Consider the following 57,671-nt stretch of genomic DNA (forward strand, 5'->3'; position numbering starts at 1 on the left):
CAAGTACCAGCTTACCTTGGCTCCTCGTTTGCGTTCATTACACCGATTATTGCTGCAAAAACGGCAGGCGGACCTGGTGCAGCAATGATTGGTAGTTTCTTGGCGGGGCTTGTATACGGAGTAGTTGCTCTTGTTATTAAAAGGGCAGGTTATCGCTGGATTATGAGATTGCTGCCGCCGATTGTCGTTGGTCCGGTGATCGTTGTCATTGGATTAGGATTAGCGAGTACAGCGGTCAATATGGCGATGAACAATCCAGACGGAAAATATAGCTTAACACATTTCTCTGTGGCATTAGTTACGTTGGCTGCAACGATTGTTTGCTCGATTTACTTAAGAGGAATGCTTAGTCTAATTCCTGTATTAGTGGGAATTGTAGTTGGTTATGTATACGCATTAGCGGTTGGTATCGTTGATTTTTCACAAGTAGCGAAAGCAAAATGGTTTGAAATGCCTGACTTCCTAATTCCATTCGTTGATTACAAAGTAAGTGTGACATGGGAGATCGCTCTATTAATGGTACCTGTAGCGATTGTTACGCTTTCTGAGCATATCGGTCATCAGCTCGTGTTAAGTAAAGTGGTTGGTCGTGATTATATTAAAGAACCTGGCCTGCACCGTTCAATTTTAGGGGATGGGACAGCGACGATGATTTCTGCCCTCATCGGCGGACCGCCAAAAACAACGTACGGTGAAAACATCGGAGTTCTTGCGATTACAAGAGTATATAGCGTGTACGTACTTTTAGGTGCAGCCATTATTGCAACTATCTTCGGCTTCGTTGGTAAAGTCACAGCGTTAATCAGTTCCATTCCAACACCGGTAATGGGCGGTGTCTCTATCTTGTTATTCGGAATTATCGCTTCATCAGGATTGCGTATGCTTGTTGATAGCCAAATAGATTTTGGTGACAAACGCAATTTAGTTATCTCATCTGTCATTCTTGTCATCGGAATTGGCGGCGCCGCTCTTAAAGTATCTGAACAGTTCGAAATTCACGGAATGGCACTTGCGGCCATTTGTGGAGTGTTGTTAAATCTCATTTTACCAGGGCGCCCGGAAGTAAATGAAAATATGTTTGAAACAGAAAATGAACATAACAATCATGTGGCGTAAATCACCTTTTAACTAAGTCCAGAGAGGCTTAAAAGGGTGTTACAGTTAGGGGAGAAATGTGCACAGCTAGGGGCTTTTTCTAGCTTGCTCATTTACGCCTTTGCACGTAAAACTGTTTAACACCCTGCTTAAGCGGCAGGGTGTTTTTTATTACATCTTTAGGAGTGGATAAAGAATGAAACATTTGTTGACATTGAGCGAACTATCGCTAGAAGAAATAACTTTTTTACTTGACGAAGCGGAAGCATTTGCAAAGGGGAAGCAATGGCAGCCTGATAAACAAGTGTTTGTCGCCAATCTGTTTTTTGAACCAAGTACACGGACGAAATGCAGTTTTGAAGTTGCTGAACGAAGATTAGGCCTTGAAGTTATTCCGTTTGATGTAGAAATGTCGAGTGTTCAAAAAGGGGAAACACTCTATGATACGATTCGAACACTTGAAGCAATCGGCGTAAGAACAGTTGTAATCCGTCACTCGATTGATCAGTATTTTGAATCATTGCGCGATTGTATCAAAATTCCAATCATTAATGCAGGAGATGGGTGCGGTCATCATCCGACCCAATCGCTTTTAGATTTAATGACAATCCGCCAGGAATTTACGGCATTTAAAGGATTAACGGTTGCTATTGTCGGCGACATTCGTCATAGCCGCGTGGCCCGCTCTAATGCAGAAGTATTAACGAGATTAGGGGCGAATGTATTGTTTTCAAGTCCTGATGAATGGAAAGATGATACAAACCAATTTGGTACATATGTAGATTTAGATACTGCAGTGAAAGAAGCGGATGTTGTGATGCTCTTGCGCATTCAACATGAACGACACGGAGAAAAAATGGGGCTAACGAAGGAACAATATCATGAAAAGTATGGCTTGACCGTAGAGCGTGAGAAACGGATGAAGAGGCATAGTATTATTTTACATCCGGCACCAGTCAATCGCGATGTGGAGATTGCCGGCAGTCTTGTTGAATGTGAACGATCCAGAATCTTTAAACAAATGGAAAATGGGGTGTATGTAAGAATGGCTGTTTTAAAACGGGCGATTGAATCAGTCGAGGGAGGGATGATAAATGGCTATTATTTTAAAAAATGGCAAATGGCTTAATGAGAACGGTGAAATGGAAGAGGTAGAAGTAAAAATTGAACATGATAAAATCTCTGAGATTGCTCAAAGCATTATCGGGGATGAGTCTGACGAAATCATCGATGTTGAAGGAAATCTTATTGCTCCCGGTTTTATCGACTTGCATGTTCATTTGCGTGAACCTGGCGGTGAACATAAAGAAACGATTGCAACCGGAACTTTTGCGGCAGCCAAAGGAGGATTTACAACCGTTGCTGCGATGCCAAATACGCGTCCTGTACCAGATACGAAAGAGCAAATGGAATGGTTACAAGGACGCATTCGAGAGACAGCGCATGTCAATGTGTTAGCATATGGAGCAATTACCATTCGTCAGCTTGGAAAGGAACTAACGGATTTTGCCGCTCTAAAAGAAGCAGGTGCATTCGCGTTTACGGATGATGGTGTCGGCGTGCAGTCAGCGGGGATGATGTACGAAGCAATGAAGCGGGCAGCAAAATTAAATATGTCGATTGTTGCTCATTGTGAAGATAACACACTGATCAATAAAGGTTCCGTTCACGATGGAATTTTTGCAAAAAAATATGGAATAAATGGAATCCCTTCTGTTTGTGAATCGGTTCATATTGCCCGTGATGTGCTGTTAGCGGAAGCAACAGGGTGTCATTACCATGTATGTCACATAAGCACAAAGGAGTCCGTTCGCATTGTGCGTGATGCAAAACGCGCTGGAATCCGCGTTACTGCGGAGGTGACACCACATCACTTACTACTTTGTGATGAAGATATTCCAGGACTAGATGCCAACTATAAAATGAACCCACCGCTAAGGGGAAGAGAAGACCGCGACGCATTAATCGAAGGGTTGTTGGATGGAACAATTGACTTTATTGCTACGGACCATGCGCCGCATACGGAAGAGGAAAAGGCAGAAGGGATGCAGCTTGCACCATTTGGAATCGTTGGTTTGGAAACGGCGTTTCCGCTTTTATATACATACTTTGTTGAAACGAAAAAATTTTCTTTAAAGCAATTAATCGATTTTCTAACGATAAAGCCGGCAGAAACTTTTGGTTTACGGGCTGGTAGATTAGCGGTAGGAGAAAAGGCCGATTTAACCGTGATTAATTTACAGCAAGAACAAGCGATTGATCCTGCAACGTTTGTCTCAAAAGGAAAGAACACTCCATTTGCCGGGTGGAAATGCAAAGGATGGCCGGTCATGACGTTTGTTGGCGGTAAACTTGTTTGGAAGAAAGGGAGAGAAGCAGAATGAAACGACAACTCATTTTAGAAGACGGAACATTTTTTATCGGTGAAGCGTTTGGCAGTACGGAAAAAATGGTTGGCGAAGTTGTGTTTAACACAGGAATGACAGGGTATCAAGAAATACTGTCTGACCCTTCCTATTGCGGACAAATTGTCACAATGACATATCCGCTTATCGGCAACTACGGGATTAACCGCGATGACTTTGAATCGATTGAACCATATATTCATGGACTGATTGTGAAGGAAGTTTGTAAAATTCCGTCCAACTGGCGCAACGAAATGACGTTAGATGAATATTTAAAAACAAAAAATATTCCAGGTTTAGCAGGGATTGATACAAGAAAATTAACGAAAATCATTCGCCAGCATGGCACCTTAAAAGGAGCGATTTGCGATTTAGATGTGAGCATTCATGAAGTGGTTGAATCGTTAAGGTCTACGAACTTACTGAATGACCAAGTAAAGCGTGTGTCAACGAAAAGGGCGTATCCAAGTCCAGGCCGCGGACATCGCGTTGTATTAATTGACTTTGGTATGAAGCATGGTATTTTGCGTGAATTAAATAAACGAAATTGCGATGTGATGGTGTTGCCATATAACGCTACAGCTGAAGAGGTGTTGCGTTTAAAGCCGGATGGAATCATGCTCTCTAACGGACCTGGTGACCCAAAAGATGTACCGGAAGCGGTTGAAATGATTCGAGGAGTATTAGGGAAAGTTCCATTGTTTGGAATTTGTCTCGGGCATCAATTATTTGCTCTTGCTTGCGGGGCAGATACGGAAAAAATGAAATTCGGTCATCGCGGCTCCAATCACCCAGTTAAGCATTTAACGACAGGGAAAGTGGCGATTACATCGCAAAATCATGGTTATACCGTTAACGAACAATCGCTAAAACGGACAAGATTACAGGTTACACATGTCGCTCTAAACGATGGAACGGTTGAAGGGCTTCGCCATTTAGACTATCCGGCATTTACGGTGCAATATCATCCGGAAGCATCACCAGGGCCGGAAGATGCGAACCATTTGTTTGACGAGTTTATCGGTATGATTGAGCAGTTCAAAAAGGAAGGGGAAATGGTTTATGCCTAAACGTAAAGACATCGAAACCATTCTAGTAATTGGCTCAGGTCCGATCGTCATCGGTCAAGCTGCAGAATTTGACTATGCAGGAACACAAGCATGTCTTGCATTAAAAGAGGAAGGATATAAAGTTATTTTAGTCAACTCGAACCCAGCGACAATTATGACGGATACAGAGATTGCTGATAAAGTTTACATTGAGCCTTTGACGCTTGAATTTGTTGCACGCATTATCCGTAAAGAACGTCCTGATGCGATTTTACCAACACTTGGAGGACAAACGGGACTAAACTTAGCAGTAGAACTTGCAAATGCAGGTGTTCTTGAAGAATGTGGTGTTGAGATACTTGGGACAAAACTTGAAGCGATTAAAAAAGCAGAAGACCGTGAGTTGTTCCGCAGTTTAATGAAAGAGTTAGGTGAGCCTGTCCCAGAAAGCGAAATTATTCATAGTTTAGAAGAAGCATATGAGTTTGTTAAAACAGTTGGTTATCCAGTGATTGTCCGTCCAGCGTTTACACTTGGTGGAACCGGGGGAGGGATTTGTACAAATGAAGAAGAGCTGATTGAAATTGTTTCGAACGGTTTAAAAATGAGCCCTGTTCATCAATGTTTATTGGAAAAAAGCATCGCAGGCTATAAAGAAATCGAGTATGAAGTAATGCGGGATGCAAATGACAACGCAATTGTCGTGTGCAACATGGAAAATATTGACCCGGTTGGGATTCATACGGGAGATTCAATTGTTGTTGCCCCAAGCCAAACATTAAGCGACCGCGAATATCAATTGTTGCGCAATGCGTCATTACGAATTATCCGCGCGCTTGGTATTGAAGGTGGATGCAATGTGCAGCTTGCGCTTGACCCGCACAGCTTCCATTACTATGTCATTGAAGTAAATCCGCGCGTAAGCCGTTCTTCCGCATTAGCTTCGAAAGCAACGGGATATCCGATTGCAAAGCTTGCTGCGAAAATTGCTGTCGGTTTAACATTAGACGAAATTATTAATCCGGTAACGGGAAAAACATACGCCTGCTTTGAACCGGCGCTTGACTATGTTGTGACAAAAATTCCGCGCTTCCCGTTTGATAAGTTTGAATCAGCCAACCGCCGCCTCGGTACGCAAATGAAAGCAACAGGAGAAGTGATGGCTATTGGACGCACGTTTGAAGAGTCCATTTTAAAAGCAGTTCGTTCCTTAGAAGCCAATGTGTATCATTTAGAGTTAAAAGATGCAGACAAAATTTCGGATGAACGAATCGAAAAACGAATTCGTAAAGCAGGAGATGAACGGTTATTTTACATTGCTGAAGCGCTTCGCCGCGGGATTTCTATAGAACAAATTCATGAATGGAGTCAAATTGACCGCTTTTTCTTGACGAAGCTAGAAAACATTATCCGCTATGAATCTGTCATTAAAGAAAATATCGGGAACTTAGAAGTGCTACGAAAAGCGAAGATGCTCGGTTTTTCAGACAGTACGATTGCTAAACTTTGGAATAAGAACGAACGCGAAATTTATGAAATAAGAAAACAAGAGGGGATTACCCCGGTTTATAAAATGGTGGATACGTGCGCGGCTGAGTTTGAATCAGAGACACCATATTACTATGGCACATATGAAGACGAAAATGAATCGATTGTTACAAAGCGAAAAAGTGTTGTCGTTCTCGGCTCGGGCCCAATCAGAATCGGACAAGGGATTGAATTTGACTATGCGACTGTTCACTCCGTGTGGGCAATTAAAGAAGCAGGTTATGAGGCGATTATTATTAATAACAACCCAGAAACCGTATCTACAGACTTTAGTATCTCCGACAAATTATACTTTGAACCGTTGACGATTGAAGATGTGATGCATGTGATTGACTTAGAAAAACCTGTTGGTGTTATTGTTCAATTTGGCGGACAGACAGCGATTAACTTAGCGGCTGAATTAGAAGCCCGTGGTGTCCGCATTTTAGGAACCTCTCTTGAAAACTTGGATCGAGCTGAAAACCGTGACAAATTTGAGCAGACATTATCAGAGTTAGGCATTCCACAACCGAAAGGAAAAACAGCGTTCTCTGTGAATGAAGCGGTGCGAATTGCCCAGGAAATTGGTTATCCTGTCTTAGTTCGTCCATCATATGTATTGGGCGGCAGAGCGATGGAAATTGTGTATAAAGAAGAGGAACTGCTTTATTACATGGAAAATGCTGTAAAAGTAAATCCGCAGCACCCTGTGTTAATCGACCGTTATTTAATCGGTAAAGAAATTGAAGTAGATGCGATTTCTGATGGGGAAACCGTATTTATTCCAGGAATTATGGAACACATTGAGCGGGCGGGTGTCCATTCCGGTGACTCGATTGCTGTATATCCGCCGCAAACATTAACACCAAGCATTAAGCGAAAAATTGTTGATTATACGATTAAATTAGCCAAAGGTTTACACATTGTAGGTCTGTTGAACATCCAATTCGTTATGTATAAAGATGAGGTTTATGTATTAGAGGTAAACCCGCGTTCAAGTCGTACAGTACCATTCTTAAGTAAAATTACGGGTGTACCAATGGCGAATATTGCAACAAAAGTCATTTTAGGTACAAAGCTTGCTGAACTTGGGTTTAAAACAGGGCTTCATCATGAAAGCGAAGGAGTGTATGTGAAAGTCCCGGTGTTCTCATTTGCAAAACTGCGGAACGTCGACATTTCACTAGGACCGGAAATGAAATCAACTGGCGAAGTAATGGGCAAGGACGTGACATTTGAAAAAGCATTATATAAAGGTCTTGTCGCATCAGGCATTCATATTCGTTCTTACGGCTCTGTCCTATTAACGATTGCCGATAAGGATAAAGAAGAAGCGATTGATTTAGCAAGACGCTTCTACCATATCGGCTATCAGCTGTTGGCAACAAGCGGAACAGCAGAAGCATTAAAGGCGGAACATATTCCAGTAACCGTAGTCAACAAAATTAACGCTGACTCTCCAAACATTTTAGATGTGATTCGTCAAGGAAAAGCTCAGGTTGTCATTAACACATTAACGAAAGGAAAGCAGCCGGAAAGTGATGGTTTCCGCATCCGTCGCGAATCAGTTGAAAATGGCATTCCATGCTTGACATCGCTTGATACAGCAAAAGCAATGCTTCAAGTGATTGAATCAATGACATTCTCAACGACGGTTATGCCGAAATTTGCAAAATTTCAGGAAGTGATTCATTCATGATTCGAAAAGAACAAATGAGCATTGTCGCTCACGAACGTATCGCCAACAATATTTACCGCATCGTTTTAACAGGTGGCCTTGTTAGTGAAATGAACACTCCAGGTCAATTTGTTCATATAAAAATCGAGGCGCAAGCTGAACCTCTCTTGCGCCGCCCGATTAGCATTTGCGAGATTAATCAGGAAAGAAAACAATTTACGATGATTTATCGAAAAGAGGGGATTGGCACAAGCATTCTTGCAGAGAAAATGCCCGGTGAGATGTTAGATATTCTCGGACCGCTTGGAAACGGATTTCCGCTTGAAGCAGTAGAAAAAGGGCAAACGGCTTTACTTGTCGGCGGTGGTATTGGTGTTCCTCCTCTTTATGAGTTGTCCAAACAATTAGTGAAAAAAGGTGTCTATGTGGTTCATGTACTCGGTTTTCAACATAAAGATGTGGTGTTTTTAGAAAACGAGTTTGCTAAGTTAGGAGAAACATACGTAGCAACGGTTGATGGTTCGTATGGCATAAAAGGGTTTGTTACCGATGTTATTGCGGCGCACAGCCTTTCGTTTGATGTCCTCTATTCATGCGGTCCAAAACCAATGTTAAGGGCGCTCGAACAAGTTTTTCCTAATAAAAATGTCTATCTCTCTCTTGAAGAAAGAATGGGGTGCGGAATCGGTGCCTGTTTTGCCTGCGTTTGCCGCGTGCCAAACAGCGATACAGCCTATCGAAAAGTATGCAGTGACGGACCTGTGTTCAAAGCGGGGGAGGTTATTTTATGAATCGTCTAGCAGTGGAATTGCCAGGCCTGTCTTTAAAAAATCCGATTATGCCCGCTTCCGGATGTTTCGGATTTGGCAGAGAATATGCTCGTCTATATGATTTAAGTCAGTTGGGAGCCATTATGATTAAAGCGACAACGCTCGAACCCCGTTTTGGAAATCTAACGCCGAGAGTCGCAGAAACGCCAAGTGGTATGCTGAATGCGATTGGTTTGCAAAATCCGGGGGTGGAAAAAGTATTAAGCGAAGAACTGCCGTGGCTTGAGCAATTTGACGTTCCGATTATCGCCAACGTTGCCGGTACGACAATGGAAGACTATGTACAGGTCGCAAAAGAAATTTCGAAAGCGCCGAATGTTCATGCGCTTGAGTTAAATATTTCTTGCCCGAATGTCAAAAAGGGCGGAATCGCGTTTGGAACCATTCCAGAGGTCGCTGCTGAATTAACGAAACTTGTGAAAGAAGTATCGGAAGTTCCTGTCTATGTGAAGCTTTCGCCAAACATAACAAACATTGTGGAAATGGCAAAGGCGATTGAAGAGGCTGGCGCGGATGGTTTGACGATGATTAATACGCTTATAGGGATGCGCATTGATATAAAAAACGCTGCACCAATCCTTGCTAATCGCACCGGCGGATTATCCGGCCCGGCCATCAAACCAATTGCCATTCGCATGATTTATGAAGTAAGCCAAGCCGTTTCTATTCCGATTATCGGGATGGGCGGTATCCAGTCAGCCGAGGATGTGATTGAATTTTTCTATGCGGGAGCAAGCGCTGTAGCGGTTGGGACAGCCAACTTTGTCGACCCGTTTGTTTGCCCGAACATTATTGAGGAATTGCCAACACTGCTTGACAAGCTTGGAGTGAATCATATTTCCGAATGCACAGGAAGGAGCTGGAGAAAGGGTGAACCATCCGTTTATTGTGGCGCTTGATTTTTCATCAATGGAAGAGGTCAAAACGTTTTTACAGCCATTTCAGAATGAAACGCTGTTCGTAAAAGTCGGAATGGAATTATATTATCAGGAAGGACCGGCCATGATTGCTTATTTAAAAGAGCAGGGACATCAAATTTTTTTAGATTTAAAACTTCATGATATTCCGAATACGGTTAAGCAGGCGATGAAAGGACTTTCACGTTTAGGTGTTGATCTCGTCAATGTTCATGCAGCCGGCGGAACGAAGATGATGGAAGCGGCTCTTGAAGGGCTTGAGGCAGGGAGAGAAACAGGAAAAAAGCGCCCTCGATGTATTGCGGTAACGCAACTGACAAGCACAAGCGAACAAATGCTGCATGACCAACTTCTTATCGAACGCTCGATGGAAGAGACGGTGCTTCATTATGCGTCTTTAGCAAAAGAGAGTGGACTCGATGGAGTCGTCTGCTCAGCAAAAGAAGTACCGTTTATTCGTGAACATTTTGGTGAAGCATTTCTTACGGTGACGCCGGGAATTCGCTTTGCTACAGATGAGAAAAACGACCAAATTCGCGTTGTTACTCCGTTTCGGGCGAAACAGCTTGGCGCAAGCGCAATCGTTGTCGGCCGCAGCATCACAAAGGCAGCCAATCCGTATGAGGCTTACCAACAACTAAAACGAGAATGGAATGGGAGAGAAGAAAAATGAAAAAAGAAATCGCTACCTATTTACTACAAATCGGTGCAGTATCTTTACAGCTGAATGAACCGTTTACGTGGTCATCGGGAATCAAGTCACCGATTTATTGTGATAATCGATTAACGTTAGCTTATCCAAACGTGAGAAGTGCGATTGCTGATGGGCTAACGAATCTTGTTCGCACCCATTTTCCAGACGTTCAAGTGCTCGCTGGAACAGCAACAGCAGGCATTCCACATGCGGCATGGGTGAGCGAACTCTTAGCCTTACCGATGTGTTATGTGCGCAGCCAAGCAAAAGGACACGGAAAAGGGAAACAAATTGAAGGGAAAGTCGAAAAAGGACAAAAGGTCGTTGTCGTTGAAGATTTAATTTCTACAGGAGAAAGCTCCCTAACCGCCGTTCATGCATTGCAGGAAGAGGGCTGTCAAGTGCTTGGAGTCGTGGCGATTTTTACATATGGCTTGGAAAAAGGAAAACAGGCCTTTGCTGAAAACAATGTGACGGTCCATACGCTCACCGATTATGACACACTCATTGAAACAGCGGTGGAGATGGGTGTCATTACAGAGGAAGACATCGCTACATTACAACAATGGCGGGAACATCCGGAAGAGTGGAATAGAGAGGGGCACAACAACTAAGTTGAATGGACTTCAGAAAGTATGAACGGTCATTCTATCTTCTTAAGAGAGCGTTTGTATGGAGAAAAGCGCTCTCTTTCTTTTTTTCAAAAAATACAAGTATTCATGATTAGAGAAGTTCGAGTATAGGGGAAGAGAAATTTAAATTCCTTTCGAACAAAAAGCGAGAGACAAAACAAAATTTGCGGTGTGTAGATAAAAGAACAAGGTTGTTTTATTGAGAATCAACAGGAACAAAAGGGGGTTATTCAACATTAAAATCATTACATTTTTGACATATCCTCAATTCCCTTTAAATAGGTTTTATTGACGTGATTGAATTATGTATTTCAGATGAAGGAGGTTGCCTGATTGAAAAAGGTTTTTTCGTTATTGTTTGTGTGGTTTCTTGTGATGACGGCGGTAGCCACTCCTGCTGACGCTGGTAAGTTTACAAATCCTGGTTCTGGTGGGGCGCCAGGCACCTGGTACATTGGCTCAACGCCCGACAATTTAAATCCTAGTGCGCCCGTGATTTTGTTCGTTCAAGGGTTAAATAGTTCAGCAAGCACATGGTATGACAATAACGATATGTACGAGACCGCTTATAACAACGGATACCAAACAGCCTTTTTGGAGTTATACGACTCAAGCGGAACTTCGGAGGACATGTGGGACAATGGAAGTTTGTTAGCCGCGAAAATCCAGGAAATTTACAACTATTTCGGTAAGAAACTAGTGCTTGTTACTCATAGTAAAGGAGGCATTGATGCGCAAACGGCTTTGGTCCATTACAATGCGTATCCTTATGTCTCTAATGTAATTACGTTAGGAAGTCCACACTATGGTTCTCAATTAGCAGACCTGGCATACAGCAGCTGGGCGAGTTGGCTCACTGATATCCTTGGGTCGAAAAGCGATGGTACGTATTCTTTACAGACGTCTTATATGAACTATTTTCGCTCGATTACTGATCATCACGCAAATGTGAATAAAAATAACTACTATACGTTAGCGGGAACAAAATGGGGTTCGTTCGGTTCTTCGTTATATTGGGGCGGGCTTTATTTATCTCAGTACGGAACGAATGATGGTGCTGTCACGGTGGCGAATGCGTACTTGCCAAACGGGCAGATGTTACGGATAGGGGATTGGAATCACTCGACTATCAAATATGGATCATCTACATTCTCGATTTTTAAACCTTTTTTGACAACCAATGGGGCTGCAAGCTCTTCGATTCAAACGGCTTCCTTAGTTTCTGAAAAAGGATTTGAATCGGACGAAGCCGGATCTCACGTGATAAGAGGAGGAATTTTCCAACAGACGGCTGTTGAAAACCTTACTGTTGAAAGTAACGTGCGTACGTTAACAATTAACTGGATGAGCGATCAACCAGTTGACACGTTAACGATGATAAGCCCTGACCATCAAACGGTGAACGTACCCGTTGACGTGTATCAAGAGGAAGGCGTTTTTCAAGGGGCGTGGAATCACGTGGCAGTAATCAATCAACCAATGTCAGGGGAATGGAAGATTGAAGCGAAAAATGATGATACAAGTGCCTATCTATTCGTTGCTACGTTCGACTCAGAATTAACAAAAAACATAAAACTAAAACCAAAAAACAATAAAGACAAATGGGTCATAGAAATGGATGGCACCAAAATTAAAACGAAAAAAACGAAGGTGGAATACAGCCTTGATTTTGTAGCTAAGGAAAACAATCCAGGGAAAAAGAAAGGAAAGAAACTAAAAGAAAAAGTTTCATTGTCAGAACATGAAGAAATCATGATTCCAAAGCAAAACGAAGCAGGTGTCTATCATTTAACAATCGACATCAAGGGTGAAACATTGGATGGTAAGCCGTTTGAGCGAACTTTTGTTCAAACTATTTATAAGGACGAGAAAGGTAACATGTATTAAAGTATATACGTATGTTCCTCAGGGAGCTGACTCAAAAGCAAAGTGTCAGACCCCTCTACACCCCTCTACGCAATAATAAAGAAAGATGGAAATTGTTAGATAAGATGTACGATCGCGGCTGATATTAAAAGAAAAACGTGAAGACTTAGAAGAGGATGATGACGAAAAAAACCGTCTGCCTATTGTCAGACGGTTTTCTTCATTTGGATGACTAAATCTTCATTTGGTGTGACATAGACGGTTTGTTGATTTTCGTAGATCACATACCCAGGCTTTGCACCGCTCGGTTTTTTGACGTAGCGGATTTGCGTGTAATCGACGGGAACAGAGCTTGAGTGTTTCGCTTTACTAAAGTACGCCGCAAGATTAGCAGCTTCTAAAATCGTTTGTTTAGACGGATTTTTGCTGCGTATGACAACGTGCGAGCCAGGAATGTCTTTTGTATGTAGCCAAATCTCATCTTTATGTGCCAATTTATTCGTTAAATAGTCGTTTTGTTTATTGTTTTTACCGACAAGAATTTCTGTTCCGTCGCTTGAAACATAGCGTTCAAGTTCGATTTTCCCTTGCTTTTGTTTTTTCGCCTGTTTTGATTGTCGTGCGCGCAAATATCCTTCCTCAATTAACTCTTCACGAATTTCTTCCACATCTTTCGGGGACGCCGACTCCATTTGCTGGAGGAGACGTTCAAAATAGTCAACTTCTTGTCTTGTTCGCTCAATTTGTTCTTGAACGATATGCACGGAATTTTTTGCTTTTTGGTATTTTTGAAAATAGCTTTGCGCATTTTCTGATGGCGATTTTTGCGGATCAAGCGGGATGGTAACCGTACTGCCATTTTCATCATAATAGTTAATGACTTCAACTTGCTTATCCCCGCGTTTGACGGCATATAAATTTGCTGTTAATAATTCACCATAGAGTCGATATTGTTCGGCTTTTTCCGCGTCTTTTAATGTTTGCTCAAGCTTTTTCAGTTTTTTTTCATTTTTCGTTTTCTCATTGACGATAAACCGCTCTAAATCATTTGCCTGCTGCTTGACGCGGTCGCGTTCGGCCTTTCCAAAATAAAACCGATCCAGCATTTCGCTGAGAGTAGAAAATGTTTTCGTTTCCCCTTGAAGGTGCGTAAGCGGCAGGACATAAAATGTTTCTTTTGTATCATGATAGTAAATTTGCGGCATGATGCGCCCTTGTTTCACATCTTCTACCATAGCCATAAAGCTTTTAGATAATGTGGCTCGATTGGCAATTCCCGCGCGAAACACTGCTTCTTTGGCAAAGAGCGGTGAAATACCGGAAAAATGTTGTACTAACTGTTCTGCCAATTTACCGGAGTTAAAATCTAATTTTTTTAATATCGTCTCTTCATTCACTAGTAATGGATTTATTTTCCCGTGTGAAGGCGGAGCGATATATTCATAACCGGGCAAAACCGTACGATGACGGTTCACCGACGGCGGAAGATGTTTAATGCTGTCAATAATCGTATTTGTTTTTTTATCGACTAAAATAATGTTGCTATGGCGTCCCATAATCTCAATGATTAATTGTTTTACTGACAAATCACCGATTTCATTGCGCCCTTTTGCTTCAATAATAATGATGCGGTCTAAGTCAACCTGTCTTACCGTTTCAATAATACTGCCTTCTAAATGTTTTCTTAGAAGCATGCAAAACATTGGCGGTTCGACAGGATTGTCATACGCTTCGTTCGTTAAATGAACGCGGGCATAAGTTGGATGGGCCGATAGAAGCAATTTATAATTTTGGCCACGTGAGCGAATTTGTAAAACAAGTTCATGTTTAAACGGTTGATGAATTTTTGTAATGCGTCCGCTTTCAATGGTCTCCTTTAGTTCTTGTGTCATTATATATGTAAAAATTCCGTCAAATGACATAAATAATACACCTTTCTATAAGTTACTCTAATGAATTATATCATTTTTTTCGAAAGGCGTTAAATAATGTATAATAAGCGAAGGAAACAACAAACAATGATTTTGTTTTTGTTAAGAAAACAATTGTAAAATATGATATAATTTCGTGTGTAATAGGGATTGCTCTATTACTTTCTTTTTGTACTGTTAGATGATGGATGTGATTGAAATGGTTTATAGTATGACGGGTTTTGGTAGAGGGAAAAAAGCAAATGACCGTTTGACGATAACGGTTGAGATGAAATCAGTGAACCATCGTTTTTGCGAAGTGACTGTCCGCATGCCTAGACAGTTGTTAATGTTCGAAGATAAAGTGAAAAAAATTATTTTGCAATATGTCAAACGTGGAAGAGTAGAAGTTTTTGTAAATGTTGAAGGGGAAGGATTAACGAAGAAGAAATTGCAAGTCGATTGGCAGCTGTTAAGTGATTATTATCAAAGTTTGCAAGAGGCAAATGAGCGCTTTTCATTGCAAGATCGCGTCACATTATCCCAGCTGTTCAGCTTGGAAGGAGTGACCGAAATTGTCGAAGAAGAAGCAGGAAATGAGGAAATTGAGCAACTTCTTATTGATGCAACGCATGAAGCTGCATTACAATTAAAAGGTATGCGTGAGGCGGAAGGGCGCGCGCTCATTAACGATATAAGGGAGCAATTATCATTCATAACTGCATGTGCGTCCCAAATACAAATGTTTGCTCCAGAAGTTAGTGAACAATATCGTGAGCGGATGGTAAAGCGGGTTGGAGAATTTTTACAAGGGGCGATTGATGAAGTACGTATTTTAACAGAGGTTGCCATTTTTGCTGAAAAAGCAGATATTAATGAAGAATTGAAACGTATCCATAGTCACGTTGAGCAGTTTACGGCAGCGATATGTAGTGATGCGCCGATTGGCCGTAAACTGGACTTCCTTGTTCAAGAGCTGAATCGGGAAATCAACACGATTGGCTCGAAAGCAAATGATAGCCGAATTGCTTTGCAAGTAGTTGAAATGAAAAGCGCTCTTGAAAAAATTAAGGAGCAAGTGCAAAATATAGAGTAACTGTTTACAAATAAAATGTTATGGAAACAATGATTTTTATATGAGTAGGAGGAGCTTTCATGGGGATTAAATTGGTGAATATTGGCTATGGAAATATGGTATCTGCCGCCCGCATTATTTCGATTGTCAGTCCTGATTCGGCTCCCATTAAACGACTTATTCAAGAGGCAAGAGAAAATGGCAAACTTGTTGATGCAACCCATGGAAGAAGAACTCGTGCCGTTATTATAATGGATAGTGATCATATCGTTTTATCGTCTGTGCAACCGGAAACTGTTGCACATCGTTTCTTTGACCGAGATGATTTATCAGAGGAAGGGTAGGTTTACATATTTCTATGTGCGAAAGAGGATTATTAATCGTATTATCTGGTCCATCGGGAGTAGGGAAAGGTACTGTACGCAAAGCGCTGTTTTCACAGCCAGATATTAACCTTCACTATTCTATCTCCGTAACAACGAGAAAACCGCGTGAAGGTGAAGTAGACGGTGTCGACTATTTCTTTAAAACGAGAGAAGAATTTGAACAAATGATTCGTGAGAATAAACTGCTCGAGTGGGCAGAGTATGTGGGAAACTATTATGGTACGCCGATTGACTATGTAGAAAAGACGCTTCAAGAAGGAAAAGATGTTTTCCTTGAAATTGAAGTGCAGGGAGCATTGCAAGTACGCAAGGTGTTTCCGGAAGGCTTATTTATTTTCTTGGCTCCACCTAGTTTGAGCGAACTAAAAAATCGCATTATTACAAGAGGAACAGAGTCTGAGGAGTTAATTAATAATCGCATGAAAGCAGCGAGAGAAGAGCTAGAAATGATGGATGCATATGATTATGTTGTTGAAAATGATAAAGTAGAGCTTGCCTGCGAACGCATTAAAGCGATTGTCATGGCAGAACATTGCAAGCGTGAACGCGTCGCCAATCGCTATAAAAAAATGTTGGAGGTTGAGTAAGTATGTTATATCCTTCCATTGACTCATTAATGGAAAAGTTTAATTCAAAATACACGCTTGTGACGGTTGCGGCGAAACGAGCGCGTCAATTGCAAGTAAAAGATGATTGCACAGTCGAAAAGCCTGTATCCAAAAAATTTGTTGGCAAAGCTTTAGAGGAAATTGATGCCGGCTACATCGAAATAGTAAAAGAGGACTAAGGCAATCCAACGAAAATAACAACCTAATTTTTAGGTTGTTATTTTTTTACAATAGCTATACAGAGGGAGCGGTGTTGGTATGTTAAAAGACAAAAATATTTTGTTATGTGTAACAGGCGGAATTGCTGCTTATAAAGCGGCAATGTTAACGAGTAAGCTAACGCAGGCAGGGGCAAATGTTCGCGTCATCATGAGCGAATCAGCTTGTCAATTCATTACCCCACTAACATTTCAAGCGCTGTCACGTAATGAAGTATATATTGATACGTTTGATGAAAAAAATCCGGCTGTGATTGCACATATTGACTTAGCCGATTGGGCTGATTTAGTTCTCGTCGCTCCTGCCACGGCGAATACAATCGGCAAGCTGGCCAACGGAATTGCTGACAATATGATTACGACGACGCTACTCGCGACAAAAGCGCCTGTTTGGATTGCTCCAGCGATGAATGTCAATATGTATGACCATCCGGCTGTCAAAGCGAACATCGAAAGACTTGTTAGCTTTGGCTATCAATTTATTGAACCGTCAGAAGGGTATTTAGCGTGCGGCTATGTTGGAAAAGGAAGATTAGAAGAACCAGAAAAAATCGTTTCCCTTCTTGAAAATCATTTTTCGTTATTAGAGGTGAAGCCATTTTTAAAAGGAAAGAAAGTACTTGTAACCGCAGGACCAACGCGTGAGAAGCTAGATCCTGTTCGCTTCTTTACAAATCGTTCTACAGGAAAAATGGGATATGCCATTGCGGAAGCAGCAGTAAAATTTGGTGCCGATGTAACGCTAATTTCTGGACCGACGAATTTGCCTTCTCCTGAACATGTAAAAACGATTCGGGTTGAATCAGCACAAGAAATGTATGAACAAGTGATGGAATATTACCAAGACAGCGACATTGTGATTAAATCTGCTGCTGTTGCTGATTATCGCCCGAAATATGTATTTGCGGAAAAAATGAAAAAACAGCCGGGAGATTACGTCATTGAAATGGAGCGAACAATCGATATTTTAAAAACGCTTGGCGAGCAAAAAACGACGCAAATTTTAGTCGGCTTTGCCGCAGAAACAGAGCGGGTAGAAGAGTATGCAAAACGCAAATTAGAAAGCAAAAACTTGGATATGATTGTAGCAAATAATGTATCTGAAGAAGGTGCAGGTTTTGCAGGAGATACAAATATTGTAACGATTTTCAAACGCGACGGTTCCTCCATATCACTCCCGCTTTTATCAAAAAAGAAAGTCGCTGAAGAACTATTAAAAGAAATTCATCAGTATATCGAGGCGATTCGATGAAAGTTGCAGCGGTCATTGTCGATGTGCCGGCACGGCAAACCGATCGACCTTTTGACTACTTAATACCGAAAAAGTGGGAGAATGTTCTTCAAGTCGGTATGCGTGTAACTGTTCCGTTTGGCCCAAGACTGTTACAAGGATTTGTTATTGAGATAAAAACTCATTCAGAGTTCAAGACGCTGAAACCAATCCAAGAGATTGTCGATGTAACACCTGTTTTAAATGAAGAATTACTGCAGCTAGGGAAATGGCTAACAGAAACAACCTTATGTTTTATGATTTCCGCTTTTCAGGCGATGTTGCCGGCAGCGATGAAAGCGAAATACGAAAAAGAAATTCATCTTGTCAGCGAGGAGCATCGCGCTTATTTGCATGCAGATATTCAGCCGTTTTTTGCTCATCGCTCCGTTATTCAATGGAAAGAAATTGAAAATACGGATATGCTGTCGCTTTTGCAAAAAGAGATTCAAAAAGGTCATTTAGAAGTTGTCTATCGTGTGAAAGAAAAAGGAACAAAGAAAACAATGAGATATGTGGCTCTTGCTTTGTCCGCCGAAGAAGCAAAAGAAATGATGAATAAGCTCCCGACACAAGCGGCAAAGCAAAAAGAAATCATTGCGTGCCTACTTTCTTGCCCTGAAGGAATGTTGCTAAAAGATTTGCTGGAATTGACAGGGGCTTCTTCATCATCGGTAAAAGCGCTTCTGAACAAAGGGGTGATCATGGAGAAAGAGATAGAAATTTATCGTGATCCTTACGAACATCGTGAATTTGTCAAAACGAAGCCGCTTCCTTTGACAGAGGAACAGCAACGGGCGATCGAACCGATATTAGAAAGCGTGCACACCAACAAACATGAAGTATTTTTAATGTATGGTGTGACAGGCAGCGGTAAAACCGAAGTATATATGCAGGCGATTGACGAAGTATTGAAGCAAGGAAAAGAAGCCATTGTGCTAGTGCCTGAAATTTCACTCACTCCACAAATGGTTGAACGATTTAAAGGGCGATTTGGTTCACAAGTAGCCGTTCTTCATAGTGGTTTATCTATCGGTGAAAAGTATGATGAATGGCGAAAAATCCATCGGAAAGAAGTGAAACTCGTCGTTGGCGCGCGCTCAGCTATTTTTGCACCATTCGAAAATATCGGCATGATTATTATTGATGAAGAGCATGAAGCGAGTTATAAACAAGAAGAAAATCCGCGCTATCATGCCCGCGACGTGGCCATTTACCGCGCTCGTTTTCATCAATGTCCAGTCGTGCTTGGAAGCGCCACCCCATCGCTTGAATCATTTGCCCGGGCACAAAAAGGGGTTTATCGCTTGCTTACATTAAAAAAACGGATGAATGAAAAAGGATTGCCATCCGTCGAGGTTGTCGACATGCGCGAAGAACTGAGAAGCGGCAATCGTTCCATGTTTTCACGCACCTTGTTTGACAAATTGCAAGACCGCTTAGCGCGTGGCGAGCAATCCGTCTTATTTTTAAACCGCCGCGGCTATTCAACGTTTGTCATGTGCCGTGATTGCGGATATGTCATCAATTGTCCGCATTGTGATATTTCACTAACATATCATCGCGTACAGCAACGCTTGAAATGTCATTATTGCGGTTATGAAGAACCAATCGCTTATCGTTGTCCAACTTGTCAAAGCGAACATATTCGTTTTTTTGGAACGGGAACGCAAAAAGTCGAAGAAGAGTTGGCAAAATTGTTGCCACAAGCAAGAGTCATTCGCATGGATGTCGATACGACCAGCCGAAAAGGAGCACATGAACGGCTGTTACATGAGTTTGGCGCAGGAAATGCTGACATATTGTTAGGAACCCAAATGATTGCAAAAGGCTTAGATTTTCCAAAAGTGACGCTTGTTGGCGTTTTAGCGGCGGATACGATGCTTCGTCTTCCCGACTTTCGTGCTTCAGAAAAGACGTTTCAATTGCTGACGCAAGTAAGCGGACGAGCCGGGCGTCATGAGCTGCCTGGAGAAGTCGTTATTCAAACATATACTCCGGAGCATTATAGCGTAGAACTGGCAGCAAAGCATGATTATGAAATGTTTTATCAAAGGGAGATGCAGATTCGCAAGCTGCACGGTTATCCGCCATTTTACTATTTGACTCTTATTACAGTGTCCCATCCAGAATTAACAAAAGCGGTGGCGACAACCGAAAAAATCGCAGCACATTTACGAAACCACTTATCTTCTGAAACAATGATTCTCGGTCCTGTTGCTTCGCCAATTGCCAGATTGAACGATAGATATCGCTATCAATGCATGATAAAATACAAACGGGAACCAAAGTTTACCCAGACTTTAAAAGCAATTGTGGATCATTATCAGCAGGAAATGGCTCAAGGTCAGCTGCAAATTACCATTGATTTAAATCCATATATGATGATGTAAATTGGAGGAAATAACATTGGCGATATTAGAAATTGTAAAATACCCAGCAGAAGTATTAGAAACGGTTTGTGAAAAAGTAACACAATTCGATCGCAATCTTGTTAGATTGTTAAATGATATGTATGATACAATGCTTGCAGCAGACGGTGTTGGGCTGGCAGCTCCACAAGTCGGAATTGCCAAGCAAATTGCCGTTGTTGATATTGGTGACAAACACGGAAGGATTGAGTTGATAAATCCAGTCATTGTTGAATCGCGAGGAGAACAAGTCGGTCCTGAGGGGTGCCTAAGTTTTCCAGGCCTTTTCGGTGAAGTAAAGCGTGCAGATTATGTGAAAGTACGCGCGCAAAATCGTCGCGGGCATGTGTTCACATTGGAAGCAACAGGCTTTCTAGCGCGCGCCTTACAGCATGAAATCGATCATTTAAACGGGATTTTATTTACATCAAAAGTGATTCGCTATTATGAAAAAGGAGAGTTAGAAGGGTAGGTTGTTTTCAATATGGTAAGAGTTGTATTTATGGGAACTCCTGATTTTTCAGTTCCTGTGTTGCAGCAATTAATTAAAGATGGATATAACGTAGTGGGCGTTGTAACACAGCCGGACAAACCAAAAGGGCGCAAAAAAGAATTAACACCTCCGCCTGTGAAAGTGGAGGCACAAAAGCATGGAATTCCGGTATTGCAGCCGACAAAGATTCGCGAGAAGGAGCAATATGAGCAGGTAATAGCACTTCAGCCAGATTTAATCGTTACGGCAGCATTTGGACAAATTTTGCCAAAAGAGCTGCTCGAAGCACCAAAATATGGCTGTATTAACGTCCATGCTTCGCTGCTTCCTGAGCTTCGCGGCGGCGCGCCGATTCACTATGCGATCTTACAAGGAAAAGAAAAAACGGGAATTACCATCATGTATATGGTTGAAAAACTGGATGCAGGCGATATTTTAACGCAAGTAGAAGTACCGATTACAGAAACTGACACAGTCGGTACGCTCCATGATAAACTAAGCAAAGCTGGGGCAAAACTGTTATCAGAAACCATTCCGCTTTTGCTCGAAGGAAAAATTACGCCAGTGAAACAAAATGATGAAGAGGCAACATTTGCCTACAATATTAAACGAGAGCAAGAAAAGATTGACTGGACAAAATCAGGGGAGGAAATTTACAACCATATTCGTGGCTTGAATCCGTGGCCTGTTGCTTATACAACAATGGGCGGACAAGTATGGAAAATTTGGTGGGGTGAAAAAGTTGCTGCCTGTAAAACGGCGGAGCCAGGCACAATTATCGAGCTTGCTGAAGATGGAATTGTTGTAGCAACAGGAAACGAAACAGCCATCAAAATTACGGAACTTCAACCAGCTGGCAAAAAGCGAATGAGTGGAGCGGAATTTTTACGCGGCGCTGGCGCCAGCTTAACAACTGGTACAAAGTTAGGAGTCGACAATGAAGAATAAAAATGTAAGAGAAGTAGCACTGGAAACATTGTTAGCGATTGAAAAAAATCAAGCGTATAGCAATCTGCTTCTTAATAAAATGATTGAAAAGCATCAGCTATCGTCTAAAGATGTTGGATTGTTGACAGAAATCGTTTATGGGACCATCCAACGCCGTGACACGCTTGACTATTTCTTGAGTCCTTTTTTAAAGAAATCAAGCAAGCTTGAAGTTTGGGTGAAGGTATTGCTTCGTCTATCTTTATATCAAATGCTTTACCTTGACCGCGTTCCAGACCGCGCTGCTATATACGAAGCAGTTGAGATTGCGAAAAAGCGGGGACATAAAGGAATCGCTTCAATGGTAAACGGAGTGCTCCGCGCCGTTCAGCGCGAAGGGGTGCCTTCACTTGAAAAGATTGCTGACCCGGTTGAACGTTTAGCAGTCGAAACAAGTCATCCAATATGGCTTGTAAAGCGATGGGTCAAACAGTTTGGAATGGACGAAGCACGGAAAATGTGTGAAACGAATTTGTTACCGCCTGAACAGACCGCTCGCGTAAATATCGCGAGAATCACGGTTGAAGAAGCTATTGAGCGCTTACGTCAAGAAGAAGTCGAAGTTACAAATGGAGATGTAGCACCTGAAGCAATCAAAGCGGTAAAGGGTAACCTCGCTCATACGCTTGCCTACAAGGAAGGTTATTTGACGATTCAAGATGAAAGTTCTATGCTTGTAGCCAAAGCGCTTGGGGCCAAAGAAAATGAATATGTATTGGATAGTTGTGCTGCACCAGGCGGAAAGTCAACACATATTGCGGAATTAATGCATAATACAGGACAAGTTGTCTCATTAGATATTCATGACCACAAAGTAAAACTGATTCAAGAACAAGCAGAGCGGTTGCACTTAACGAACATTCAAACAAAAGTGTTGGACAGCCGGAAAGTCAGCGAATACTTCGAAAAAGAATCCTTTGATAAAATCTTAGTGGATGCTCCATGCACAGGTTTTGGTGTGCTACGTCGCAAACCGGATATCAAATATGCGAAAACAGAAAATGATATTCGCCAGTTAGCTAAGATTCAGCGTGAGATTTTAGCAGCGGTTGCTCCGCTCTTAAAAAAAGGCGGTATACTAGTCTATAGCACTTGTACAATCGATCAAGAGGAAAATAGTGATGTTATCGAAGACTTCTTAAGGCATCATCCACAGTTTAATTTAGATGAGACATTGAAAGAGAGACTGCCAGAAAAAGTGCGGCCATACGTAAGTGAAGGGAAATTACAAATATTACCTCATTATTTTGGTTCAGACGGATTTTTTATTGCATCATTACGAAAGAAGGTGTAAGTTCATTGGAAAAAACGGAAAGCACAATAAGAAAAGCAGCTGAAACAGCAGTTCGCAAACCATCTATTTATTCATTCAAATTAGAAGACTTGAAAGCATGGATAGAAGAACAAGGGGAAAAACCATTTCGCGCCACGCAAATTTTTGAGTGGCTTTATCAAAAACGAGTCACTACGTTTGACGAAATGACCAACCTTCCAAAAGATTTACGTGAGAAGTTAAAAGAAAATTTCGTCATTACTACGTTAAAGACACTTGTCCAACAAACATCAAAAGACGGTACAATGAAATTTTTATTTGAACTTCATGACGGATACTCCATCGAAACGGTATTAATGAGACATGATTACGGCAATTCGATTTGTGTTACGACACAAGTGGGCTGCCGAATTGGATGTACGTTTTGCGCTTCAACGCTCGGGGGATTAAAGCGAAATCTCGAAGCAGGAGAAATTGTTGCCCAAGTTGTGAAGGTGCAAAAAGCGCTTGATGAGCAAGGAGAGCGCGTCAGCAGCATCGTCGTGATGGGAATCGGTGAGCCATTTGACAACTATGATGAGTTGATAAAGTTTTTGAAAATTGTTAATCACAATAAAGGATTAAATATCGGTGCCCGCCATATTACTGTCTCGACAAGCGGAATTATTCCGAAAATTTACAAGTTTGCTGATGAAAATATGCAAATTAATTTTGCGATTTCTTTACATGCTCCAAATACGGAATTACGCACAAAGCTAATGCCGATTAATAAAGCGTATAAACTGCCTGATTTAATGGAGGCAATACGCTATTATATTGAGAAAACGGGACGTCGCGTTACGTTTGAATACGGTTTATTTGGCGGAGTAAATGATCAAATCGAACACGCGGAAGAGCTAGCTAAACTTATTAAAGGATTAAAGTGTCATGTCAATCTCATTCCTGTTAACTATGTACCGGAGCGAAATTATGTGCGAACACCGCGCGATCAAATTTTTGCATTTGAACGTACTTTAAAGAAACATGGCATTAATGTTACGATTCGCCGCGAGCAAGGACATGATATTGATGCAGCATGCGGGCAGCTTCGCGCGAAGGAGCGAAAAGAAGAGACGAGGTGAAACAATGAAAGTCGCTTTTCAAACCGACATTGGGAAAATAAGACCTCACAACGAAGATTGCGGCGGAATTTTTGTTAATAAAGACGGTGCCTATTTAGCGGTTGTTGCTGATGGAATGGGAGGGCATCGCGCCGGGGATGTAGCGAGCGAAATGGCGATTACGTATCTAAAAAAGATGTGGGAAGAGACAACAAACATCTCTTCCCCGCAAATCGCTGAACAATGGTTAAAGGAACATGTCGCGGAAATAAATGAAACACTATTTCAACATGCGCTCAATCATGATGAATGTCAAGGAATGGGTACAACAATCGTCAGTGCCATTTGTACAAAGAAATTTGTAACGGTTGGACATATTGGCGACAGCCGCTGTTATGTGCTCAATGCTTATGGATTTCAGCAAGTAACAGAAGATCATTCACTTGTCAATGAATTAGTAAAAACTGGACAAATTTCCAAAGAAGACGCTGAGTACCATCCGCGCAAAAATGTGTTATTGCGTGCACTCGGAACAGAAAGGCAAGTGAAAATGGATATTAAATCTCTTGTCTTAGAGGAAAACGATATCTTGCTTTTATGTTCCGATGGTTTATCGAATAAAGTGTCTGAGCAAGCGATGGTAGATATATTAACTTCTGAGCAATCTATTGAAAATAAAGCGCAGACGTTAATTGATTTAGCCAATGAACGCGGTGGAGAAGACAATATCACGCTGGCAATCATTGAATTTTCATCGGAACGTGAAAGTGGGTGATGGCGCGTGCTCATTGGTAAAAGATTGAACGGTCGCTATAAAATAATCGAAATGATTGGCGGCGGTGGAATGGCCAATGTGTATTTGGCTAGAGACATGATTTTAGATCGGGATGTAGCTATTAAAGTATTGCGTCTTGACTTTTCGGGAGATGAACAATTTATTAAACGCTTTCGACGGGAAGCACAGGCGGCAACGAGTTTAAACCATGAGAACATCGTCAGCATTTATGATGTCGGTGAAGATGAAGGTATTTATTATATTGTGATGGAATATGTGCGGGGGACTACATTAAAGCAATATATTCAGCAGCATGCACCACTTAGCGTTCCAAAGGCATTAAACATTATGGCGCAGTTAACTTCTGCGATCTCACACGCACATCAAAACCGAATTGTCCATCGCGATATTAAGCCGCAAAACATCCTCATTAACGAAAATGGAATTATAAAAGTTACAGATTTTGGTATCGCGATTGCGTTAAGTTCGACAACGATTACGCAAACGAATTCAGTATTAGGCTCTGTTCATTATTTATCGCCCGAGCAGGCACGTGGAGGAATTGCCACCGAAAAATCGGATATTTATTCATTAGGTATTGTCATGTTTGAACTTTTAACTGGTAGATTACCATTTTCTGGGGAATCGGCCGTTTCCATCGTGTTAAAGCATTTACAAACAGAGACCCCTTCACCAAAAGAGTGGAATCCTTCTATACCGCAAAGTGTTGAAAATATTATATTAAAAGCAACAGCGAAAGATCCTTTTCATCGTTATCAATCGGTCGAGGAAATGGCAGAAGATATTCGCACGGCGTTAAATCCGGAACGATTAAACGAGAAAAAATTTACGATTGCCGATGATGATGAAGCTACAAAAGCCGTACCAGTTATTAAAAATATGAATCATATTCGAGATAACCAACAGACGATTGTTCATGATTCTTTGAAAAAAGAAAATGAGACGGGGCAAACAACACAACCAAAAAAGAAAAAGAAATGGGTAGCATGGCTCGTTTCATTCTTTATTTTCTTCGTTGTCGCGGGTATTAGTGCAATTACTTGGATCTCTTCTATCGTACTTCCTGATGATGTGGTAGTTCCTGATGTAGCCAATAAAGACTATGACAAGGCAGTAACGGAGCTAGCCTCGTTAGGGTTTAAGATTAAAGAAACGGTATCTGTTGAGGACAATGAAGTTCCCGAGGGGAAAGTCATTCGCACGGATCCGGAAGCGGGAAAAACGGTGAAAGAAGGAACGGAAATTACAATTTATAAGAGTATTGGAAAAAAGAAAATAGAATTTAGTAATTTTATTGGTGAAGATATTGAAGATATAGAACAAACGCTGCAAAATCAAAATTTTCTGCTTGTCGAGCGAGATGAAGTGTATAGCGATGAGCCGCCAGGAACCATTATTGCTCAATCTCCATCACCGGGAGAAAAAGTAGTGCCAGACGAAACAGAAGTAACTTTCACTGTCAGTCTAGGTCCAGAAAAAATTACGTTAAAAGATTTATCTGGTTATACCGAAAAAAGTGTTCGTGATTATGTCGAAGAACAAGGATTATATGTGCTCGTAAAGTATGAGCATTCCGATACCGTTCCAGAAGGGCTTGTTATTTCACAAACACCTCAGGCGAATGCGAAACTTGAAAAAGGGGCAACCATAACCGTAGTCATTTCCAAAGGGAAAGAACCGCTTCCAGAGAAAAAAGTGATGCAGGAAATTGAAATTCCGTATGAGCCGGTATATGAAGGAGAAATTGTCGAAGCGCAGTTGTATATTCAAGATGCAAAACATGATATGACAAAACCATATAAAACATATAGATTGACAGAAACAGTGAAAGAAAAAGTAGAGTTTATTATACGTCCTGAAGAAACAGGCTATTATCGTGTAATTATTAACAACACAGTGAAGCGTGAAGGTGTTGTTCCATATCCGAATACATAACAAATAAGGAGTGATGCTATGGCAGAAGGAAAAATTATTAAAGCGTTAAGCGGATTTTATTATGTGTTAAGCAATGGGGAAGTATTTCAATGCCGCGGTCGCGGTGTATTTCGAAAACATAAAATTACTCCCCTTGTTGGCGATGAAGTTATTTTCCAAGCAGAAAATAAAACAGACGGTTATATTATGGAAATTCGAGAGCGGAAAAATGAATTGATTCGTCCACCAATTGCTAATATTGACCAAGCTATTCTTGTCTTTTCCGCAGTGCAACCAGATTTTAGCCCTGGTTTACTTGACAGATTTCTTGTTTTGATTGAAGCAAAAGATATTCGTCCGATTATCGTTATTAGCAAAATGGATTTAACTGATGATAAAACAAAGCCACTCGTGAAGAAGTATGCGAGTGAATATCGGAATATCGGCTATGAAGTCATTGAAACTTCGGCGGTGACAAAGGATGGAGTGGAGATGCTGCTGCCGTATTTAGAAGGTCGCACGTCTGTATTTGCTGGTCAATCAGGCGTTGGCAAATCATCGCTTCTAAATGCATTACGTCCTGACCTGCAATTAAAAACAAATGACATTTCTACACACTTAGGTCGAGGAAAGCATACAACTCGTCATGTCGAGCTGATAGAGATTGGCGGCGGCTTAGTAGCCGACACACCGGGGTTTAGTTCTCTTGAATTTAATGAAATTGAAGCAGAACAATTGCCGCTTTGTTTTCCAGAATTTCGTGAGCGCGCTCATGAATGTAAATTCCGTGGATGTACGCATATTGCAGAACCAAAATGCGCTGTAAAAGCGGCGTTTGAGGCTGGAGAAATACCAAGCTATCGATATGAACATTATTTGAGCTTTATGGAGGAAATTAAAGAAAGAAAGCCGAGGTATTAGACAGAGATGATTAAAATCGCTCCTTCAATATTATCAGCCAATTTTGCAAAGCTTGCTGAGGAAATAGCTGATGTGGAAAAAGGTGGTGCCGATTACATTCATGTCGATGTGATGGATGGGCATTTTGTTCCGAATCTTACAATCGGACCACTAGTCGTCGAGGCGATTCGTCCAATTACAAACCTTCCGCTTGATGTACATTTAATGATTGAAAATCCTGATCAATATATTCCAATGTTTGCGAAAGCAGGAGCAGATTATTTATCTGTCCATGTTGAAGCTTGTCCGCACTTGCACCGCACTATCCATCTTATTAAAGAGCATGGTGTCAAAGCAGGAGTTGTATTAAATCCGCATACACCTGTTGCGATGATAGAACATATCATCACTGATGTCGATTTAGTGTTATTAATGACCGTGAACCCAGGGTTTGGTGGACAAAAATTTATTCATTCGGTGTTGCCAAAAATCGAGCGAGTTGCCCAAATAGTAAAAGAGCGAGGTTTAAATGTCGAAATTGAGGTAGATGGCGGGGTGAACGAAGACACCGCAAAACTTTGTGTTGAGGCAGGAGCAAACGTATTAGTCGCAGGCTCAGCGATTTACAATAAAAAAGACCGAGCTGCGGCCATTCGCGCGATTCGCGGTGAATAATAAAAATGAGGAGGCTGACCGAAAAAGCACGTGTCAGACCCCACCACAATGTATAGGACATGATATGAGATAAATGAACTATATGTTGTGGATGGCAGGTGGGGGCGGACACTTACGGGACAGCCTCTTTTTCTTTTTATGTTCAGATGATATAGTGAAAGAAGTAAAACGGCAGGAGAGGAGATGGTTATATTGATCATTCACATTGTTGGTGGCGGTCCGAATGAATGTATTCCAGATTTACATAGTTATCATGAGAAAGAAGCCATATGGGTCGGGGTAGATCGGGGAGTGATTACGCTTTTAAAAGCAGGGATTACTCCAACGAAGGCGTTCGGTGATTTTGACTCTATCACACAAGCTGAATTAGAGTGGGCGCAAACGAGGTTAAATGAAATTGAAATCTGGCCATCTGAAAAAGACAAGACGGATATGGACATAGCACTTGATTGGGCGTTAGCGCAAAAGGCTGATAAAATCAAAATTTTTGGAGCAACAGGGGGACGTTTAGATCATTTATTTGGAAATATACAACTGCTAATTAAAAATGTAAAAACAAATATCGAAGTGATTGATCGGCAAAATATGATTACTGCGCATGAACCAGGGGAATATGTGATTGAGAATACTCCTTTTTATCGATATATTTCATTTATTCCAATGACTATGGATGTGAAAGGTATCACGTTAAAAGGTTTTAAATATCCGCTAACAAATTGTCATATTCAGCTTGGGTCTACACTATGTATTAGTAATGAACTCATCCAATCTCATGGTACTTTTTCATTTTCTGAAGGCATATTAATGATGATAAGAAGTAAAGATTTAGGCAGGAGCTTCTAGGTACTATTTTTTTCTAAGCGAATATACTTATAAGGAAGCAGTGTCAAGTTCGTGATGAAGGTGGAGGAGGGAGCAGTAATGAAGTTTTATACAATTAAGCTGCCAAAGTTCCTTGGCGGCATTGTCCGCGCCATGTTAAACTCATTTAAAAAAGGATAAAAAGCACCAAGTACTTGGTGCTTTTTTAATTTATTGATTGTCTAGCTCTGTCGCCTAGCTCTCTGTGCCAAATAACCTTCGCCCTCGAAGTGACAAGTACTTCTTGAGGTCGAAGAACATTTGGCTTCGAGAGCTAATCGCGGCGACTCCGCTTTTTTTTTATTACACACGTTCAATTTTTCCAGATTTTAAAGCGCGGGCAGAAACCCATACGCGTTTAGGCTTTCCGTCAACTAAAATGCGCACTTTTTGAAGGTTTGCTTTCCATGTACGTTTATTTGCGTTCATAGCGTGTGAACGTGCGTTACCGAAAGATTTTTTCTTTCCAGTTACAAAGCATTTTGCCATTCTTTTTCCCTCCTCATTGCCGAAGAAATTCCTTTATCGTGCTGAAAACACTACTATAATTTATCATACATAACAAGAGAATGCAATAGTTCTCTGAGCAGCATTCAAGAAAATATCCTTGACATATATTTTTAAATTAGGCTAAATAATACTAGTGGATGGGAGAATACTTTTAAAAAAAAAGCCAGTATAGTAAAATGGCTTTAGTTTATGCGAACAATTCCAAAGGGGGAACTTGTATGTCCATTGAGTTGCAAACAAAGTACGGACGCATTGAGATTTCAAATGATGTGATTGCTACTATTGCTGGTGGTGCCGCAGTAGATTGCTATGGAATCGTTGGGATGGCCTCTAAAAACCAAATTAAAGACGGGATTTCAGAAATTTTACGCAGAGAAAATTTCGCAAAAGGTGTCATTGTACGCCAAGAAAACGATGAAGTACATATCGATATGTACATTATCGTTAGCTACGGCACGAAAATTTCTGAGGTTGCTCATAATGTGCAAACGAAAGTGAAGTACACGTTAGATCAAACATTAGGACTTGCTGTGCAATCGATTAACATCTATGTTCAAGGGGTTCGTGTGACGAATCCGTAGTCGTAGTAAGGAGGATGTAATCTGTGACAATTAAGACGTTAGATGGAAGACGTTTTGCAAATATGATATTGCAGGGGGCACAACATTTAGCCAATAACGCAAAAGCAGTAGATGCGCTTAACGTCTTTCCAGTCCCGGATGGAGATACTGGAACAAACATGAATTTATCGATGACTTCAGGAGCGAAGGAAGTACAAAATAATATTAATGATCACATTGGGAAAGTCGGCAGCGCGTTAGCGAGAGGACTGTTAATGGGAGCGCGCGGTAACTCAGGAGTCATCTTATCTCAATTGTTCCGCGGCTTTGCAAAAGCAATCGAAACAAAGCAAGAAATTAATAGCTTAGAATTTGCAGCGGCCCTTGAAGCGGGTGTCGAAACAGCATACAAAGCTGTTATGAAGCCAGTAGAAGGCACGATTTTAACAGTAGCAAAAGATGCAGCGAAACGTGCGGTAGCTGTTGCGAAAAAACAACCGGATATCGCTTTAGTGATGGAAGAAGTAGTAAAGGAAGCAAAAGCATCTCTAAAACGAACGCCGGAGCTGCTTCCTGTCTTAAAAGAAGTCGGCGTTGTTGACAGCGGTGGACAAGGATTAGTATATGTATATGAAGGGTTTTTGGCTGAGCTAAAAGGAGAAAAAGTAGCAAATGTACCGGCGGAGCAACCGTCGATGCAAGAACTTGTCAATGCTGAACATCATAAAAATGCACAAAGTCATATCAATACAGAAGACATTGAATTTGGTTATTGCACAGAGTTTATGGTTCGCTTTGAAGAAGACAAACTAAAAAACAATCCGTTTACGGAAGAGAAGTTTTGTAAAGATTTAAGCCGTTTTGGTGATTCATTATTAGTGATTGCTGATGAGGAACTTGTGAAAGTGCATATTCATTCAGAGCAGCCAGGCGAAGTATTGACATATGGTCAACGTTATGGAAGCTTGATTAACATTAAAATTGAAAACATGCGTCAGCAACATGAAAATATTGTGCAGGAAACAAAAACTTCGTTCCCGACTGTTTCTCGCGTCGAGAAAAAGGAAAAAGAGAAGTACGGAATTGTAACGGTGACAATGGGCAACGGAATTGCAAACTTGTTTAAGAGCATAGGTGCCCACGTGGTAATCGAAGGCGGACAAACAATGAATCCTAGTACGGAAGACATTGTTAAAGCAATCGAACAGGTTAACGCAGAGACGGTGTTTGTACTGCCAAATAATAAAAACATTATTATGGCTGCACAACAAGCTTCTTCTGTTGTTGAAAGCAACGTCATTGTAATCCCTTCCAAGACGGTTCCTCAAGGTATGTCAGCCATTTTAGCATTTAATCCAGCTGCTTCAGCGGAACAAAATGAAAAAGCGATGAATGCTGCCCTCACACAAGTGAAAACAGGTCAAGTCACATTCGCTGTCCGCGATACTAATATTGATGGCGTCGCAATTTCGAAAGATGATTATATGGGAATTGCTGACGGCAAAATTGTCGTTTCAGAGAAGGACAAATTGGCAGTTACGAAAAAACTTTTAGCTGAAATGTTGGATGAAGATGCTGAAATTTTAACCGTTATTTTCGGTGAAGATACAACAGAAGAAGAAGTCGATGAAATTGTTGCGTACGTAGAAGAAACATATCCGGATGTAGAAGTAGAAGTACATGAAGGTGGCCAGCCGTTATATCCATTTATCTTCTCAATTGAATAATATGTTAGAATAATAGAAGGGATTTGTCCCTTCTATTTTACTGTATTTTACTGTATAGAAAGAGACAATAAAGGGGAGAACCAGCATGAAATACAAAAGTGTTTTTGATATTATTGGACCGATTATGATTGGACCGTCAAGCTCCCATACTGCCGGAGCGGCACGGATTGGCAGAGTGGCCCGCAGTTTATTTGGCAGAAAACCAAAGTGGGCGCATATATCATTTTACGGTTCTTTTGCACAAACTTATAAAGGTCATGGGACTGATGTTGCTATTGTTGGAGGGCTGTTAGATTTTGATACATTTGATGAACGAATCAAATCATCATTAGAAATCGCAAAGCAAGAAGGAATTGAAATCACGTTTCGCAAAGAGGAAGCAATACCGGATCATCCGAATACTGCAAGAATTCGTATCGGTGATGAGCAAGGAGAATTAGAGCTGGTTGGCATTTCCATTGGTGGTGGAAAAATTGAGATTACGGAATTAAACGGATTTGAATTAAAACTGTCTGGGCATCATCCAGCAATCCTTGTTGTCCATAATGATCGTTATGGGGCAATCGCATCCGTTGCTAATGTATTAGCGAAATACGCTATTAATATTGGTCATATGGAAGTTTCCCGAAAAGAAAAAGGAAAGGAAGCATTAATGACGATCGAAGTGGACCAAAACATCGACCAGTCCATTGTTGATGAATTATCGTCATTACCTCACATTATTCAAGTAACCAAAATCGTTGACTAAAAATAGAATACTGTTCATGAAGCAGCGTATGAAACAGACAAAGGGGGCAGCAAGATGTTTCGTAATGTGACGGAATTAGTCGATTTAGCAGAAAGTCAACAAATTAAAATTGCCGAAGTGATGATTCGGCAAGAGATGGAAGTAACAGGGCGAAGCAGAGAGGAAATCTTTGCACAAATGGAACGGAATTTGCAAGTAATGGAGCAGGCCGTAGAAAAAGGATTAGCCGGTGTTTTTTCTCATTCCGGATTGACCGGTGGAGACGCTGTATTGTTGCAGTCGTATATTCAAAAGGGCAACTTTTTATCAGGTGAAACGATTCTTGATGCGGTAAGCAAAGCGGTTGCGACAAATGAAGTGAATGCAGCAATGGGAACAATTTGTGCAACACCGACGGCTGGATCGGCTGGGGTTGTACCTGGTACGTTGTTTGCTGTAAAAGAAAAATTAAAGCCGACGCGTGAGCAAATGGTTGAATTTTTGTTCACAGCTGGTGCGTTCGGATTTGTTATTGCAAACAACGCCTCCATTTCTGGAGCTGCAGGCGGATGTCAAGCTGAGGTAGGTTCTGCAGCTGGAATGGCAGCGGCAGCTCTCGTTGAAATGGCGGGTGGTACCCCAAGCCAGGCGGCAGAGGCGATGGCGATTACGCTGAAAAACATGTTAGGGCTAGTATGCGATCCTGTAGCAGGGTTAGTTGAAGTGCCATGTGTGAAACGGAATGCGATGGGAGCAGCGAATGCGATGATTGCTGCGGATATGGCACTTGCAGGAATAAAAAGCCGTATTCCTTGTGACGAAGTGATTGATGCGATGTTCCGTATCGGTCAGACGATGCCGGTTGCACTAAAAGAAACTGCACAAGGAGGTTTAGCAGCAACGCCAACTGGTCGCGCTTTAGAAGCGAAAATTTTTGGCGTTCCGTTAAATGAACGTGAGTAATGTATTAGTACAACCTGTCAGTGAGATAAAAGGAATCGGTAAAGAAACAGAAGAAGCTCTAAACGAAATGGGGATACAAACGATTGAAGACCTTCTCCATCACTTTCCGTTTCGCTATGAAGATTATAGGTTGCGAGATTTAGCCGAGGTAAAACATGATGAAAAAGTGACAGTAGAAGGGAAGGTTCATAGTGAGCCTTCTCTTACCTATTATAGCCGCAAAAAATCTCGCTTGACGTTTCGTCTTCTTGTTGGACGCTACTTGATTACTGTGATTTGTTTTAATCGTCCTTATTTAAAAAATCAACTATCTATTAACGAAACCATTACGATAACAGGAAAGTGGGATCAACATCGTCAAGCGATTACTGTTCAAGAGTTAAAAAAAGGTTCGTTTACTGAGAAACAGGAAATTGAACCGGTCTACTCAACACGTGGAACAGTAACGGTAAAAGCGATGCGCCGCTTTATCGCGCTTGCGCTTGAACAATTCGGGCATACAATTGTTGATCCTCTTCCGCTGGCAATGCGGCAAAAATATCGTCTGCTTTCGAAAGCGGAAGCGATTCGAGCGATTCATTTTCCACGAGCACATGAAGAGTTAAAACAAGCAAGACGCCGGCTTGTATATGAAGAATTTTTATTTTTTCAATTAAAAATGCAAGCGTTGCGAAAATTTCATCGCGAACATTCAGCAGGCATTGCTCATACATTTTCTGATGAGCAACTTCAGTTGTTTATCGAGCAATTGCCATTTCCGCTTACAGGGGCCCAAAAACGAGTTGTTGCGGAAATTATTGAAGACATGAAAGCACCATATCGAATGAATCGGCTGTTACAAGGAGATGTAGGATCTGGAAAGACAGTTGTTGCGTGTATTGCATTATATGCTACAGTCTTATCTGGCTATCAAGGGGCATTAATGGTCCCAACAGAAATTTTAGCAGAACAACATGCCGAATCGATAAGACGACTGTTACAGCCGATGGATGTATCAGTAGAATTATTGACAAGCTCTGTGAAAGGAAAGAGAAGAAAAGAGATATTAGAAAAACTCGCATTAGGAGAAATCGATATTATTATTGGTACTCATGCACTCATTCAAGAGGAAGTAAACTTTCACAAGCTCGGCTTAGTGATTACTGACGAACAGCATCGTTTCGGTGTGGAACAACGGCGTGTTCTTAGAGAAAAAGGACAATCGCCTGATGTATTGTTTATGACCGCAACTCCAATACCGCGAACGCTGGCAATTACAGCATTTGGAGAAATGGATGTCTCAATCATTGATGAAATGCCAGCAGGAAGAAAAAAAGTTGAAACGTATTGGGTCAAACATGATATGCTGGAACGAGTACTTGCATTTATTGAGAAAGAAATTCGCAAAGGAAGGCAAGCGTATGTCATTTGTCCGCTTATCGAAGAATCGGAAAAATTAGATGTACAAAATGCGATTGATGTGCATAGTATGCTGACTCATTATTATCGTGGAAAGTACCGAATTGGGCTTATGCATGGCCGGCTTTCTTCAGAAGAAAAAGAGCAAGTCATGAAAGCATTTAGTCATAACGAAGTGCAAATATTAGTATCAACAACCGTTGTTGAAGTAGGTGTTAATGTACCGAATGCAACGGTCATGTTGATTTACGATGCGGAACGATTTGGATTAGCTCAGCTTCATCAATTAAGAGGCCGAGTTGGACGGGGAAGCGAACAATCATATTGTATTTTACTTGCTGATCCAAAATCAGAAACAGGAAAAGAAAGAATGCGCATTATGACGGAGACAAACGATGGATTTGTTTTGTCAGAAAAGGACCTCGAGTTGCGTGGCCCTGGGGACTTTTTTGGCACAAAGCAAAGCGGTATGCCGGAATTTAAACTCGGGGATATGGTTCATGATTATCGCATTCTTGAAGTAGCCCGGAATGATGCAGCAAAACTCATTCAGTCGAACGCTTTTTGGAGCGATGAATCCTATAAGTTGTTGAGACAATCTTTAGAGCAATCCGGCATTCTTAGTGGAGAAAAGCTTGACTAAAAACAGATTGCAAAACTTTGTTTTTCTATCTTGCAATCTGTTTTTCTTAATTATATACTACTATTAGTACCTAGTCATAGAATCGGACGGTGTTTAAACGATGAGAAGAAATAAACGTGAACGGCAAAGACTTTTACGAGAAACGATCGAGGAAAATCCGTTCGTTACAGATGAAGAATTGGCGGAAAAATTTTCTGTTAGCATTCAAACGATTCGCTTAGACCGGTTAGAGCTATCTATCCCTGAACTTCGGGAAAGAATTAAAAGCGTAGCTGAAAAATCGTTTGCTGATGAAGTTAAATCATTGCCAATCGAAGAAGTGATCGGCGAGATTATTGATATTGAACTAGATCATAGTGCGATTTCGATTTTTGATGTAAAGAAAGAGCATGTATTTAAGAGAAATAAAATTGCTCGTGGACATCATTTGTTTGCGCAAGCGAATTCACTCGCGGTGGCCGTCATTAATGACGAGTTGGCATTAACAACAAAAGCGACGATTCGTTTTACAAGACAAGTCAAAGAAAAAGAACGGGTCGTTGCGAAGGCGAAAGTAAAGGGAACCAATGAGAACGGTAGAACGATTGTTGAAGTAAACAGTTATGTCGGGCAAGAACTTGTTTTTTCGGGAGAATTTGAAATGTATCGATCCAACATTGTAAAAAAGGATGGAGTAAAAGATGAGAATAGCAATTGACGCAATGGGTGGAGATCATGCTCCAAAGGAAATTGTGCTTGGAGCAATGAAAGCTGTCGAGCAATTTAAAGATGTTGAGATCACATTAATCGGCGATGAAACGCAAATTCGTTCGTTTTTAACAACGGACGAGCGCATTTCGCTCATACATACTGATGAGGTGATCGAAGCGACAGATGAACCGGTACGAGCGGTAAGACGAAAGAAAAATTCATCGATGGTGCTAATGGCAAAAGAAGTAAGTGAAGGGCGTGCTGAGGCCTGCATTTCAGCGGGGAATACCGGGGCATTAATGGCAGCTGGGTTGTTTATTGTCGGACGAATTGAAGGAATCGATCGCCCGGCATTAGCACCTACTTTACCGACAATTGGTGGGGAAGGCTTTCTCCTTTTAGACGTTGGTGCCAATGTTGATGCCCGTGCTGAACATTTATTGCAATACGCGTTAATGGGCTCTGTATATTCTGAAAAAGTCCGAGGTATTAATAAACCGCGAATTGGATTATTAAATGTAGGTACAGAAGACCAAAAAGGCAATGACTTAGCGAAGCGGGCATTTCAGCTTATAAAGGAATCTGGCTTGAATTTTATCGGAAACGTGGAGGCGCGCGACTTGCTGGAAGGAGTAGCCGATGTGGTCGTAACAGATGGCTTTACCGGAAACGTCGCGTTGAAAACGATAGAAGGAACAGCGATTTCTATGTTTTCGATGTTGAAGTCTGCTTTGACGAGCAATTTCACAAGCAAACTTGCTGCAGCTGTTTTAAAACCGCGTCTGCTTGAGTTAAAGAAAAAATTGGACTATTCCGAATATGGCGGGGCTGCGTTGTTCGGCTTAAAAGCACCGGTTGTTAAAGCGCACGGTTCTTCCGATGCAAATGCCATTTTTCATGCGGTGCGTCAAGCGCGCGAAATGGTCGTAAAAGATGTTGCAGGAACAATCAAACAAGCGCTCGAGGCCGAAAGCTTTCTGACTCATTCATAAGGAGTGATTGATTGTATGGGGAAAATAGCGTTCATTTTTCCAGGTCAAGGTTCACAAACAGTTGGTATGGGCAAAGAATTAGTAGAACAAGATAAAAAAGCCGCAGCTGTCTTCCAAGCTGCGGACGAGCGACTCGGTTTCTCGCTATCTTCCATTATTTTTGAAGGACCTCAGGATACATTGACATTAACAATCAATGCTCAGCCTGCTCTTCTTACAACTAGCATTGCTTTATTTGAAAAAATAAAGGAAGCAGGAATCGTGCCAGATTATGTTGCAGGGCATAGTTTAGGTGAATATACAGCACTTGTTGCAGCGGGAGCGATTTCATTTACAGATGCTGTTTACGCAGTGCGCAAGCGGGGAGAATTTATGGAAGAGGCGGTGCCTGCAGGAAAAGGAACAATGGCGGCTGTTCTTGGAATGGCAGCGGACTTGCTACAAGAAATTACAGAGCAAATTTCTGCTGAGGGTGCTCCTGTCCAGCTAGCAAACTTAAATTGCCCGGGACAAATCGTTATTTCTGGCTCAAAGGAAGGGGTTGAGCGTGCTTCGCAATTAGCAAAAGAAAAAGGAGCAAAGCGCGTCATTCCTCTTGAAGTAAGCGGTCCATTCCACTCTTCTTTAATGGAGCCGGCTGCAAACAAGTTAAAAGAAGTATTAGACGAAATCGGAATTACTGATGCGAGCATTCCAGTCATTGCAAACGTAACAGCAGAGCCAATGGCAGAAAAAGAAGATATTAAACGTAAGCTCATTGAGCAGCTCTATTCACCAGTTCGTTGGGAGCAATCGGTGAATAAAATGATGGAACTTGGTGTTGATACATTTGTTGAAATTGGTCCAGGTAAAGTGTTATCCGGGCTTGTGAAAAAAATTAGCCGCAATGTTCAAGTGTATGCAGTCAATGATTTAGCTTCTTTGGAAGCGACTGTTGCGGCATTGAAAGGGGAATAAACATGTTACAGGGAAAAATCGCACTTGTTACAGGAGCGTCCCGAGGAATTGGGCGTGCCATTGCTTTAGAGCTTGCTCGCCATGGAGCCAAAGTTGCTGTCAACTATGCAGGAAGCGAAGCGAAAGCAAACGAAGTAGTTGCTGAAATTTTGGAAATGGGCAGCGAAGCATTTGCCATTCAAGCGGATGTGTCCAAAGCAGAAGCCGTAGAGCAAATGGTAAAGGAAGTGCTTGATCGCTTCGGCCGAATTGACATTTTAGTCAATAACGCTGGTGTAACCCGTGATAATTTAATCATGCGCATGAAAGAAGAAGAATGGGATGAAGTCATCAACATCAATTTAAAAGGTGTGTTTAATTGTACAAAAGCGGTGACGCGTCCGATGATGAAACAGCGCTATGGCCGCATTATTAATATTGCCTCCATTGTTGGGGTGAGCGGAAACCCTGGTCAAGCGAACTATGTTGCCGCTAAAGCGGGAGTCATTGGCTTAACAAAAACAACAGCAAAAGAATTAGCGAGCCGAAACATTACGGTTAACGCGATTGCTCCAGGTTTTATCACAACGGATATGACTGACAAATTATCTGAAGAAGTCCGTGGAGAAATGTTAAAACAAATTCCGTTAGCTCGTTTTGGCGAACCGAAAGATATTGCTGGAGTAGTTGTTTTCCTTGCTTCTGAAGCGGCGAATTATATGACCGGCCAAACGCTTCATGTAGATGGCGGCATGGTTATGTAATGAGCACATTGAAATTTTCGAGTACTTCTAGTATTTTTGTATAAAATCTACTATAATGTCTTGAGGGGAGGTGAATCTCATGGCAGACGTTTTAGAGCGTGTAACGAAAATCATCGTTGACCGTTTAGGCGTTGAAGAATCACAAGTAACGCTTGAAGCATCTTTCAAAGATGACTTAGGCGCAGATTCTTTAGACGTTGTTGAGCTCGTAATGGAATTAGAAGACGAGTTCGATATGGAAATTTCTGATGAAGAAGCAGAAAAAATCGTTACAGTAGGAGATGCTGTTAACTACATAAAAAGCCATATGTAATGAAGCGAAAAGTCCCGTTTTATAAGCGGGGCTTTCTATGCTTTTTATTTGGCTTAAATGAGTTGCTTGGACTTTTGCACGGAAAATGTGTTGTTTTAAAAGACCAATGGAACAATAATTGGTGCCTAGTAAATTTCTACTGAATAAAGTTGGAGGTACCTATGTTAAGACCGAAAGATAGAGAGCAACGAACGAACGGGAAAAAATGGGCGAAATTCAAACGATTACAAGAAAAAATCGGGATTTTTTTTACAAATGAAAAGCTCCTTATTCAAGCTTTTACACATTCATCGTATGTGAATGAGCATCGCAAACGACCGCATGAAGATAATGAAAGACTGGAGTTTTTAGGAGATGCTGTTTTAGAGTTAACCATTTCTCAATATCTTTTCAAGAAATTTCCGAACATGAGTGAAGGTGAGTTAACCAAACTGAGAGCGTCAATCGTCTGTGAGCCTTCTCTTGTGAAATTTGCCAATGCCCTTTCCTTTGGAGAACTTGTTTTGCTTGGACGAGGGGAAGAACTGACAGGCGGACGAGAGAGACCAGCGCTTTTAGCCGATGTGTTTGAGGCGTTTATTGGTGCACTTTATCTCGATCAAGGAATGGAAGCGGTCGTTCAATTTTTAGAAAAAACGATCTTTCCTAAAATTAACGAAGGTGCTTTTTCTCATGTGATGGATTATAAAAGTCAGCTACAGGAGCTTGTTCAGCGAGATGGTATCGGTGTGATCGAGTATAAAATTTTGCAGGAGAAAGGTCCTGCGCACAATAAAGAGTTTGTATCAAGAGTTTCATTGAACGGGGAAGAGTTGGGCATCGGAGTCGGCAGGTCAAAAAAAGAAGCCGAGCAACAAGCGGCGCAGATGGCGCTAGAAAAATTAAAAGCAGGAGAAAAGAAATAAAAAGAGAATGAAGCTTGCTCTAAGAGGATACTTTTTTCATGAGTAAGCTTCATTTTTCTTAAAATTGACAGTTGTAGCAACATTCACTGGCGATTTCCGCCTTCCCTATCGCAAATAGAAAAAATTATGTTAAAATATTTGAGATTTTATATGAATGCTAGCAAGGTGGAATGTTTATGTTCCTTAAGCGATTAGATATTGTTGGATTTAAATCGTTTGCCGATCGAGTATCGATTGAATTCGTTCCCGGCGTGACAGCTGTTGTCGGCCCTAACGGAAGCGGAAAGAGCAATATTACAGACGCGATTCGCTGGGTGTTAGGGGAACAATCAGCCAAGTCGCTGCGCGGGTCGAAAATGGAAGATATTATTTTTGCGGGAAGCGATTCACGAAAGGCATTAAATGTGGCGGAAGTGACAATCACCCTTGATAACGAAGATCAATTTTTGCCGCTTGAATATCAAGAAGTAAGTATTACGCGACGTGTATATCGCTCGGGAGAAAGTGAATTCTTTATTAATAAACAGCCATGTCGGTTGAAAGATATTGTTGATTTATTGATGGATTCAGGCATGGGAAAAGAAGCGTTTTCGATTATTGGACAAGGGCGTGTCGAGGAAATTTTAAGTAGTAAGCCTGAAGAGCGTCGCACCATTTTCGAAGAGGCGGCAGGGGTGCTAAAATACAAAATTCGTAAACGAAAAGCGGAAAATAAACTAGTAGAAACGCAAGAAAATTTACACCGTGTAAGCGATATTTTGCATGAACTTGAAAGTCAAATAGAGCCGTTAAAAGTCCAGGCTTCTATCGCCAAAGATTACTTAGAAAAACGCGAGGAATTGGAAAAGTATGAAGTTGCTCTTACCGTTTATGAAATTGAAGAGCTACATCGACAATGGGATCAATTGAATGAGCGGTTGACTAAGCATAAAAACGAAGAAATGGAACTATCTGTCACTTTGCAAAAAGAAGAAGCACAAATAGAGCAGCTTCGCGATCAAGTAGCAGCCCTTGATGAATCGATTGATAGTTTGCAGCAAGTATTATTGCTTGCAAGTGAGGAATTAGAAAAACTAGAAGGGCGCAAAGAAGTATTAAAAGAACGAAAAAAGAATGCGACACAAAATAAAAAGCAACTTGAGCAAACGATTTCTGTGCTGACAGAAAAAAAAGAACGGCTCATGCAATTGAGTCAACACGAAGAAACTCAACTGAGAGAACTGAAGAAAGAGATTGTATCCATTCAAGCGGAACTAAAAGAAAAACTTGCTGAACTTTCTTCATACGATATGAACATTGACGAAAAAATTGAACAGTTAAAAAGCGATTATATTGAGCTTGTCCATGAGCAAGCTTCGTTAAAAAATGAACGTTTGCATATCCAATCGCTTTTAAATAAGCTTGAGGCGAAGCAATCAGCCTTAGCTGAAGCAAATAAAAAATACATCGATGAACGTAATGCGATTCAGCAGCAGCATTTAAAACTGCAAGGAGAAATAAGGGAAACGGAGCAACTATTGCAAAAGCAAGAGACATTGTTAAATGAGCAGATCGTTCGTTTAAGTGAAATGAAAAAGCAACTTGAAAAGAAAGAAGCAGCTCTATATCAGGCGTATCAATATTTGCAGCAGACTAAGTCACGCAAAGAAATGCTTGAGGAAATGCAGCACGATTACACGGGATTTTTCCAAGGCGTAAAAGAAATTTTAAAAGCACGTGAACAATTAACAGGTATTCAAGGAGCAGTAGTAGAGTTAATTCAAGTGCCAAGCGAGTATGAAACAGCCATTGAAATCGCGCTTGGAGGTGCGATGCAGCATATTGTCGTAACGAATGAGGAAGCGGCCCGAGCAGCGATTCAATACTTAAAAAGACATGCATATGGCCGGGCAACTTTTTTACCGATGACAGTGATTCAGCCAAAAGCCATTCCAGCCCAGCAAATCGAAATGCTTCAAAATCACCCTGCCTTTGTTGGTGTTGCTAATGAGCTTATTTCATATGAATCGAAATATGGCGCTATTATGTCCAACCTTTTGGGAAATGTCATTATTACGAATGACTTAAAAGGTGCCAATGAATTGGCGCGATTAGTACAGTACCGCTATCGTTTCGTTACTCTTGATGGTGATGTGGTCAATCCAGGTGGGGCAATGACAGGAGGAGGAGTAGCGAAAAAAACAAGTTCGCTGCTTAGCCGAAGCCGTGAATTAGAAACGATTACTGAAAAATTGCGCGAAATGGAAACGAAAACAATCCAATTGGAACGACATGTTCAAGAACAAAAGAAAGCAGCTCAACATGAAGAACAAGAAATCGCTCAAATTCGGAAAACAGCGGAACAGCTACGCTTTAGATTACAAGAACTGAAAAGCGAATTAAGAGAAGTAGAATTACAAGAGAAAAATGTGAATGAACGTTTAGCGATTTATGATCATGAAAAAGAAAACGATGAAAAAGAAAGAAAAGAACTTTTGAAAAAACTCGCTCAATTAGAAGAACAATTGGATACGCTTGGCACTGAATTAACCGGTATCGACCAACAAATTCAAGCATTAACATTAAAGAAAAATGATGAACAAAATTCGAAAGAAACGCTGCAAGGAACCATTACGGAAATGAAAATATCCCTTGCTGAAAAGCAGCAATTATTGAAAAACTATGAGGACAATCTGGAACGCCTCCAGCAAGAATTGACTGATACAGAAAAACAATTAAAAGAGGCAAAAGAAGATTTAACAGCTCTTATGTCAGAGATGGAGGCTAATTATTCCGGAGAGGCGCAAATTGAAGAGCTTCGTAAGAAAAAACTGCAAGATAAAAATGAAACAATTAAGTTAATTGCCAGTCGCCGTGAACAACGTCTCGAATACCAAGAGAAGCTGGAAAATTTTGAGCGAGAAATAAAAGAACGAAAGCGGCAATATAAACAATTAATAGATATCGTTAAAGACGAAGAAGTAAAGTTAAATCGTTTAGATGTAGAGCTGGAAAATTTGCTTGCCCGCCTGCATGAAGAATATATGCTGACGTTTGAAGCGGCTAAAGAAAAATATCCGCTTGAACTTGATGTGTCTGAGGCGCGCAAAAAAGTAAAATTGATTAAGCTAGCCATTGAAGAGCTTGGCACAGTGAATCTAGGAGCGATTGATGAATATGAGCGGGTTTCGGAGCGTTATCAGTTTTTAATGGAACAAAAAAGTGACTTGCAACAGGCAAAAGAAACACTTTATCAAGTCATTGATGAAATGGATCAGGAAATGAAAAAGCGCTTTCTTACAACGTTTAAGCAAATTCGTTCTCATTTCGAAGAAGTGTTTACACAACTATTCGGTGGGGGACGTGCTGACTTGCGATTAACGGACCCTGATGATTTACTGAATACAGGGATTGAAATTGTTGCTCAGCCACCTGGAAAAAAGCTGCAAAACTTAAGTCTGCTTTCCGGTGGGGAACGCGCGCTGACGGCGATTGCGCTTCTATTTTCGATTTTGAAAGTAAGACCGGTACCGTTTTGCGTTCTTGATGAAGTGGAAGCGGCTTTGGATGAAGCGAATGTATATCGTTATGCGCAATATTTAAAACGCTTTAGCGCGCAAACACAGTTTATCGTCATTACTCATCGGAAAGGAACGATGGAAGAAGCTGATGTTCTATATGGAGTAACAATGCAAGAATCTGGCGTTTCTAAACTTGTGTCGGTACGTTTGGAAGAATCGAAGCAACTTGTAAAATCGTAAAGAAAGGACGGCTGTTTTCATGAACTTTTTTAAGAAACTGAAAGAGAAAATTACACAACAAGCGGATTCTGTAACTGAGAAATTTAAACAAGGATTGGAAAAAACGCGTAATTCTTTTGCTGAAAGAGTAAACGATTTAATCGCCCGTTACCGTAAAGTTGATGAAGAATTTTTTGAGGAATTAGAAGAAATTTTAATCGCTGCTGATGTTGGTGTTACTACAGTCATGGAACTGATTGATGAACTAAAAATGGAAGTGAAGCGACGCAACATTCAAGATACAAAAGAAATGCAAGGGGTTATTTCCGAGAAGTTAGTTGAGATTTATCGCGGTGATGAAAATCAGTCTACCTCTCTTAACATGCAAGAAAACGGCCTAACTGTCATTTTATTTGTCGGCGTAAACGGTGTTGGAAAAACAACGACAATCGGCAAATTAGCGCATAAATTGAAAGCGGAAGGAAAAAGTGTGTTACTTGCTGCCGGAGATACGTTCCGCGCTGGAGCGATTGAACAGCTTGAAGTGTGGGGAGAGCGCGTTGGCGTGGAAGTTATTAAACAATCGGCAGGGTCTGACCCAGCAGCGGTGATGTATGACGCGATTCAAGCGGCAAAAGCGCGGCATGTCGATGTTTTGTTGTGTGACACTGCTGGCCGTTTGCAAAATAAAGTGAATTTAATGAAAGAGTTGGAAAAAGTAAAACGCGTCATCGAACGCGAAATTCCGGGAGCGCCGCATGAAGTGTTGCTTGTTTTGGATGCGACGACAGGACAAAATGCAATGAGTCAGGCAAAGACTTTTAAAGAAGCAACGAATGTAACAGGCATTGTGTTAACGAAGCTTGATGGAACAGCTAAAGGTGGAATTGTTCTCGCTATTCGCAATGAACTGAACATTCCTGTTAAGTTTGTTGGTCTTGGTGAAAAGGTCGATGATTTACAAGAATTTGATCCTGAGCAATATGTATATGGATTATTTGCTGATTTACTAGAAAAAGAAGAAGTAGAAGAATAGATGAAAAAAGGAGGACTGATCCGTCAGTGTCTGACCTCACGTGCATGTCACCAATGTTATGTAGAATGTTGTGAGGGCTGATACTTGGATCAGCCTCTTTTTTATGTAAAGAAAAAAACTTGACAGTAAATAAGAAAAAAGGTAGACTAAATTTTTGTAAAGGAATTTCACTTAACAATAAGGAGGGAGTACAATGCTTGAAAAAACAACGAGAATGAACTATCTATATGACTTTTATCAATCGTTGTTAACGCCAAAGCAGCGAAGCTATATGTCGTTGTATTATTTAGATGACTACTCCCTCGGTGAAATTGCTGAAGAATATGAAGTAAGCCGTCAAGCAGTATATGATAATATAAAACGTACCGAAGCGATGCTTGAGGAATACGAAGAAAAATTGCTGCTTTTTCAAAAATTTCAAGAGCGGAAAAAGCTAATTAAAAAACTGCGGGAAATTGCCGCAAGAAATCAGTTTCAAGACGAAGAGTTTTTAAAGACGATTGAAGCGCTGGAGAAATTAGAGTAGGAGGCGGTAATGGATGGCATTTGAAGGATTAGCCGACCGTCTGCAAAACGTTATGAACAAAATCCGTGGCAAAGGGAAAGTCACGGAAGCAGATGTAAAAGAGATGATGCGTGAGGTCCGTCTCGCTTTATTGGAAGCGGACGTGAACTTCAAAGTGGTGAAAGACTTTATTAAGCGCGTAAGTGAACGTGCTGTCGGTCAAGAAGTGTTAAAAAGCTTAACGCCTGGACAGCAAGTGATTAAAGTCGTGAAAGAAGAATTGACGGCGCTTATGGGCGGAGAGCAAAGCAAGATTGCCGTTTCCAATCGTCCTCCGACCGTCATTATGATGGTTGGATTGCAAGGTGCCGGAAAAACAACGACGACAGGCAAATTAGCAAATCTCTTACGTAAAAAGTATAACCGCAAACCGCTTTTAGTAGCTGCTGATATTTATCGTCCGGCGGCCATTAAACAGCTAGAGACGCTCGGCAAACAACTTAACATGCCGGTTTTTTCACTTGGTGATCAAGTAAGTCCGGTGGAAATCGCAAAACAAGCGTTGGCAAAAGCGAAAGAAGAACATCACGATTATGTTTTAATTGATACTGCTGGACGCCTTCATATTGACGAAGCGTTGATGGACGAACTAAAGCAAATCAAAGAAGTTACGAAGCCGGACGAAATCTTTCTTGTTGTCGATGCCATGACTGGACAAGATGCGGTAAATGTCGCCCAAAGCTTTAATGAGCAATTAGGCTTAACGGGAGTCATATTAACCAAGCTCGATGGAGATACGCGCGGTGGTGCGGCATTGTCGATTAAAGCGGTGACGAATACGCCGATTAAATTTGTTGGTATGGGAGAAAAGATGGATGCGCTCGAGCCGTTCCACCCAGAACGTATGGCGTCAAGGATTTTAGGAATGGGCGACGTATTAACGCTCATTGAAAAAGCACAGGCAGCTATCGATGAAGAAAAAGCGAAAGAGCTTGAGCAAAAAATGCGCACGATGTCATTTACCTTTGACGATTTTCTCGAGCAGCTCGGTCAAGTAAGGAAAATGGGACCATTGGATGACATTATTAAAATGCTTCCAGGTGCCAACAAAATTAAAGGCTTAAACAACATTCAAGTCGACGAAAAACAAATCAGCCGCGTTGAAGCCATTATTCGTTCTATGACAAAAGAAGAAAAGACAAATCCAGAAATTATTAATGCAAGCCGTAAAAAGCGGATTGCTAAAGGAAGCGGCACATCTGTACAAGAAGTAAATCGCTTATTAAAGCAATTTGAAGAAATGAAAAAAATGATGAAAATGATGACAACAATGACAAAAGGAAAGAAAAAAGGGTTTAGATTCCCATTTATGTAGGCTATAATGTGTTAAGAAAAAACACTTTACAAACTAGTTTATTATTGCTAATATACTATCTTGTGTGAAATATTTTCGGAGGTGCTTAAATAATGGCAGTAAAAATTCGTTTAAAACGTATGGGTGCGAAAAAATCACCTTTCTATCGTATCGTAGTAGCTGACTCTCGTTCTCCACGCGATGGTCGTTTCATTGAAACAATCGGTACTTACAATCCTGTTACAGAACCAGCGCAAATCAACATCAACGAAGAGTTAGCTTTAAAATGGTTGCAAAATGGTGCAAAACCATCCGACACAGTTCGCAACCTTTTCTCTAAACAAGGTATTTTAGAGAAATTCCATAACTTAAAGTACGGAAAATAATGTTCGTGATGTAAATGAAAGAGCTTATTGAAACAATCGTACAAGCGCTTGTGGAGTATCCGGAAGATGTTGTTGTAACGGAATCTTCCAATGAAAACACGATTACGTATCATCTTTCCGTTCATAAAGACGATATCGGAAAGGTGATCGGTAAGCAAGGGCGCACGATTCATGCGATTCGGACTGTTGTGTATGCGGCTGCGTCACAACAGCCGAAACGCGTCGTCTTGCACGTTGAAGACAAAGGGTGAGGATTATCCTCCCCTTTTTTATATATCTGATATATCTGCCCGTTAAATCCTTCAATAAAGAATAGACACCCAAGAGTTTTCCTGTTATTTATCTATCGAGGCTGACCTAAAAGTAAAGTATCAGACCCCGAAACATCATACATAGGACATAACGTCAGACACTGATGGGTCAGCCCCTTCCAAATTTGCTCGTTAGGGGTGTGTGAATGAAAATTATTCAAACGGTAGAAGTAAAACAAATATTGACCAAGGAAAGCAAAGCAAAATTACTAAAAAAATTCGAGGAAAGAAAGCTAAGGTTACAACAAGAATGTGAACAGCTTCGTTTTGAATTAAAACGATTAGAAAAAGCGAAAAAACATTCTCCTTTGCTTCTTAAACAACATTTTGAAAAAGAAATAAATGACAGGCTCGAAAAAGTGAAACTTCTCGATTTTCAAATTGAACAATTACATATCCTACCGTTAGGAAGCGAATTGAAAGAGCGGGAGATACAAGCTCTTGTTGAAGTCAATATAGGAGATAAATGGGAAGAGGTCATGGCACCAAAAACGATTATCATTGAAGACGGGATTGTAAAAGAAATTCGTTAGAGAAGAGGTGGTTAGGATATGGAAAGATGGTTTAACGTCGGAAAAATCGTAAATACACATGGAATTAGAGGTGAGGTACGCGTCATCTCAAAGACCGATTTTGCTGAGGAGAGATATAAACTAGGGAATACGCTTTATATCTTTATGGATCATGCGAGTGAACCAGTGGAAGTAAAAGTAAAAAGCCACCGTGTTCATAAATCATTTGACTTACTCTCATTTGAAGGTTATGACAACATCAATTTAGTTGAAAAATTTAAAGGAGCGATGATTAAAATTCCTGAAAGCCAGCTTGGGGAGTTAGAAGAAGGAGAATATTATTTTCATGAAATTATCGGGTGTACGGTTGTCACTGAGCAAGGAGAGACTGTTGGTACAGTGAAAGAAATTTTAACTCCTGGTGCGAATGATGTATGGGTGGTGAAAGGCAAGGGTGGAAAGGAGATTTTAATCCCATACATTGCGGATGTGGTAAAAAATGTGGATGTAAAAGAGAAACTCATCACTATTCATCCAATGGAAGGATTGCTTGAATGATGAGAATCGATATATTGACGTTATTTCCCAATATGTTTTCCGGTGTGTTTAGTGAATCCATTTTAAAAAAGGCGCAGGAGAAGCACGCGGTTTCTTTAAATGTCATTAATTTTCGTGAGTTTGCTGATAACAAGCATAAAACGGTAGATGATTATCCGTATGGTGGCGGTGCAGGCATGGTATTAAAGCCACAGCCAATATTTGATGCTGTTGAGCATTTAACAAAAAACAGTGCCGATCAACCGAGAATTATCTTGCTGTGTCCTCAGGGGGAACGGTATACGCAAAAAAAGGCGGAAGAATTGGCAAAAGAGAAACATTTAATTTTCATTTGCGGACATTATGAAGGATATGATGAACGTATACGCGAACATTTAGTGACAGATGAAATTTCTATCGGTGATTACGTCCTTACTGGTGGCGAGCTTGGGGCGATGGTCATTGTGGATAGCGTTGCCCGTTTGCTGCCCGGTGTGTTAGGAAATGAAGATTCACCTGTACAAGACTCATATAGTTGTGGGCTATTGGAACATCCTCATTATACACGCCCAGCCGATTTTCGCGGCATGAAAGTACCGGAAGTGCTTCTTTCTGGCAATCATCAGCTTATAGCAGAATGGCGTGAGAAAGAATCGTTGCGTCGCACCTATTTGCGAAGACCTGATTTACTTGAGCAATATCCATTGACAGAAAAACAAAAAAAATGGCTTCAGGAATTTGAAAAAAACAAAAGGTAACTATTGCATATGATACAACTTTATGTTAGTATAATCGTTGTGACTTAGATTGTTGGTCTAAGTTTTGAAAACGATGTTCCGCTGCAATGATGAAAGAGCATTGTCATGAGCATCTGTTGGAAGGAGTTGAATACGATGCATCATTTAATCCAAGAAATTACGAAAGAGCAATTAAGAACAGACTTACCAGACTTCCGCCCTGGTGACACGGTTCGCGTACATGTAAAAGTTGTTGAAGGAAACCGTGAGCGTATTCAGGTGTTTGAAGGAGTCGTAATTAAGCGTCGTGGTGCTGGAATTAGCGAAACATTTACAGTTCGTAAAGTATCTTACGGTGTAGGTGTTGAGCGTACATTCCCAGTGCATACGCCAAAAATTGCGAAACTGGAAGTTGTTCGTCGTGGTAAAGTACGTCGTGCGAAACTTTACTATTTACGTCAACTTCGCGGTAAAGCTGCACGCATTAAAGAAATTCGATAATAAGAAAAACGTTAAAAGTCTTGTTGTTCTAAAAGCTTATAGACGGAAAAGAAGGAGCTTGTTGATCAAGCTCCTTCTTTTCTACGTACATACAGTACAATATTTAGGATTCAATCCATGATTATGATAATATAAAAGTACGTACATTAAATAAATTAGGTGGGAGCAGGATGACAAAGAAAAAAAATGAAACTTGGGAGTGGCTAAAAGCAATTGTAATTGCTGTTCTTCTTGCGGGAGGAATCCGCTATTTTGTTTTTGCGCCAATCATTGTCGACGGGCTTTCGATGATGCCGACTCTGCATGATCACGATCGAATGATTGTTAACAAACTATCCTATAAGATTGGGGAGCCAAAGCGCTTTGATATTATTGTTTTTCATGCGGAAGAGGGTAAAGATTATATTAAACGAGTCATCGGCCTGCCGGGTGACCGGATTGAGTATAAAAATGATACTTTATACGTTAACGGCAAAGCGTATAAAGAGCCGTATTTAGACGAATCTAAGAAACAAGTGATTGACGGACCATTAACAGAGCCGTTTACGTTAGAGGAACTCACTGGCCAAGAAACAGTGCCAGAGGGGCATCTTTTTGTTATGGGTGATAACCGTCGCTTTAGCAAAGATAGCCGTCATATCGGATTTATTCCGATGGATAAGGTCGTAGGCAAAACGAATATTGTTTATTGGCCTCTCTCTGATATTCGTATTGTTCGATAGAATAATATAGACAAGTAAGTAGGTGGCACTGATGACGATTCAATGGTTTCCGGGCCATATGGCCAAAGCAAAACGTGAAGTTCAAGAAAAATTAAAGTTAATTGATATTGTTTTTGAACTTGTTGATGCGCGCATTCCGATGTCATCGAGAAACCCGATGATTGATGAAATTCTTGTGAATAAGCCACGGATTGTGCTGTTAAATAAAGCGGATATGGCTGATGAAGAAATTACGAAACAATGGATTGCCTTTTTTCAAAATCAACATATAAAAGCTTTAGCCATTGATTCTCAAGCAGGAACAGGGGTAAAACAAATTGTTGCCGCAGCGAAAGAAATGTTAAAGCCGAAATTTGAAAAAATGGCTGCGAAAGGAATTAAAAATCCAAGGGCGATGCGCGCGTTAATTGTCGGAATTCCTAATGTAGGGAAGTCGACATTAATTAACCGGCTTGCAGGAAAACATATTGCCAAAACGGGAGATAAGCCAGGGGTAACAAAGGCACAGCAATGGATTAAAGTCGGTAAAGAAATGGAGTTATTGGATACTCCAGGGATTTTATGGCCGAAATTTGAGGATGAAGAAGTGGGACTGAAGCTTGCGACAACAGGAGCGATTAAAGATACGATTTTAAATTTACAAGATGTTGCTGTATATGCGTTAAACTTTTTAAAACAACATTATCCGGAACGGTTAAAGGAGCGCTATTCGCTTGTCGAAATTCCTGAAGATATTGTGGCTCTTTTTGATGAAATCGGCAAACGCCGTGGCTGCTTAATGAGCGGTGGATTAGTCGATTACGACAAAGTAGCTGAACTTGTATTGCGCGAAATACGCACAGAAAAGCTGGGACGGCTCAGCTTTGAAAAACCAAATGAATAGAGAAAAGAGGATGACCTATAAGTGTCTGACCTCACACCTATATAACCATATATCGTTTGTTTACACAATATTGTATCTTATATTGTGTTGCGGGGCTGACACTTTGCTTTAGGTCAGCCTCTTTATTTTTTCTCGATTGTTGACGATATAAAATATAACAGAGGAAAGTGAGTCGTTAAGAATGAGAAAACAAACGGTGAAAGAGATTGAGCAAATATTGGCAACGATTACTGACGAACAGGACCCTAGATTCCGACAAATTTGTGCGGATGAACGAAAAAGCGTCCAAAAGCTTGTTGTGCGCTGGTATAAGCAAAAAGAACTTGAAGAAGCGCAAAAAGCGCTATTTGAGCAAATGTCTCGCTATGAGAGAGAGTTATATCAGCAAAACGTTCAGTATATCGCAGGTGTTGATGAAGTGGGGAGGGGACCAATTGCCGGCCCGGTTGTTGCCGCTGCTGTCATTTTACCTAAAAATGCCTATTTACCGGGATTAAACGATTCAAAGAAACTGTCAGAATCGAAACGTGAGGAGCTTTATAAGCAAATTATAAATTGTGCCGTTTCCATTGGCATAGGAATGGTTTCAGCCGAAGAAATCGATCGGCTCAATATTTATCAAGCCACAAAGAAAGCGATGGTACAGGCTGTGGAACAATTAACACCGCAACCTGATTACTTGTTAATTGATGCGATGGAACTACCCGTTTTCCTCCCGCAACTTTCAATCATCAAAGGAGATGCCAATAGCATTTCCATTGCGGCAAGTTCCATCATTGCCAAGGTAACGCGTGATCGATTCATGAAAGAACTAGGAAATCAATATCCGGAATATGGATTTGAAAAACATATGGGGTATGGAACGAAAGAACATTTAGAAGCGATACAAAAATACGGAATTATTTCTGAACACCGAAAATCATTTGCACCTGTCCGCGAAGCAATGCAGATACAAAAGGAGTAAAGAGAAAGATGCTTCCAAACATTCAATCATTATTGGCGCACAACTCTTTTCAAGGAGCAAAAGAGGGTACATTACGACATGAGCAAGTTGTATATGGAAAAGTAAATAAAATTTACCCAAATAATACAGCGGTTGTGCAAGTTGGCAGACATAGCTTTGTCGCCAAACTAGAGACATCTCTTACGGCAAACGAACAATATTGGTTTCAAGTCTTGTATGACAATCAAATGTTAACGTTAAAAGTATTGGAGCAATTCGAGCAACCGATATTGGATAGTAAAAACAAAGAAAAACATGCCGCTGAACAATTGATGAAAAAATGGAGTCTGTCGGACAAGGCTGGCCGCTTGTTGCGCTTTTTACTGAAACACAATCTCCCAATCATTAAAAACCATCTTCTCCAAGCAGCACAATGGCTAGAGAAAACAGAGCATATCGATGCTGCTTTGCAAGCAATAAAATTAATCTATGAAAACAATCTGCCATTTACAAAAGAAACGTTTGAAGCGATGAAAGCACTAGGAAATTCGCAGCCATTTTATAAGCAGCTCATCCATGTAAGAGATGTCTTAGAAAGTTTGCCTCAGCGAACAGAAACGATTCAAAAGCTATTAGAGCAATTAAATATGCTGCTTGAGGGACAGGCAAAAATAACAGCAAAACAATGGAATCTTTCGTTGCTTTCACATTGGCTAAGTACGAAACAAACAGATGCACAGCCAGCCTTTTCGCTTCTCCAAAAACTTGGTCTTCTTCCGCACGAAAAGACAGAGATGGAACTATTACAAACAGTCGAAAAACAGCTTTTTGAAGCGAAACACTCTCCGATGTCCAGCATCGAAGTAAAAAAAGAATTAGCGAAATTTGTAGTCCGTCTGCAAACAGCAATGCGCTTGGAAAATAATGAACAATACGAGCGACAGTTTCGCTTTCTATTGTCGCTTTTTCAAACAGAAGAAATAAATGAAGTACAACTGGTAGAACGTTATAAATCATTACTATTTAACAAACATTTATCAAAAAGTGAGCATCAGTTACTAGAAGCAATCATGGCGAACGATACGGATGACTGGAGTGTCAACGGAGGAGACAGGCTTGCAAAAGAAATAAAACAAATTATTCAATCGCTTGGATTGCAGTACGAGGCTGACTTACAATCTGCGGTCAAGGCCAAAATGATGAAAGATGTATCATTTGACGAGTTAAAGCCGCTATTGTTAAAGGTGTTGCAAGAGTTTTCTTCTAATTCCATTGTAAAGGAGGTCGTTGAATCGACCATCTATCGTCTTACAGCTCAGCAACTGCTCAGTCAAGAACACGGACCGATTCAACATATCTTTTTGCAAATCCCTTTGAGATTGGGTGAACAGTTAACAGATGTGACTGTGCAATGGCACGGGAAGAAGCGAGAAAATGGCCAAATGGATCCAAACTATTGCCGTATTCTCTTTTATTTACAGCTGCCGTTTTTAAAAGAAACCATTATTGATGTTCATATTCAAAATCGTGTGGTAAACATTTCGATTGTGACAGAAATGATGGGACTAGAGCCCCTTGTCACAGCTATGCAACCAATGTTAAAAGAAAATTTAGAAAAGTTGCGCTATAAACTATCGGCTGTAAAGGTGGTTCAAGCGGAGAAACAAAATCAACGTGATGATTCATCTCTTCGCTTTTCAGCTGTACAATTGGTACATGGAACATATTCAGGAGTGGATTACCGGATATGAATGAAAAACAAAAAGTAAAGCAAGCGATCGCATTGACGTATCGTCCTGACCGAGATGGGGCTCCTATTGTCACAGCGAAAGGAAAAGGATATGTCGCTGAAAAAATCATCGAAACAGCAAAAGAGCATCAAGTTCCTATTCAAGAGGATGCATCGCTTGTAGAAATGTTAAGTAAGCTGCAAATTAATGAAACGATACCAGAAGAGTTATATCAAGTTGTAGCGGAAGTTTTTGCGTTTGTTTATCGCGTGGAAAAGCAGTTAGCGAAAAAATAATAATAGAATTTTACAAAATAAGAGCGCTGCCTCTTATTTTTTTTTGAGTTGAAGGATTTTTTAATTTTCTGTCGAAAAGGTAGACAATATGTAAAGTAGCATTATACAATGAAAGCGCTAGTATTTTTATTTTTATACATAGGAGGATGGGACATGAATATTCATGAGTATCAAGGCAAAGAGATCCTCAGAAGCTATGGGGTTGCAGTGCCAAATGGCCGCGTTGCATTCACAGTTGAAGAAGCAGTGGAAGCGGCAAAAGAGTTAGGAAGCGAGATTTGTGTGGTAAAAGCGCAAATTCATGCCGGTGGACGCGGAAAGGCCGGAGGGGTAAAAGTAGCGAAAAGTTTAGATGAAGTTCGTACATATGCAAGTGAATTATTAGGAAAAGTGCTTGTCACTCATCAAACAGGTCCTGAAGGAAAAGAAGTAAAGCGCCTTCTTATCGAGGAAGGATGCGATATTAAGAAAGAGTACTATATTGGGTTAGTAGTAGACCGTGCCACTTCCCGCGTTGTTTTAATGGGTTCTGAAGAGGGTGGAACAGAAATCGAGGAAGTAGCAGCGAAAACACCAGAGAAAATTTTTAAAGAATACATCGATCCTGCTGTTGGTTTACAAGCGTTCCAAGCTCGACGTATGGCGTTTAACATCAATATTCCAAAGGAATTAGTGAATCAAGCCGTTAAATTTATGATGGGGCTATACCAAGTGTTTGTAGAAAAAGACTGCTCCATCGCGGAAATTAATCCTCTTGTTATCACAGGAGACGGTAAAGTCATGGCGCTTGATGCGAAGCTGAACTTTGATTCAAATGCCTTATACCGTCATAAAGAATTGTTGGAATACCGTGACTTAGATGAAGAAGATCCAAAAGAAATTGAAGCATCTAAATATGACTTAAACTACATCGCTCTTGATGGAAATATCGGATGCATGGTCAATGGTGCCGGTCTTGCGATGGCAACGATGGATATTATTAAATATTACGGCGGAGAGCCAGCAAACTTCTTAGATGTCGGTGGCGGCGCGACAGCGGAAAAAGTAACGGAAGCGTTTAAAATCATTCTTTCCGACCCGAAAGTAAAAGGCATCTTTGTGAATATTTTTGGCGGTATCATGAAATGTGACGTAATCGCAACCGGGATCGTTGAAGCGACAAAACAAGTTGGTTTAGAACTTCCGCTTGTTGTTCGTTTAGAAGGAACGAACGTTGAATTAGGCAAGAAAATTTTAGAAGAGTCTGGACTAAATATTACGGCTGCTGAGTCAATGGCTGACGGTGCGCAAAAAATCGTGGAGTTAGTAGGATAAGAAGGCGGGGGAGAAAAATGAGCGTTTTTATTAACAAGGACACAAAAGTAATTGTACAAGGAATTACAGGTTCACAAGGGTTGTTCCATGCGAAGCAAATGCTTGAATACGGTACAAAAATTGTTGGCGGAACTTCACCTGGTAAAGGCGGAACAGAGGTCGAAGGTATCCCTGTATTTAACACAGTCGAAGAAGCTGTAAAAGCGACAGGAGCGAATGCGTCTGTCATTTACGTTCCAGCTCCGTTTGCTGCCGATGCGATTATGGAAGCGGTCGATGCAGAATTAGATCTTGTCGTTTGCATTACAGAGGGCATTCCTGTGCTTGATATGGTAAAGGTAAAACGTTACATGGAGGGTAAGAAAACACGTTTAATCGGACCTAACTGCCCAGGTGTTATTACGCCTGAGGAATGCAAAATCGGTATCATGCCTGGTTACATTCATAAAAAAGGTCACGTTGGTATCGTGTCTCGCTCTGGTACGTTAACATATGAGGCTGTTCATCAGTTAACACAAGCTGGTATTGGTCAATCAACAGCTGTTGGTATCGGCGGAGACCCTGTCAACGGTACAAACTTCATTGACGTATTAAAAGCATTTAACGAAGACGAAGAAACATATGCTGTTATCATGATTGGTGAAATCGGTGGAACTGCTGAAGAAGAAGCGGCAGAATGGGTAAAAGCGAACATGAAAAAACCTGTTGTCGGCTTTATCGGCGGTCAAACAGCGCCTCCAGGCAAGCGTATGGGACATGCTGGTGCCATCATTTCCGGCGGTAAAGGAACAGCAACAGAAAAAATTAAGAAAATGAATGAATGCGGAATTAAAGTTGCTGAAACTCCAGCTGTCATCGGTGAAACATTAATCGCAGTTTTGAAAGACAAAGGCTTATACGAAAAATGTAAAACTCACTAATCAATAAGTCCCGCATGGAGAGTTTTCCGCTTCCATGCGGGGCTATTTTCTTACATACTACATAGAAAGAGGGATCCGATGCACTCAACAGTACGGGAACGGCTCATTCATCTTCATCATTGCCGAGGTATTGGTTGGAAATCCATCGCGCGTTTACTTCAACTTGACCCCTCGCTTTCAACCATCTTTGAGCTCCCATATGATACCCTTTCTGCATACCTTCCTATTACAAAAGAACAAAGTTTATTGTTTTTCCAAGATTTACATTCCATCACCATTCAAAGTATGATAAAAACATATAAGGAAAAAGATATTCATATAGTTACCGTTTTTGATAAGGAATATCCACACTTATTAAGACATATATATGAGCCACCATGGATTTTATATGCAAAAGGAAATCTTGAATGGCTGAACTTGCATAAAATCATAAGCGTTGTCGGTACACGAACGCCGACAAGAGAGGGGTTACAAGCAGTGCAAGAGCTTGTTCGGCCATTAGTGCAAAAAGGATGGATTATTGTCAGTGGACTTGCTTCAGGTATTGATACGGCTGTTCACCAAACG

At 40.9% G+C, this 57,671-nt stretch carries 57 protein-coding genes (2 of these 57 cut by a window edge); 55 read left to right on the plus strand and 2 right to left on the minus strand.

What is annotated here, in order from left to right:
* The 10 genes from HNQ85_RS04855 to HNQ85_RS04900 form a co-directional block, all read left to right on the plus strand.
* Positions 1–1,116 carry the 3' portion of a solute carrier family 23 protein gene (locus HNQ85_RS04855; RefSeq protein WP_181536638.1) on the plus strand. The gene continues 189 nt to the left of window position 1, outside the view, so only the last 1,116 of its 1,305 coding nucleotides appear in the window; its start codon lies beyond the left edge, outside the window; its stop codon occupies positions 1,114–1,116.
* 175 nt (positions 1,117–1,291) lie between these two features.
* Positions 1,292–2,224: an aspartate carbamoyltransferase catalytic subunit gene (locus HNQ85_RS04860; RefSeq protein ID WP_181536639.1), complete on the plus strand. Its 933-nt coding sequence runs from the start codon at positions 1,292–1,294 to the stop codon at positions 2,222–2,224.
* Positions 2,190–3,479 (plus strand): dihydroorotase, encoded by a 1,290-nt coding sequence (locus HNQ85_RS04865; RefSeq protein WP_181536640.1) that lies wholly within the window; start codon positions 2,190–2,192, stop codon positions 3,477–3,479. Before HNQ85_RS04860 ends, HNQ85_RS04865 begins: the two co-directional genes overlap by 35 nt.
* Complete coding sequence (locus tag HNQ85_RS04870) at positions 3,476–4,570, plus strand: carbamoyl phosphate synthase small subunit (protein WP_181536641.1); 1,095 nt, start codon at positions 3,476–3,478, stop codon at positions 4,568–4,570. The genes HNQ85_RS04865 and HNQ85_RS04870 overlap by 4 nt, the downstream gene beginning before the upstream one ends.
* Positions 4,563–7,775: a carbamoyl-phosphate synthase large subunit gene (carB, locus tag HNQ85_RS04875; RefSeq protein ID WP_181536642.1), complete on the plus strand. Its 3,213-nt coding sequence runs from the start codon at positions 4,563–4,565 to the stop codon at positions 7,773–7,775. Before HNQ85_RS04870 ends, carB begins: the two co-directional genes overlap by 8 nt.
* Positions 7,772–8,545 carry a dihydroorotate dehydrogenase electron transfer subunit gene (locus HNQ85_RS04880; protein WP_181536643.1) on the plus strand — a complete coding sequence of 258 codons (774 nt, stop codon included), beginning with the start codon at positions 7,772–7,774 and terminating at the stop codon, positions 8,543–8,545. Before carB ends, HNQ85_RS04880 begins: the two co-directional genes overlap by 4 nt.
* A complete protein-coding gene (locus HNQ85_RS04885) occupies positions 8,542–9,483 on the plus strand; it encodes a dihydroorotate dehydrogenase (protein ID WP_181536644.1) in 942 nt (313 codons plus the stop codon). The genes HNQ85_RS04880 and HNQ85_RS04885 overlap by 4 nt, the downstream gene beginning before the upstream one ends.
* Positions 9,455–10,174, plus strand: a complete 720-nt coding sequence (gene pyrF / locus HNQ85_RS04890; RefSeq protein ID WP_181536645.1) for an orotidine-5'-phosphate decarboxylase — start codon at positions 9,455–9,457, stop codon at positions 10,172–10,174. The genes HNQ85_RS04885 and pyrF overlap by 29 nt, the downstream gene beginning before the upstream one ends.
* Positions 10,171–10,809 carry an orotate phosphoribosyltransferase gene (gene pyrE / locus HNQ85_RS04895; protein WP_181536646.1) on the plus strand — a complete coding sequence of 213 codons (639 nt, stop codon included), beginning with the start codon at positions 10,171–10,173 and terminating at the stop codon, positions 10,807–10,809. Before pyrF ends, pyrE begins: the two co-directional genes overlap by 4 nt.
* A 351-nt stretch (positions 10,810–11,160) precedes the next feature.
* Entirely contained in the window at positions 11,161–12,714 is a 1,554-nt protein-coding gene (locus tag HNQ85_RS04900) for an esterase/lipase family protein (RefSeq protein WP_181536647.1), read from the plus strand.
* A 185-nt stretch (positions 12,715–12,899) separates the two neighbouring features.
* On the opposite strand, the gene HNQ85_RS04905 is transcribed toward HNQ85_RS04900, so the two are convergent.
* Positions 12,900–14,615, minus strand: a complete 1,716-nt coding sequence (locus HNQ85_RS04905; RefSeq protein ID WP_181536648.1) for an Rqc2 family fibronectin-binding protein — start codon at positions 14,613–14,615, stop codon at positions 12,900–12,902.
* A gap of 208 nt (positions 14,616–14,823) precedes the next feature.
* On the opposite strand from HNQ85_RS04905, the gene HNQ85_RS04910 reads away from it, so the two are divergent.
* From HNQ85_RS04910 to spoVM, 16 genes are all read left to right on the plus strand, one after another.
* Positions 14,824–15,699, plus strand: coding sequence for a YicC/YloC family endoribonuclease (locus HNQ85_RS04910; protein WP_181536649.1), 876 nt, complete (start codon positions 14,824–14,826; stop codon positions 15,697–15,699).
* A 59-nt stretch (positions 15,700–15,758) separates the two neighbouring features.
* Positions 15,759–16,022, plus strand: a complete 264-nt coding sequence (remA, locus tag HNQ85_RS04915) for an extracellular matrix/biofilm regulator RemA (protein WP_181536650.1) — start codon at positions 15,759–15,761, stop codon at positions 16,020–16,022.
* Between the two features lie 14 nt (positions 16,023–16,036).
* A complete protein-coding gene (gene gmk / locus HNQ85_RS04920; protein WP_181536651.1) occupies positions 16,037–16,651 on the plus strand; it encodes a guanylate kinase in 615 nt (204 codons plus the stop codon).
* 2 nt (positions 16,652–16,653) lie between these two features.
* Positions 16,654–16,851, plus strand: coding sequence for a DNA-directed RNA polymerase subunit omega (gene rpoZ, locus HNQ85_RS04925; RefSeq protein ID WP_181536652.1), 198 nt, complete (start codon positions 16,654–16,656; stop codon positions 16,849–16,851).
* A gap of 79 nt (positions 16,852–16,930) precedes the next feature.
* A complete protein-coding gene (gene coaBC / locus HNQ85_RS04930) occupies positions 16,931–18,142 on the plus strand; it encodes a bifunctional phosphopantothenoylcysteine decarboxylase/phosphopantothenate--cysteine ligase CoaBC (protein WP_181536653.1) in 1,212 nt (403 codons plus the stop codon).
* Positions 18,139–20,553 (plus strand): primosomal protein N', encoded by a 2,415-nt coding sequence (gene priA, locus HNQ85_RS04935; RefSeq protein ID WP_181536654.1) that lies wholly within the window; start codon positions 18,139–18,141, stop codon positions 20,551–20,553. Before coaBC ends, priA begins: the two co-directional genes overlap by 4 nt.
* A 16-nt stretch (positions 20,554–20,569) precedes the next feature.
* Positions 20,570–21,043 carry a peptide deformylase gene (gene def, locus HNQ85_RS04940; RefSeq protein ID WP_181536655.1) on the plus strand — a complete coding sequence of 158 codons (474 nt, stop codon included), beginning with the start codon at positions 20,570–20,572 and terminating at the stop codon, positions 21,041–21,043.
* 12 nt (positions 21,044–21,055) lie between these two features.
* Positions 21,056–22,012, plus strand: coding sequence for a methionyl-tRNA formyltransferase (gene fmt, locus HNQ85_RS04945; RefSeq protein WP_181536656.1), 957 nt, complete (start codon positions 21,056–21,058; stop codon positions 22,010–22,012).
* Positions 22,002–23,345 (plus strand): 16S rRNA (cytosine(967)-C(5))-methyltransferase RsmB, encoded by a 1,344-nt coding sequence (gene rsmB / locus HNQ85_RS04950; RefSeq protein ID WP_181536657.1) that lies wholly within the window; start codon positions 22,002–22,004, stop codon positions 23,343–23,345. The genes fmt and rsmB overlap by 11 nt, the downstream gene beginning before the upstream one ends.
* 5 nt (positions 23,346–23,350) lie before the next feature.
* The gene (gene rlmN / locus HNQ85_RS04955; RefSeq protein ID WP_181536658.1) at positions 23,351–24,445 is read left to right on the plus strand and encodes a 23S rRNA (adenine(2503)-C(2))-methyltransferase RlmN; all 1,095 of its coding nucleotides are present in this window, start codon (positions 23,351–23,353) and stop codon (positions 24,443–24,445) included.
* Between the two features lie 4 nt (positions 24,446–24,449).
* Entirely contained in the window at positions 24,450–25,199 is a 750-nt protein-coding gene (locus HNQ85_RS04960) for a Stp1/IreP family PP2C-type Ser/Thr phosphatase (protein WP_181536659.1), read from the plus strand.
* A 6-nt stretch (positions 25,200–25,205) separates the two neighbouring features.
* Positions 25,206–27,155, plus strand: coding sequence for a Stk1 family PASTA domain-containing Ser/Thr kinase (pknB, locus tag HNQ85_RS04965; protein WP_181536660.1), 1,950 nt, complete (start codon positions 25,206–25,208; stop codon positions 27,153–27,155).
* Between the two features lie 18 nt (positions 27,156–27,173).
* Positions 27,174–28,055 (plus strand): ribosome small subunit-dependent GTPase A, encoded by an 882-nt coding sequence (rsgA, locus tag HNQ85_RS04970; RefSeq protein WP_181536661.1) that lies wholly within the window; start codon positions 27,174–27,176, stop codon positions 28,053–28,055.
* Positions 28,056–28,061: 6 nt separating this feature from the next.
* A complete protein-coding gene (gene rpe / locus HNQ85_RS04975) occupies positions 28,062–28,709 on the plus strand; it encodes a ribulose-phosphate 3-epimerase (protein ID WP_181536662.1) in 648 nt (215 codons plus the stop codon).
* Positions 28,710–28,901: 192 nt separating this feature from the next.
* Positions 28,902–29,552 (plus strand): thiamine diphosphokinase, encoded by a 651-nt coding sequence (locus HNQ85_RS04980; RefSeq protein WP_181536663.1) that lies wholly within the window; start codon positions 28,902–28,904, stop codon positions 29,550–29,552.
* Positions 29,553–29,630: 78 nt separating this feature from the next.
* Entirely contained in the window at positions 29,631–29,711 is an 81-nt protein-coding gene (spoVM, locus tag HNQ85_RS04985) for a stage V sporulation protein SpoVM (RefSeq protein ID WP_003394991.1), read from the plus strand.
* A gap of 162 nt (positions 29,712–29,873) precedes the next feature.
* On the opposite strand, the gene rpmB is transcribed toward spoVM, so the two are convergent.
* A complete protein-coding gene (gene rpmB / locus HNQ85_RS04990) occupies positions 29,874–30,059 on the minus strand; it encodes a 50S ribosomal protein L28 (RefSeq protein ID WP_181536664.1) in 186 nt (61 codons plus the stop codon).
* Between the two features lie 239 nt (positions 30,060–30,298).
* Here rpmB and HNQ85_RS04995 point away from each other — a divergent pair, with 239 nt between their 5' ends.
* From HNQ85_RS04995 to dprA, 29 genes are all read left to right on the plus strand, one after another.
* A complete protein-coding gene (locus HNQ85_RS04995) occupies positions 30,299–30,661 on the plus strand; it encodes an Asp23/Gls24 family envelope stress response protein (protein WP_181536665.1) in 363 nt (120 codons plus the stop codon).
* 23 nt (positions 30,662–30,684) lie between these two features.
* Positions 30,685–32,367 carry a DAK2 domain-containing protein gene (locus HNQ85_RS05000; RefSeq protein ID WP_181536666.1) on the plus strand — a complete coding sequence of 561 codons (1,683 nt, stop codon included), beginning with the start codon at positions 30,685–30,687 and terminating at the stop codon, positions 32,365–32,367.
* Between the two features lie 85 nt (positions 32,368–32,452).
* Complete coding sequence (sdaAB, locus tag HNQ85_RS05005; protein ID WP_181536667.1) at positions 32,453–33,115, plus strand: L-serine ammonia-lyase, iron-sulfur-dependent subunit beta; 663 nt, start codon at positions 32,453–32,455, stop codon at positions 33,113–33,115.
* Between the two features lie 54 nt (positions 33,116–33,169).
* Positions 33,170–34,057 carry an L-serine ammonia-lyase, iron-sulfur-dependent, subunit alpha gene (gene sdaAA, locus HNQ85_RS05010; protein ID WP_181536668.1) on the plus strand — a complete coding sequence of 296 codons (888 nt, stop codon included), beginning with the start codon at positions 33,170–33,172 and terminating at the stop codon, positions 34,055–34,057.
* Positions 34,050–36,098: an ATP-dependent DNA helicase RecG gene (gene recG, locus HNQ85_RS05015; RefSeq protein WP_181536999.1), complete on the plus strand. Its 2,049-nt coding sequence runs from the start codon at positions 34,050–34,052 to the stop codon at positions 36,096–36,098. The genes sdaAA and recG overlap by 8 nt, the downstream gene beginning before the upstream one ends.
* A gap of 100 nt (positions 36,099–36,198) precedes the next feature.
* Positions 36,199–36,795: a transcription factor FapR gene (gene fapR / locus HNQ85_RS05020; RefSeq protein ID WP_181536669.1), complete on the plus strand. Its 597-nt coding sequence runs from the start codon at positions 36,199–36,201 to the stop codon at positions 36,793–36,795.
* The gene (plsX, locus tag HNQ85_RS05025; RefSeq protein WP_181536670.1) at positions 36,779–37,780 is read left to right on the plus strand and encodes a phosphate acyltransferase PlsX; all 1,002 of its coding nucleotides are present in this window, start codon (positions 36,779–36,781) and stop codon (positions 37,778–37,780) included. Before fapR ends, plsX begins: the two co-directional genes overlap by 17 nt.
* A gap of 15 nt (positions 37,781–37,795) precedes the next feature.
* On the plus strand, positions 37,796–38,737 hold the full coding sequence (gene fabD / locus HNQ85_RS05030) for an ACP S-malonyltransferase (protein ID WP_181536671.1): 942 nt from the start codon (positions 37,796–37,798) through the stop codon (positions 38,735–38,737).
* A 2-nt stretch (positions 38,738–38,739) separates the two neighbouring features.
* Complete coding sequence (gene fabG / locus HNQ85_RS05035; protein WP_181536672.1) at positions 38,740–39,480, plus strand: 3-oxoacyl-[acyl-carrier-protein] reductase; 741 nt, start codon at positions 38,740–38,742, stop codon at positions 39,478–39,480.
* 79 nt (positions 39,481–39,559) lie between these two features.
* On the plus strand, positions 39,560–39,793 hold the full coding sequence (locus HNQ85_RS05040) for an acyl carrier protein (protein WP_044893799.1): 234 nt from the start codon (positions 39,560–39,562) through the stop codon (positions 39,791–39,793).
* A gap of 161 nt (positions 39,794–39,954) precedes the next feature.
* Positions 39,955–40,698, plus strand: a complete 744-nt coding sequence (gene rnc / locus HNQ85_RS05045) for a ribonuclease III (protein WP_181536673.1) — start codon at positions 39,955–39,957, stop codon at positions 40,696–40,698.
* A 176-nt stretch (positions 40,699–40,874) separates the two neighbouring features.
* Positions 40,875–44,438 (plus strand): chromosome segregation protein SMC, encoded by a 3,564-nt coding sequence (gene smc / locus HNQ85_RS05050; RefSeq protein WP_181536674.1) that lies wholly within the window; start codon positions 40,875–40,877, stop codon positions 44,436–44,438.
* Between the two features lie 19 nt (positions 44,439–44,457).
* Positions 44,458–45,453, plus strand: a complete 996-nt coding sequence (gene ftsY / locus HNQ85_RS05055) for a signal recognition particle-docking protein FtsY (protein WP_181536675.1) — start codon at positions 44,458–44,460, stop codon at positions 45,451–45,453.
* Positions 45,454–45,646: 193 nt separating this feature from the next.
* Positions 45,647–45,979, plus strand: coding sequence for a putative DNA-binding protein (locus tag HNQ85_RS05060; protein ID WP_181536676.1), 333 nt, complete (start codon positions 45,647–45,649; stop codon positions 45,977–45,979).
* A gap of 13 nt (positions 45,980–45,992) precedes the next feature.
* Positions 45,993–47,333: a signal recognition particle protein gene (ffh, locus tag HNQ85_RS05065; protein WP_181536677.1), complete on the plus strand. Its 1,341-nt coding sequence runs from the start codon at positions 45,993–45,995 to the stop codon at positions 47,331–47,333.
* A gap of 92 nt (positions 47,334–47,425) precedes the next feature.
* Positions 47,426–47,698 carry a 30S ribosomal protein S16 gene (gene rpsP / locus HNQ85_RS05070; RefSeq protein ID WP_044893794.1) on the plus strand — a complete coding sequence of 91 codons (273 nt, stop codon included), beginning with the start codon at positions 47,426–47,428 and terminating at the stop codon, positions 47,696–47,698.
* A 14-nt stretch (positions 47,699–47,712) separates the two neighbouring features.
* On the plus strand, positions 47,713–47,949 hold the full coding sequence (locus HNQ85_RS05075) for a KH domain-containing protein (protein WP_181536678.1): 237 nt from the start codon (positions 47,713–47,715) through the stop codon (positions 47,947–47,949).
* A gap of 206 nt (positions 47,950–48,155) precedes the next feature.
* Positions 48,156–48,542 (plus strand): YlqD family protein, encoded by a 387-nt coding sequence (locus HNQ85_RS05080; RefSeq protein ID WP_181536679.1) that lies wholly within the window; start codon positions 48,156–48,158, stop codon positions 48,540–48,542.
* Between the two features lie 18 nt (positions 48,543–48,560).
* On the plus strand, positions 48,561–49,079 hold the full coding sequence (gene rimM / locus HNQ85_RS05085) for a ribosome maturation factor RimM (protein WP_181536680.1): 519 nt from the start codon (positions 48,561–48,563) through the stop codon (positions 49,077–49,079).
* Positions 49,079–49,816 carry a tRNA (guanosine(37)-N1)-methyltransferase TrmD gene (trmD, locus tag HNQ85_RS05090; RefSeq protein ID WP_181537000.1) on the plus strand — a complete coding sequence of 246 codons (738 nt, stop codon included), beginning with the start codon at positions 49,079–49,081 and terminating at the stop codon, positions 49,814–49,816. Before rimM ends, trmD begins: the two co-directional genes overlap by 1 nt.
* Before the next feature lie 135 nt (positions 49,817–49,951).
* Positions 49,952–50,296, plus strand: a complete 345-nt coding sequence (gene rplS, locus HNQ85_RS05095; protein ID WP_181536681.1) for a 50S ribosomal protein L19 — start codon at positions 49,952–49,954, stop codon at positions 50,294–50,296.
* A gap of 170 nt (positions 50,297–50,466) precedes the next feature.
* The gene (gene lepB, locus HNQ85_RS05100; protein ID WP_181536682.1) at positions 50,467–51,018 is read left to right on the plus strand and encodes a signal peptidase I; all 552 of its coding nucleotides are present in this window, start codon (positions 50,467–50,469) and stop codon (positions 51,016–51,018) included.
* Positions 51,019–51,040: 22 nt separating this feature from the next.
* Positions 51,041–51,901 carry a ribosome biogenesis GTPase YlqF gene (gene ylqF, locus HNQ85_RS05105; protein ID WP_181536683.1) on the plus strand — a complete coding sequence of 287 codons (861 nt, stop codon included), beginning with the start codon at positions 51,041–51,043 and terminating at the stop codon, positions 51,899–51,901.
* Positions 51,902–52,082: 181 nt separating this feature from the next.
* Positions 52,083–52,865, plus strand: coding sequence for a ribonuclease HII (locus tag HNQ85_RS05110; protein WP_181536684.1), 783 nt, complete (start codon positions 52,083–52,085; stop codon positions 52,863–52,865).
* Between the two features lie 8 nt (positions 52,866–52,873).
* Complete coding sequence (locus tag HNQ85_RS05115; protein WP_181536685.1) at positions 52,874–54,595, plus strand: hypothetical protein; 1,722 nt, start codon at positions 52,874–52,876, stop codon at positions 54,593–54,595.
* Positions 54,592–54,870, plus strand: a complete 279-nt coding sequence (locus HNQ85_RS05120; RefSeq protein ID WP_181536686.1) for an EscU/YscU/HrcU family type III secretion system export apparatus switch protein — start codon at positions 54,592–54,594, stop codon at positions 54,868–54,870. The genes HNQ85_RS05115 and HNQ85_RS05120 overlap by 4 nt, the downstream gene beginning before the upstream one ends.
* A gap of 153 nt (positions 54,871–55,023) precedes the next feature.
* On the plus strand, positions 55,024–56,184 hold the full coding sequence (gene sucC / locus HNQ85_RS05125) for an ADP-forming succinate--CoA ligase subunit beta (RefSeq protein WP_181536687.1): 1,161 nt from the start codon (positions 55,024–55,026) through the stop codon (positions 56,182–56,184).
* A 17-nt stretch (positions 56,185–56,201) separates the two neighbouring features.
* Positions 56,202–57,104, plus strand: coding sequence for a succinate--CoA ligase subunit alpha (sucD, locus tag HNQ85_RS05130; protein ID WP_181536688.1), 903 nt, complete (start codon positions 56,202–56,204; stop codon positions 57,102–57,104).
* A gap of 78 nt (positions 57,105–57,182) precedes the next feature.
* Positions 57,183–57,671: the 5' portion of a DNA-processing protein DprA gene (dprA, locus tag HNQ85_RS05135; protein ID WP_181536689.1), read on the plus strand. Its footprint extends 399 nt past the window's final position; the window shows 489 of its 888 coding nt (coding positions 1–489); the start codon lies at positions 57,183–57,185; its stop codon lies beyond the right edge, outside the window.

Source organism: [Anoxybacillus] calidus (genome assembly GCF_013760845.1).
In the GTDB taxonomy this organism is placed as follows: domain Bacteria; phylum Bacillota; class Bacilli; order Bacillales; family Anoxybacillaceae; genus Paranoxybacillus; species Paranoxybacillus calidus.

What these genes read in the sequence shown, in the direction of transcription:
- coaBC (WP_181536653.1), top strand. Translation starts at nt 16,931, where the DNA reads ATGTTAAAAGACAAAAATATTTTGTTATGTGTAACAGGCGGAATTGCT.
- fabD (WP_181536671.1), top strand. Translation starts at nt 37,796, where the DNA reads ATGGGGAAAATAGCGTTCATTTTTCCAGGTCAAGGTTCACAAACAGTT.
- HNQ85_RS04885 (WP_181536644.1), top strand. Translation starts at nt 8,542, where the DNA reads ATGAATCGTCTAGCAGTGGAATTGCCAGGCCTGTCTTTAAAAAATCCG.
- rpsP (WP_044893794.1), top strand. Translation starts at nt 47,426, where the DNA reads ATGGCAGTAAAAATTCGTTTAAAACGTATGGGTGCGAAAAAATCACCT.
- HNQ85_RS05110 (WP_181536684.1), top strand. Translation starts at nt 52,083, where the DNA reads ATGAGAAAACAAACGGTGAAAGAGATTGAGCAAATATTGGCAACGATT.
- rnc (WP_181536673.1), top strand. Translation starts at nt 39,955, where the DNA reads ATGTTAAGACCGAAAGATAGAGAGCAACGAACGAACGGGAAAAAATGG.
- gmk (WP_181536651.1), top strand. Translation starts at nt 16,037, where the DNA reads ATGTGCGAAAGAGGATTATTAATCGTATTATCTGGTCCATCGGGAGTA.
- trmD (WP_181537000.1), top strand. Translation starts at nt 49,079, where the DNA reads ATGAGAATCGATATATTGACGTTATTTCCCAATATGTTTTCCGGTGTG.
- fapR (WP_181536669.1), top strand. Translation starts at nt 36,199, where the DNA reads ATGAGAAGAAATAAACGTGAACGGCAAAGACTTTTACGAGAAACGATC.
- HNQ85_RS04860 (WP_181536639.1), top strand. Translation starts at nt 1,292, where the DNA reads ATGAAACATTTGTTGACATTGAGCGAACTATCGCTAGAAGAAATAACT.
- rpoZ (WP_181536652.1), top strand. Translation starts at nt 16,654, where the DNA reads ATGTTATATCCTTCCATTGACTCATTAATGGAAAAGTTTAATTCAAAA.
- HNQ85_RS05080 (WP_181536679.1), top strand. Translation starts at nt 48,156, where the DNA reads ATGAAAATTATTCAAACGGTAGAAGTAAAACAAATATTGACCAAGGAA.
- HNQ85_RS04865 (WP_181536640.1), top strand. Translation starts at nt 2,190, where the DNA reads ATGGCTATTATTTTAAAAAATGGCAAATGGCTTAATGAGAACGGTGAA.
- rplS (WP_181536681.1), top strand. Translation starts at nt 49,952, where the DNA reads ATGCATCATTTAATCCAAGAAATTACGAAAGAGCAATTAAGAACAGAC.
- rsmB (WP_181536657.1), top strand. Translation starts at nt 22,002, where the DNA reads ATGAAGAATAAAAATGTAAGAGAAGTAGCACTGGAAACATTGTTAGCG.
- lepB (WP_181536682.1), top strand. Translation starts at nt 50,467, where the DNA reads ATGACAAAGAAAAAAAATGAAACTTGGGAGTGGCTAAAAGCAATTGTA.
- smc (WP_181536674.1), top strand. Translation starts at nt 40,875, where the DNA reads ATGTTCCTTAAGCGATTAGATATTGTTGGATTTAAATCGTTTGCCGAT.
- HNQ85_RS05120 (WP_181536686.1), top strand. Translation starts at nt 54,592, where the DNA reads ATGAATGAAAAACAAAAAGTAAAGCAAGCGATCGCATTGACGTATCGT.
- HNQ85_RS04880 (WP_181536643.1), top strand. Translation starts at nt 7,772, where the DNA reads ATGATTCGAAAAGAACAAATGAGCATTGTCGCTCACGAACGTATCGCC.
- fmt (WP_181536656.1), top strand. Translation starts at nt 21,056, where the DNA reads ATGGTAAGAGTTGTATTTATGGGAACTCCTGATTTTTCAGTTCCTGTG.
- HNQ85_RS04995 (WP_181536665.1), top strand. Translation starts at nt 30,299, where the DNA reads ATGTCCATTGAGTTGCAAACAAAGTACGGACGCATTGAGATTTCAAAT.
- HNQ85_RS05040 (WP_044893799.1), top strand. Translation starts at nt 39,560, where the DNA reads ATGGCAGACGTTTTAGAGCGTGTAACGAAAATCATCGTTGACCGTTTA.
- ftsY (WP_181536675.1), top strand. Translation starts at nt 44,458, where the DNA reads ATGAACTTTTTTAAGAAACTGAAAGAGAAAATTACACAACAAGCGGAT.
- HNQ85_RS04870 (WP_181536641.1), top strand. Translation starts at nt 3,476, where the DNA reads ATGAAACGACAACTCATTTTAGAAGACGGAACATTTTTTATCGGTGAA.
- sucC (WP_181536687.1), top strand. Translation starts at nt 55,024, where the DNA reads ATGAATATTCATGAGTATCAAGGCAAAGAGATCCTCAGAAGCTATGGG.
- HNQ85_RS05060 (WP_181536676.1), top strand. Translation starts at nt 45,647, where the DNA reads ATGCTTGAAAAAACAACGAGAATGAACTATCTATATGACTTTTATCAA.
- remA (WP_181536650.1), top strand. Translation starts at nt 15,759, where the DNA reads ATGGGGATTAAATTGGTGAATATTGGCTATGGAAATATGGTATCTGCC.
- rpe (WP_181536662.1), top strand. Translation starts at nt 28,062, where the DNA reads ATGATTAAAATCGCTCCTTCAATATTATCAGCCAATTTTGCAAAGCTT.
- rsgA (WP_181536661.1), top strand. Translation starts at nt 27,174, where the DNA reads ATGGCAGAAGGAAAAATTATTAAAGCGTTAAGCGGATTTTATTATGTG.
- sdaAB (WP_181536667.1), top strand. Translation starts at nt 32,453, where the DNA reads ATGAAATACAAAAGTGTTTTTGATATTATTGGACCGATTATGATTGGA.
- HNQ85_RS04960 (WP_181536659.1), top strand. Translation starts at nt 24,450, where the DNA reads ATGAAAGTCGCTTTTCAAACCGACATTGGGAAAATAAGACCTCACAAC.
- HNQ85_RS05075 (WP_181536678.1), top strand. Translation starts at nt 47,713, where the DNA reads ATGAAAGAGCTTATTGAAACAATCGTACAAGCGCTTGTGGAGTATCCG.
- sdaAA (WP_181536668.1), top strand. Translation starts at nt 33,170, where the DNA reads ATGTTTCGTAATGTGACGGAATTAGTCGATTTAGCAGAAAGTCAACAA.
- plsX (WP_181536670.1), top strand. Translation starts at nt 36,779, where the DNA reads ATGAGAATAGCAATTGACGCAATGGGTGGAGATCATGCTCCAAAGGAA.
- HNQ85_RS05115 (WP_181536685.1), top strand. Translation starts at nt 52,874, where the DNA reads ATGCTTCCAAACATTCAATCATTATTGGCGCACAACTCTTTTCAAGGA.
- fabG (WP_181536672.1), top strand. Translation starts at nt 38,740, where the DNA reads ATGTTACAGGGAAAAATCGCACTTGTTACAGGAGCGTCCCGAGGAATT.
- priA (WP_181536654.1), top strand. Translation starts at nt 18,139, where the DNA reads ATGAAAGTTGCAGCGGTCATTGTCGATGTGCCGGCACGGCAAACCGAT.
- pyrE (WP_181536646.1), top strand. Translation starts at nt 10,171, where the DNA reads ATGAAAAAAGAAATCGCTACCTATTTACTACAAATCGGTGCAGTATCT.
- rimM (WP_181536680.1), top strand. Translation starts at nt 48,561, where the DNA reads ATGGAAAGATGGTTTAACGTCGGAAAAATCGTAAATACACATGGAATT.
- carB (WP_181536642.1), top strand. Translation starts at nt 4,563, where the DNA reads ATGCCTAAACGTAAAGACATCGAAACCATTCTAGTAATTGGCTCAGGT.
- spoVM (WP_003394991.1), top strand. Translation starts at nt 29,631, where the DNA reads ATGAAGTTTTATACAATTAAGCTGCCAAAGTTCCTTGGCGGCATTGTC.
- sucD (WP_181536688.1), top strand. Translation starts at nt 56,202, where the DNA reads ATGAGCGTTTTTATTAACAAGGACACAAAAGTAATTGTACAAGGAATT.
- HNQ85_RS04910 (WP_181536649.1), top strand. Translation starts at nt 14,824, where the DNA reads ATGGTTTATAGTATGACGGGTTTTGGTAGAGGGAAAAAAGCAAATGAC.
- HNQ85_RS04905 (WP_181536648.1), bottom strand. Translation starts at nt 14,615, where the DNA reads ATGTCATTTGACGGAATTTTTACATATATAATGACACAAGAACTAAAG.
- rpmB (WP_181536664.1), bottom strand. Translation starts at nt 30,059, where the DNA reads ATGGCAAAATGCTTTGTAACTGGAAAGAAAAAATCTTTCGGTAACGCA.
- ffh (WP_181536677.1), top strand. Translation starts at nt 45,993, where the DNA reads ATGGCATTTGAAGGATTAGCCGACCGTCTGCAAAACGTTATGAACAAA.